Consider the following 57,671-nt stretch of genomic DNA (forward strand, 5'->3'; position numbering starts at 1 on the left):
CCGATGGCGATGCCTAGCGCCGACAGCAGGCTGCGACTGCGCACCGCTAGCAAGGCGCGCCACAACCAGAACAGCAGATCGGCGGCGCGCATCAACCACCACTCCATTGCCCGCTGCGCAGGCTGCTGACCGGATCTTGTCGTGCCGCCCGGGAGGCGGGCAGCCAGCTAAAAAACAGCCCGGTCAGCAGGGCCGCGGGCAGGGTGCAGAGGGTCGCGAGCAGAGGGACTGCCGCCGGAAAAGCGGGCCATACCAGCCCAGCGAGGGCCACCAGGGCATAACCCAAAGCAGTGCCAAACAGCGCGCCACTGCCGCTCAGCAGCAGCGCCTCCCACAAAAACAGCTGGCGGATCTGGCGGCTGTCGGCCCCCAGTGCCTTGAGCAGACCAATCTCGCCGGTGCGCTGGCGGGTACTGATCAGCGCCAGATTCATCATCATGATGCCGGAGACCAGCAGGCTGATGGCACCGATGCCGGCAACTGCCAGGGTGAGGGTCGAGAGAATGGTGGAGAAGGTGGCCAGCATGGCGTCGCGGCGCACCACGGTCACATCGAGCAGCCCGTGGCGCGCCTGCATCAGCTGCTCCAGTCGCTTGACCAGCGGGGGCACCGCTTGTCCCGCCAGTGGCTGGATCAGCAGCCGAAACAGCCCCTCGGTATTGAACAGCCGCATGGCGCTGCCGACCGGGATCAGCGCCGCCTCGGCCATATCCATCCCCAGATTGCTGCTCTGGCTGGTGAAGACCCCCACCACCCGAAAGCGGCGATTGTCAAAACGCAGCCACTGGCCGACCGGATCGGCCTGACCGAACAGCTCCCGGGCCACCTTGGCCCCGAGCAGAACGACCGGCCTGTCCTCTGCGGCATCTCCCGGTAGCCAGCGGCCGGAAAGCAGCTGCAGCCCGTGGGTATCGCGCAGCCCGTTGCTGCTGCCAAGCAGCATGGTCTGACGCAACCGCGCCCCCTGTTTGGCCTCGGCAAAGCCCATCACCAGCGGCACCAGCCGCACGTTTGGCTGGTGCTGGCCAAGGTAGTGCATGTCATCGAGGGTGATCTGCCGCAGACTGTTGCCGGTGACCGGCGGCAGCCCGCCGGTGGTCTCCTTGCGGCCCGGGAACATCACCAGCAGATCCTTGCCAAGGGAACTGAACTGGTCGGCCACATAGCGCCTCGCCCCCTCCCCCAGCGCGGTGAGCAGCAGCACCGAGGTGACGCTCAGACTCACAGCCAGGATCAAGACCAGCGCCCGTGAGCGCTGGCGCAGCAGGGCCACGGCGGCAAAGCGGATCACATCGGGCCGCCGCATTCAGCCACCGCCGCTATCAATGTTGATGCGGCCATCGTTCATCAGGATCCGCCTGCCCGCCCGATCACCGAGGCGCGGGTCGTGGGTTACCACCACCAGCGTGATCCCCTGCTCCCGGTTGAGCTCCTCCAGCAGGGTAATCACCTCCTCCCCGGAGCGGGAGTCGAGATTGCCGGTGGGCTCGTCGGCCAGGATCAGCCGCGGCGCCATTGCCATGGCCCGGGCGATGGCTACCCGCTGACGCTGACCGCCGGAAAGCTCGGCAGGGCGATGTCCGGCCCGGTTCTCCAGCCCCAGATCTCCCAGCAACTGCTGGCTTCGGCGATGGCGCTCGGCGGGGGCGATCCCGCACAGCATCAGCGGCAGCTCGACGTTTTCACGGGCGGTGAGGCGGGAGATGAGGTGAAACGACTGGAACACAAAGCCGATGCGATGACCGCGCAGCTGGGCCAGCGCAAGTTCTGACAGGGTGGCGGTGTCCTCCCCTCCCAGCCAGTAGCGCCCCTCATCGGGCCGATCCAGCAGCCCCAGCACATTGAGCAGGGTCGATTTGCCAGAGCCCGAGGGGCCCATCACCGCCAGATACTCCCCCTCGACAACCCGCAGGGAAACGCGATCGAGGGCGGCCACCTCGCTCCCCCCCAGAGTGAAACGACGGCTGACTGCATCAAGGCGAATGAGATCACTCATCCGGCTGCTCCGTGGCGGCGCTGAAAGGGCCCTCCCCGACAATCTGTCCGGGCTGGGCCGCCAGCCGATCACCGGTAGCGAGCCCCTCGGCCACCTCAATCCAGTTCCAGTTCTCCACGCCCCAGCGGGGCACCACCCGCACCAGCTTATCCCCTTCCAGCCGCAGCACACTGCCATCGTCGGCCCGGCTGCTGGCCGCTACCCGCAGCACATCGGTGGCGCGGGTCACCTCGACCTCAAGGTCGGCACTGTAGCCAATAAGCAGGGGCACATCGGTGGGCAGGGCAGTGAGCGCTGCCTCCACCTCCACGGTACGAGCCTGCTTCTCCAACTCCTTCACATAGGGGGCGATACGGGTGACGGTGGCGGCAAAATCGCGCCCGGGCATGGCATCGAGCAGCACCCGAGCCTGCTGGCCCACCTTGAGGCGGGCGGCATCCACTTCATCGATGGGAGCTGAGACATAGAGACAGCGATCGTCGATAAGATCGATCACCGGAGGCATGGCGACCCCGGGCGGTGAGGGAGTCATGTATTCGCCCAGCTTGCTGTTGACCTCAGCCACCACGCCGGCAAACGGCGCCAGCAGGCGGCGCTCGCTCAAGCGAGCCTCCACCTGGGCGACCTGCGCCTCGTCGACCCGCTCCTGCTGACGGGATGCCTGACAGACATAGCGGCGGGTATCGGCCAGATTCTGGGCCTGCTCGGCGAGGGTGCGGGAGGTGAGGTTTTTGGCCAGCAAGGTGGCCAGCCTGTTGGCCTCCCGCTCGTAGTAGGCCGCCTCGCTGCAACGCTCCTCGCGCTGGGTCTTGCCAAGCGCCTGCTGGGCGCGGGCCCGGGCGAGATCGGCGTGCATATCGTCACTCCAGAGGGTCAGCAGCAGATCTCCCCGGGCTACCCGCTCACCGGCCTTGACGGCGATCTGCTCCACCACGCCGCCACCGGGCAGACTGAGTCCAGCCCGCTGGCACGACTTGATGGTGCCAGCCCGGGTGTTGACCACAGTGACCAGCACATCCCCCCGCCCGACCTCTGCCAGCCTGATCGGCGTCGGCTGCGGTCGCCACCACCATGCTGCCGCAGCCACCGCTACCACGGCGCAACTTCCCCACCACAACCAACCTCTCTTCATCGCGCATCCTTTCGCTAGTGACTCCCGTCATGTGCGTCGGGAGAGCAGGGCATAATAGAGCAAGGGTATCACCACCAGGGTGAGCAAAGTGGAGACCAGGATCCCGAAAATCAGGCTGATGGCCAGTCCGTTGAAGATGGGGTCATCGAGGATAAACAGGGCTCCGATCATCGCCGCCAGCGCCGTCAGCATGATGGGTTTGGCCCGCACCTGCGCCGCTTCGATCACCGCCTGTTCGAACGCCACTCCGGCGCGGCGCTGCTGCTCGATAAAGTCCACCAGCAGGATGCTGTTGCGTACGATGATCCCGGCCAGGGCGATCATCCCGATCATCGAGGTAGCGGTAAACTGGGCCCCCAGCAGGGCGTGGCCCGGCATCACCCCTATGATGGTGAGCGGAATGGGAGCCATGATGATGAGTGGCACCAGATAGGAGCGGAACTGGGCCACCACCAGCAGATAGATGAGGATCATCCCCACGGCGTAGGCTAGCCCCATGTCGCGGAAGGTCTCGTAGGTGATCTTCCACTCCCCGTCCCACAACAGCGCCACCTCCCCCAGCTTGTCGGGCTGCTGCACGTAATATTGGGGCAGGTCGATATCGGCACCGGCGGCAAACATGCCGTAGAGCGGGCTGTCGGTGTGGCCACCCATGTCGGCCACCACCATCACCATGGGCTGCATGTTCTTGTGCATGATATAGCTGGGGGCCACCTCATCACGGCGACTTACCAGCTCGGAGACCCGCACCAGCTGGCCGCTCTGGCTGCGCATCTTGAGGGCCAGTACGCCCGCCAGATCCCGTTTGTCACCGGGAGCCAGTTCGATGCGGATCGGCACTGAATACTTGGCGCCGTGCCCCTGCAGCCAGCTGGCATCCTGATAACCCACCCCGCCATTGAGGGTGTTCACCAGATCGCCGAGATCGACCCCGAGCAGGGCCGCCTTGCTGCGATCCACCACCAGCCGCCACTTGGGCTGCGGGTCGGTCAGATAGATATCCACATCCACCAGATCCGCCGTGGCTACAAAGCGGGCCTGTACGGCGCGCGCCGCCGCTTCTCGGGCAGCCTGAGTCGGGCCATAAATTTCGGCAACGATGGATGACCAGACCGGCGGGCCCGGCGGCACCTCAACGACTTTCAGGTTGCCACCCACCGCGCTGGCGATGGCCTGCAGCGGGGCTCGTACCGACTGGGCAATCTGGTGGCTGCTGCGATCCCGTTCATGCTTGTCCACCAGATTGACCTGAATATCCCCCACGTTGGCACCGCTGCGGATAAAGTAGTGGCGCACCAGCCCGTTGAAGTTGATGGGGGCCGCGGTACCGGCGTAGATCTGGTAATCCTTCACCTCGGGCACTTTGGCAAGCTCCCGCCCGACCGCCAGCAGAGTGCGCTCGGTCTGCTCCAGGGTCGCCCCCTCCGGCATATCGAGCACCAGCTGAAATTCCGACTTGTTGTCAAAGGGAAGCATCTTGAGCACCACCCACTGCACCACCGGCATGGCGGTGGCCGCCCCGACCAGCAGCAACACCGCCAGCCAGAGCTTGCGTCTGGCGCGCTTGGCGCCATCACCGATCAGGAAAGGGGTCATCAGCCGGTGAAAAAGACCCGCCTTGGCCTCGCCGTGGGCACCTTGCACCGAATCCTTGAGCAAATGGCTCGCCAGCCAGGGGGAGAAGATAAAAGCCACCAGCAGGGAGATAAGCATCCCCATGCTGGCATTGATGGGGATGGGGCTCATGTAAGGGCCCATCAGTCCACTGACAAAGGCCATCGGCAGCAGGGCCGCGATGACGGTCAGGGTCGCCAGTATGGTCGGCCCCCCCACCTCATCCACCGCCCCCGGTATCAGATCCTTGAGCGCCCCCTTGCCCAAACCGCGATGGCGGTGGATGTTCTCCACCACGACTATGGCGTCATCCACCAGAATGCCGATGGAGAAGATCAGCGCAAACAACGACACCCGGTTGAGGGTAAAGCCCCAGGCCCAGCTGGCAAACAGGGTCAGTGCCAGGGTGATGACGATGGCAACGCCCACCACCAGCGCCTCTCGCCAACCCATGCTCACCAGCACCAGCAGCACCACCGCCGTGGTGGCAAAAATCAGCTTGCCGATCAGGGTGTTGGATTTGGTCTCGGCGGTGACGCCGTAGTCCCGGGTCACCGTCACCTCGACCCCGGCAGGGATGAGCCGGTTCTGCAAACTCTCGACCCGCGCCTCCACCCGCTTGGCCACATCGACCGCGTTCTGGCCCGGTTGCTTGCCGATGGCCAGGGTCACCGCCGGATAACTGGCTTGCCCCAGCCCCATCCAGCTGCGCTTGGTCGGGGTCTCCTGACCCAGAGAGACCTTGGCCACATCCCCCAGATAGACCGGCTTGCCGTCGTGCAGCCCCACCACCAGCTCGCGGGCCTGCTGCTCGCTTTGCAGGAACTGCCCCACCTGCACCTTAATCTCACTGTTGTCCTGCTCGATAGCCTGTGTGGTGCCTACCTGATTGGCGGCCGCCAGTCGCTGGCTCAGCTCGCCCCAGCTGATGCCGTGGGCGCTGAGGGCCGCCGGATCTGGCATCACCCGCAACACGGCGCTCTGGCTGCCCAGCGTGTAGATATCGCGGGTACCGGGAATGCGCTTGAGTTCGGTCTCCAGCTCATGGGCGACCCGGGTCAGCTCGGGTGCTCCCAGTTGCTTGCTCCCCTCTTTGCTCCATAAGGTCAAACTGACGATGGGGACATCATCGATCCCCCGGGGTTTTACCAGCGGCTGACCGACTCCAATCCCCTGCGGCAGCCAATCGCGGTTGGAGTCGAGCTGGTTGTTGAGATCGACGATGGCCTGCTCGCGGCTTACCCCCACCTTGAACACTACCACCAGCAGGGCGCCATCGGGTTGGGAAAAAGAGTAGAGGGTATCAATGCCCTTAATCTGGGAGACAACCTGCTCGGCAGGGGTGGTGACGAGAGAGGCCACTTCAGCCGGGCTGGCTCCCGGGAAGGGAATATAGACATCGGCGAAAGTGACATCGATCTGCGGCTCCTCCTCCTTGGGGGTCACCAGCACTGCAAACAGACCGAGCAACAGCCCTACCAGCGCCAGCAGCGGGGTGATGGCCGAGCCCTGAAACAGCGCAGCCAGCCGACCGGCAGGCCCCTGCCTCTCCTTTTTGCCGTTCAGCTCGCTACTCATGGGCCACCTCCTGCTGCTGCGCCCAGGCATCTGGAGCCAGCTTGTCACCGGCTTGCAGCCCGGCCAGGATCTCGCACTGTCCCTCGACGCAATGGCCGACCCGCACCGGCGTCAGGGCCCAGCCAGCGGGTTGCTGCAGATAGACGCCGTTGAACTCCCCTTGCCGCAGCAGGGCGCGATCCGGCACCTGCAACACCTGACGCTCACCCTGCTTGAGCTGCACCTTGAGCCACATGCCGGGCAATACCCCGGCGGTTTGCGGCGGCAAGTCGAGGCGCAACCTGAAGGCGTGGCTCTGGCTGTCGGCATAGTTGAAGCGGGTCAGTTTGACCGGGGTAACAGACTTACCATCGGGCAGCAGCACCTGCACATCCGCAGGCTCACGAGCCTGCGTCAGGGCGGATTGGGGCAACTCCACCTCCACCCGCAGTGTGTCTAGGGAGAAGCCGGAGAGCAACGGGGTACCGGGGGCGACAGTCTCCCCCAGCTCCACCAACCGCTTGGTCACCACCCCGGCGTAGGGGGCCAGAATGCGGGTATAACCGTAAGCCTCGCGGGCCTGAGTGAGGGCCGCATCGGCCGCATTGACCTCGGCGCGGGCGGCGCGATCAGTCGCCTGGGCATTGTCGAGCTGGGCGCGGGTGATCACTCCCTTGGCGATAAGTGCCTGAAAACGAGCAAGCTGGCGCTCTGCCTCCACCTGCTGGGCCTTGGCTCTGGCCAGTCGCGCCTCGGCACCCGTGACGGCGGCAAACTGCTCCTTGCCGCTGATCTCCAGCAGCGGCTGTCCCGCCTGCACCTGATCGTTCACATCCACCAGCATGCGGGAGACCCGGCCGCTGGTCTGGGCCGCCACCGTCCCCTGGTTGATGGCACTGACGGTGCCATCCAGCGTCAGCCAGTCAGTCACCGGCTGTGGCGCCACTGTCAACAGGGGCACTGTCAGTGGGGCAATAGGCTCCCCGTCCGCGGCAAAGGCCAGGGGGGATGTCATGGCCTGCGATGTCATCACCAACATGGTGATCCCCAGCAACCGGCTCTTTTCCATCATCACTCTCCTTCCCTAGCGTAATCTGTCACTTCACGGGATCAGGCGGTATGGGACTGGCGCACCTTATCCACTCCCCGAGCTGGCGCCTTGGTCAGCACCCTGGCCAGTCCTTTGTCAAACAGCAAGATCCCGGCCACCATGGCCGCTATAAACAACATTATCATGGGCTGCCCGCTGGAAATGAGACTCAGAGCAGGCCCCGGGCAGATACCCACCAATCCCCAGCCGATGCCAAACAGCGCAGCCCCGCCGATCAGCCTGCGCTCGAGCCGAGGAGCTGGTACGGCAGCGATGGGCTCCCCCAGCACACTCTGGCGACGGGGTTTCACCAGCAGAAAGTAACCCGGCATAAAGACCAGCAGGGCGCCCCCCATCACAAAGGCGAGGCTGGGATCCCAGGCCCCGGCCAGATCGAGAAAACCGGTGACCCGGGCGGGATCCATCATGCCGGAGATGGCCATCCCCAGTCCGAACAACACACCCGCAAACAAACTTGTCAGCAACTTCATGGCAATCAGCCCCTTACAGCAGATGATGAGTGACGAAGACGGTGATAAAGCCAGCCGCCATAAAGGTGAGGGTGGCGACGATGGAGCGCAGGGAGAGCCGCCCCATGCCACAGATGCCGTGGCCGCTGGTGCAGCCATTGCCAAGACGGGTACCGATGCCGACCAGCAGACCGGCCAGCAGCACTACAAGCCAGCCGGGCAAGGTGGTGAATGCGGGCATGGTGGCCCAACCCAGAGTCAGCGCCAACCAGGCGCCCGCCCCGAGCCCCAGCAGAAATAGCACCCGCCACGGCGTACGGTGTTGCAGCGCTCCGGCCAGAATGCCGCTGATCCCGGCAACCCGGCCGTTGAACAACATCAGGATCAGGGCCGACAGCCCCGCCAGCATGCCACCGCCCAAAGAGAGCAGCCATTGGCTTTCCATCATCAAGATTCCTTATTTTCCGAGTGACAAAAATGGGTTTGCAGCGCCCCCAGCACATCGGCAGCCGCCTCGCTCACCAGCGAGTAGTAGATCTGCTGGGAGACCTTGCGCGAACGGATCAAGCCGTAGCGCTTCAATACCGAAAGTTGCTGGGAGAAAGCCGACTGCCCGAGTTGGCTATGGGCCAGCAGCTCCCCGACCCCCTTCTCCCCCTCCACCAGCTGGCAGAGCACCATCAGGCGTTCGGGATGAGCCAACGCCTTGAGCAGGGAGGCGGCGGCTGTCGCATGTCTGTTCATCTCGTCGAATTGGCTCATAAGAGTAAATTAGCGATTGCTGATATTTGCTCTATTGTATAAAACAACACTAAATTAGCAACATCTAAAGTAGATAAGGAGAAAGACCATGACAGTAGATAACGGAGTCAGAATCGTCGCGGGTTGCATGTTGCTGCTCTCGCTGATCCTTACCAGCTGGGTTCATCCGGGCTTTGTCTGGTTGAGTGCCTTTGTCGGGGTCAACCTGATCCAGAGCGCATTCACCGGTTTCTGCCCGGCAGCGATGATCCTCAAACGGATAGGATTTAAATAAACGGGTCGGATGACCCGGCTCACATGAGCGTGTAATAAACGCAGGAGGCTGAACATGGCAACGGTAATCGTCATCGGCGCGGGTCTGGGGGGCATGTCTGCCGCCTACGAACTCAAGGCCGAACTGGGCAAGCAGCATGAGGTGATCCTCATCAACGACAAGCCGGACTTTGAATTTACCCCCTCCAACCCCTGGATTGCCGTCCAGTGGCGGGAGCGCAAGGAGACCTCGATCCCCATCGAACCCCATGTGAAGAAAAAGGGGATCCGCTTTATCCATGCCGCCCTGACCGAGCTGCAACCGGCGGCGCAGCAGCTCACCCTCTCCGATGGCCAGACCCTGCGTTACGACTTTCTGGCAATCTGCACCGGCCCGGCCCTCGCCTTTGACGAGGTGACGGGGGCTGGCCCCGAATCCGGTGGCACCACCAGCGTCTGTACCCTCTCCCACGCCGAAGAGTGCCGCCACAGTGTCAGCGCACTGGTCGATGAGCCCGGCCCTGTGATTGTCGGTGCCATGCCGGGCGCCTCCTGCTTCGGTCCCGCCTACGAGTACGCGTTCATCCTCGATCGCCACCTGCGCGACAAGAAGGTGAGAAAGAATGTGCCCATGACTTTTGTCACCAGCGAGCCCTACATCGGCCATCTGGGTCTCAACGGCGTGGGCGACTCCAAGGGGATGCTGGAAAGCGAATTGCGGATGCGCGACGTGCAGTGGATCTGCAATGCCCGCACCGTGGCGGCGCAAGATGGCCAGATGACGGTGGAGGAGCTGGACGATGAGGGCAACATCAAGCGCACCCACACTCTGCCCTACAAACACGCCATGATGCTGCCCGCCTTTGTCGGCATTGCGCCGCTGCGGAGCATCGAGGGGCTGGTCAATCCCCGCGGCTTTGTCATCGTCGACGAACACCAGCGTAACCCCGCCTTCCCGCAGATTTACGCCGCCGGGGTCTGCATCGCCATTGCCCCGCCGCACAAGACGCCGGTACCAACCGGGGTGCCCAAGACCGGCTACATGATTGAGGCGATGGTGCGCCCCCTGAGCCACAACATCAAGGCGGAGCTCAGCGGCCAGCCGCCGGTGACCAAGGCAGTGTGGAATGCTATCTGTCTGGCGGACATGGGGGACACCGGCGCCGCTTTCGTCGCCATGCCGCAGATCCCGCCGCGCAACGTCGCCTGGTTCAAGAAAGGAAAGTGGGTCCATCTGGCCAAGATCGCCTTTGAGAAGTACTTCCTGCACAAGATGCAGGTGGGGGATACCGAGCCCATCTACGAGAAACTGATGCTCAAATACCTCGGCATCGACAAGACCGAATGACCCCGCAGACCCGGCCCTCGCCGGGTCTCTTTTTACGGCCCTGCGCGGCAAAACGGGGCTTTCGATTATGTTTCAAGATGTTGCTGCGGGCGGCGCGGGGTTTACCCTGCCTGCCACCTCGGCTATCATTCGAGCCTCTTATCAATAGCGGAGACCATCAGTGGGCAACTCATCAAGTGACAGTTGTAGACCGACCCTCATCGTCGGTACCAAGGTCGCGAGCTAGCCGCAGGTCTTTCTCTGCCGCATGCTCGCAACCCTGCGAGAAGCGGAAATCCACTCCCCTCTTCTCCCTTTTTACACTTGACGTCTGGCAACCAGAGGCCAACCGCCACGGTCGCCATGCCTGCATAGTTTCTGCTTCCCACAAGGAGGCTGCTATGCGTTTTATCTCAATCAAACCGGCTGCGGATCGCACGGTCGCAACAGGTTCTGTTGCTACCCGGGCTCACCCCCTGTTGAGCCGGCTCGGCCGTGGCATGCTGCCACGCTGGCTGGGCGGCAAACAGCGTCAGCACCACTACCGGCTGCAGATCCGCTGTGAGGATCGCGCCGATATGGAGCAGGTGCTGAATATGGTGAACCACACGTTGCAACCGGCCGGGCTGCAACCGATGCAATCGATGAAGCCGGGTCGCGGCGGCGGGCGAGAGCTGGTGCTCAACCTGCAGTGCACCCCGCCCCAGCGACGCTATCTGGTGCAGTTCGTTCATCAGGTCGGAGTAGCACATCCGGTGCGCTGGCAACTGCGCCCGCGCATCGACTGCGATCCCGAACTCAACTGACCGCACACCTGCGTTAACCACAGTGAAAGGGGCCAGCCACGCTGGCCCCCTTGTCGTGAGCAACAGCTTGCTCTGCGGCGGATCGGATAGCCGATACGCCGTTCATGCTCGCACTTATGTTCGCGCCTATGCTCGGCTCGCACCCCGAGAGCGGGCGCGCTGTGTTGTTTTTTCTGCTGGCCATCCGCGCAATCATCCCCTGATCCATCCGCCTCCCGGCGTTTCATCATGGATTGCGCCAAGCCAGCGCTTATCAGAAGGAGTACGCCATGAAGATGTGGCAACAAATCGACATGCTCTCCCTGCTCGACACCCTGGCCAGCCTGTTGCTCGCCTTTGTGCTCGGCAGTCTGGTCGGGCTGGAGCGCCAGTACCGCCAACGTACCGCGGGTCTTCGCACCAACGTGCTGGTCGCCGTGGGGGCCGCCCTGTTCGTCAGTCTGGCCCAGCGCATCTATGACCTGCACGGCGGCAACTACAACGTGGTCCATGTGGTGGCCTATATCGTCTCCGGCATCGGCTTTCTCGGCGCCGGCGTCATCATGCGCGAGTCGGGCAATATCCGCGGCATCAACACTGCCGCCACTCTCTGGGGTGTCGCTGCTGTCGGCGCCGCCTGTGGCGCCGGGCTGGCCATGGAGGCCATTCTGGGCGCCCTGTTCGTGCTGGCCGCCAACACCCTGCTACGACCGCTGGTCAACCAGATCAACCGTCGCCCGGTGGACAATACCGACACCGAAGTGACCTACAAGGTGACGGCGCTGACCCAGCGCGAACATCAAAAAGAGGTGCTGCACTGGCTCGAGGAGATGCTGGAGCAGGCCAACTACCCCCTGAGCGAGCTCGACATCGAGCCGTTTGGCGAGGGGGATCTGGAGATCTCTGCGGTGCTGCTCGCCACCTCCATCGATGGCGACGAGCTGGATGCCCTGATGGTGAAACTCGGCATTCATCCCCATATCAAGCAGGTGTTCTGGCGCACCAGTACCACCGACTGAGCCGTTGGTCAGAGGAACGAACCATACGCCCACAGCAAAAAGCCCCGCCAGCAATGGCGGGGCTTTCTCACTATGGGATGGGCGAAGAGTGGCTAGCGGCGACTGCGCCAGCGCACCCTGGGGGTGATCACCTGGGCAGTTTGCGCCGGAGGATTGCCCGCAATCAGTTGCTGCATCAGCTCGAAAGCGGCGAGGGCCAGCGCCGGACAATCCTGCGCCACCGAATCGATGCGCATGGGAATGCAGTCGAGCAGGTCGTGATCGTCGAAGGTACACAGGCGCATGCCTGTCTCCATCAACCCCGCCTCGTTGAGGTAGCGCAGTACCCCTTCCAGCAGGGTAAAGGAGGCGGTAAAGAGCCCCCTGGGGGGCGCTCCCAGCTCGGCCACCAGCTCGGCCATCAGCTGATAACCGGAGCTCGGCTGATAGTCGCGATGACGCACCCGGGCTGCATCGGCTTCAAAACCGGCGCGATGGAGCCCCAGCTCATAGCCCGCCAGCCGGTGACGGCTGGGGGAGAGATCCAGCAGGCCACCGAAGTAGTAGATCTCCTCGCCGCACTCGCTGGCCATGTCCCGCACCAGCTCGGCGGTCGCCTTGCAGGCATCGGAGATCACCATGGGCAGGCGCGACTCGCCGATGTGGCGGTCGAGCTGCACCACCGGCAGGCGGTCGTGGATGCGGGCATAGATGTCATCGCTGTGGCCGCTGGAGGCGACAATCAGCCCATCCACCTGACGGCTGATGAGATTGTCCACCACCCGCTGCTCGAGGGCGGGATCATCCTCGGAGCAGGCGATCAGCAGCTGGATACCCGCCTCCCGGCAGTGGGCCTCGAGGGCGCGGGCGATGCGGGCAAAACCGAAGTTGGTGAGATCGGGGATCACCAACCCCCAGGTGTAGCTGCGGGTCTCGCGCAGGGAGCGGGCATGAAAGCTCGGCAGGTAGTGACACTCCTCCGCCACCGCCTGAATGCGCTTGCGGGTATCGTCGGCAATCCGGTACTCCGCACTCTTCCCGTTGAGCACCAGACTGGCGGTCGCCTTGGACACCCCCGCCAGTTCGGCGATCTGGGCAATCGTGATCCGTTTCTTCTTCTCCACCTGGCCTCCCGGCTGACTAGAACCGGGCTATTGTACTAGGCACGCCGACAGCGGCCAGTGATTGAGGCAAATTTTGCAGCCATCATCGCCGTTACCTGATGAAAGTTGCGGCTTCTCCCCGGGGAAGTAGCGCGCTGACAGGCTGTGTCGCCCCTCATCGATGAAGCACTCCAGACTGGAGCGATCGCACAGCACGGTGATCCGCCCGCCAGCCCATGGGCTGCTGCGAGTCTCCCACGCCCCGCTCTGCCAGTTCTGGCGCCGCAAGGTGATGCGCCCCGGCTGCCAGCACAGCTCGGCCACCGCGCCGAACCAGAGACTCCCCTCACCGCAGAGATCCAGATCGAGCCAGGCCGAGTCGATGGCCAGCCCCGGAAATTCGCCGAGCGTCCCCTCGAAGCTAGTCAGTTCTCCCTTGAGCGCCGCAAGCTCCGCCACCGGCCGCTGGCAGAGCCACTCATCCTGCCAGAACAGCTCCCGCGGACAGCTCATCTGATGGATCCAGCCATAGGGGATAGTGGGTTGGCTCATCTCGTTCTCCTCCGGCAACCCCAGCCAACCGAACAGGAGGCGGCGACCCTGAGTGTCCAGGGTGGTTTGCGGCGCATAGAACTCGAAGCCCCGATCCAGCTCGTGGAAAGCCCCGTGCTCGAAGCGCTCGCCGTCGAAGTCGCCAGCCAGCCAGCCGCACTGGTAGAGGTTGCGATAATCCTCGCCTGCCGGGGCAATCCCCTGAGGGCAGCTGATCAGCACATGGCGCTCCCCCAGCGGGAAGAAATCCGGGCACTCCCACATATAGCCAAACTCCCCGAGGCCGCCGTGCCCGCTGCCGGCGATGGGGCCCACCAGCGTCCAAGCATCCAGCGTGTCGCCGCGATAGAGCAGCACTTCCCCCTTGTCATCCAGGGTGCGGGCCCCCAGCACCATCAGCCACTGCTGGCCGTCGTGCCACACCTTGGGGTCGCGCACGTGGCCGCTGTAGCCTGCGGGCAGATCCAGCACAGGCCCCAGCTTGGCAAAACCACCCTCACCGTCGGCCCGGGCCAGACACTGATAGGCGGTGCGGCTGCCATCCGGGTATTTGACATTGCCGGTGTAGATAAGGGTCAGACGCCCCTGCTCGTCGCTCACCGCAGAGCCCGAATAGCAGCCGTGGCTCTCATAGGCTTCGGTGGGCAACAGCGCCACCGGCTCATGCTGCCAATGCAGCAGATCGGTGGAGGTGACATGGCCCCAGCCCTTGTTGCGGTGCTCGCAGCCCAGCGGATTCCACTGGTAGAAGAGGTGGTAGCGCCCGTCGTGCTCGATAAAGCCGTTGGGATCGTTAAGCAGCCCCACCGGGGCTGCCAGATGCCAGCGGGGCCGATGGGGATCGGCCGCCGCCTTGAGCTGTCCGGCCAGCAGCGACCGGACAATCTGGTTGAGAAGATCGCTTTCCTTCATCACTCCACCTTGTACTTGAGCAGGTAAGAAGCGGCGAAGGCGGCGCCAAAGGCGATCACCAGCCCGATGATGTAATGAATAAGGCTCATGGGCTGGACGATGGCCATGCCGGGAATACCGGTCAGCCCCACCGCCGTCATCCCCACCTTGGCCGCCACCACGTAGGCGCCGCCGCAGGCCCCGCCAAACAGACCGGCGAGGAAGGGTTTGATGTAACGCAGGTTCACCCCAAAGATGGCCGCTTCCGTGATGCCCAGCAGGCAGGACATGGCCGCCGGCACGGTAATGGCCTTGATCTTCACATCGCGGGTCTTGAAGTAGACCGCGAGGCAAGCCCCACCCTGTGCCACGTTGGCCATGGCCCAGATGGGCAGTAGGAAGTTGACGCCAATTTGCGGATTGGCCAGCAGCCCCGCCTCGATGGCGTGGAAGCTGTGATGAATGCCGGTGATGACGATAAGCGAGTAAGTGCCGCCAAACACCAGCCCCGCCAACCAGCCTGCCTGCTCATAGAGGGCGCTCAGACCGAACGAGATGCCATCCCCCAGCACCCGACCCGCCGGGCCGATAAAGAGCAGTGCCACGAAACCGGTGATGATGACGGTGAGGAACGGCGTGAGGATCAGATCCAGCGCGTCCGGAATGCGCTTGCGCAGCTGTTTCTCCAGATGGGACATAAACCAGACAGCCAACAGTACCGGGAAGACGGTGCCCTGATAGCCGATCATGGCGACATCGAGCCCGAAGAAATCCATGGTCTTGAAGCCACCGGCCACGCCCCAGGCGTTGGTCAGCGCCGGGTGGGTGAGGATGCCACCAAGGGTCGCCCCGAGGTACGGATTGCCGCCAAACTCCCGCGCCGCAGTAAAGCCGATGAGGATCGGCAGTATGATAAAGGCCGCCGAGCTGAACATGTCGAGCATCACAAACAGGGCGCTGTCGGCATTGACCCAACCGTAGGTGCGCACCATGCCGAGCAGCCCCATCAGCAGGCCCGAGGCGACGATGGCCGGAATGATGGGAACGAAGATGTTGGACAGAGTCCGCGCCAGCCTCTGCGCCATATTGAGCTTGGCCGCCGCCATGTCGGTCAGCTCAGCCTTGCTGGTGGTGCCGGTACCGGTCAGCGCCACAAACTCCGCATAGATCTTGTTGACCAAGCCGGTGCCGAAGATCACCTGAATTTGGCCCGCGTTGCTAAAGCACCCCTTGACCCCCTCCAGCTTGTCGATGGCGGCCTTGTTTACCTTGCTGTCATCGGCCAGCACCAGCCGCAGCCGGGTGGCGCAGTGGGCAGCGCTGACGATATTCTCCTTGCCCCCGAGCAGGGGCACCAGATCCTTGGCTATCGCACTGATATTCATATTCTTCCTCTTATGACCCGCCACGCTGGCGGGCCCTTGTCACATGAGAGTAGGGGCTGTCGAGCCGGGCTTCTAGCCGCAGCTCAACAGCCGCTTGCGTCTGATCGCAAAAAAGCATCCAGTTCGGAGCGGGTCGGCAGCGCCGTCATCGCCCCCTTGGCGGTGGTGGCGAGCGCCCCGCTGCCGTGGGCCTGAGCCAGGATGGCGGGTAGCTCGGCCAGCGTCGGCAGCGACGAGCACCCGGCCAGGGCCGCCAGCAGACCGGCGACGAAGGCATCCCCCGCCCCCGTGGTGTCGATGGGCGTCACTTTCTGCCCCACCCACTCCAGCAACTCGCCATCAAGGCGAGCCACCACCCCGGCCGCCCCTCTGGTCACCAGCACCAGCGCCGGGCCAGAGAGCGTTGCAAGCCCGGCAGCCAGATCATCCTCACCGCTCAGCAGTTGCAGCTCCTCGATGGAGAGCTTGACCACATCCGCCTGTGCAATTGCCTGACGCACCAGCGGCAGCATCTCGGCGGGGTTGTCCCACACCTCGGGGCGCAGGTTGGGGTCGAAGCAGACCCGCCCGCCTGCCGCCTTGATGGCCGCCATGGCCTGCAGGCAGCTGGTGCGCACCGGTTCGTTGGCGAGCGCGATGGAGCAGGTGAGCAGCCACTGACCGGCATCGAAGCGGGGCAACTCATCCGGGGTGAGGAACTGGTCGGCACTGGGGCGCACCATAAAGGTGAAGCTGCGCTCCCCCTCATCATCCAGTGCCACCAACACGATAGAGGTGCGATGGTCTGGATCGAGCCGCAGCTCACCGATATCCACCCCCTCCCCGCTCAGGGTATCGGCCATAAAGCGGCCGAACGGATCGGCACCAACCCGGCCGATAAAGGCCGCATCGCCACCCAGCCGTGCCACACCAACCGCCACATTGGCGGGCGCGCCACCCGGACACTTGAGGTAGTGCAACGCCCCTTCCGGGATCAAGTCCACCACCGCATCCCCCATTACCCACACACGATTCGTCACCTTGCTACTCCACTGCTGCATCGGATCCACGGTCAAACCCGAACTCTGTTCTGTTGGCTGGCATTATCAGCTAAACCGTTTTAGCCAACCAATAGATCTCGGCACCGACTGCCATTTTTGTGATCGGGATAACGAACTAGAACCAGGTTTCCATCTGTACGCCAAAGTTCCACTCGCCACCGGCGGTGAAGTTGCTCTGGCCCATGGCATCGTCGCTGGCGTAGTTGTCGAGCTCGGAGGACCAGTCCATCCAGCTGGCGAACACCCGCAGTTCGGGCCGTTCGAAGAAGCCGGCGGTCTGCGCCTTGAAGGTGGGGGCGAAGGTGAGCTTGGTGAAGTTGCCATTCACCGCCTGGCGTCCCTTGTAACCCTTGGGATCGAGATCCATGTACTGCCAGGCCGCCTCGTAGACCAGCTCGACGTTCTGGCTCAGCACCTGCGCCACCCGGGTATTGAAGGTAAGCCAGCGGTACTCATCCCCTTTCACGTAGCGATCCTGACTCTGCTCGGCCAGCAGGGCCGGGGCAAAATGCCAGCGCGAGTTGAGATCGGTAGCGCCAAACACGGCGACCCGCACCGCATCGGCGTCCGGCAACAGCTCGCTGTCAGAGCCCAGCCCCTTGACCTCGGCCCCCAGCCCATGACCATACAGCACCGCCGCCTTGGCAAAACCGGGGTTGATGCCAAAGAAGCTCTCGCCGTGGTAGGCCAGCAGGGTGTGTGCCCCCTTGTCCGCCGCCTCGCTGCCCGTCCCCTTGTCATTGATGCGGGCGTCATTGCCCTTGGCCGAGAGACCGTTCACCATCCACTGCCAGTTACCGACGCGGTTGTTCATGGTGAGGATGTAGCTCTCGATATCGGAGAGACCGCTGGCGCTGATGTCACCGTAATCGCGGCCATAGAGGGAGAAGTTGGCCTTCCAGCTATCGGCCAGTTGCACGTCGTAGACGCCGCCGCCGGTACCGGCCAGGAACACCACGTCGGAATCGAGCCAGTGGATGTCAAAGTTGTCCCGATCAAAGCGCTTGCCCGCCCACAGCACCGCATTCTTGAAGGGGCCGTCGAAGCTCGCCAGATTGCCGATCTCGGCAAACACCTGACGGGTATTGAGGCTCGAATCGCTGGCGGTCCAGTCGTTGCTGGTCTCCACCCCGTCAGCCAGCATCAGCTTGTAGCGGGCCCAGCTGCCATCCTCGAAGGTCTGGGTTTTCAGCAGGTTGGCCTCCATGTAGGTGTCATCCTCGTTGCCAAGGCGACCGACAGCCCCACCCACCGAACCGGCCGGGGTGATGTAGGGGCCACCGCGCCCGCCGTTGCCATTGCTGTTTACCAACAGGCCCGAGCGGGCATAGCCGTGAAACTCGAAGCCCTGGGCACCGGCTGTCTTCTCATTCACCTTCTGGCTGCGGTTGTCGGCCGCCTGCGCCTGCTCACTGGCCGCGCTCGCCTTCACTTCCGCCTGACTGGCACGGCTCTCTGCTGCCTCGGCTCTCGCTTCAGCCGCCTGTACCCGCGCCTCCAGCGCAGCCAGTCTGGCCTCGACACTCTCACCTGCAACACTCACCTGCGCCGCCCATAGAGGGTTGCTCATCCCCAATCCCAGCGCTACCGCCAGCGCCAACTTGCTCTTGAACATCATCATCTTCCTCACCTGTCATCTGTGGCCCGGACGGGCGCTGTTGTTATCGACAGACGGAGCATAGCTAAACCGCTTTAGCCAGCTCAACACAGCAACTAAACCGATTTAGCAACAGTGTGAGCGGGATAACATTTGTACAGCAGGAATTGGCGGGAGTTGTGAGGAGGATCCCTCATCAGGATCCACTCAATAAGGCGGATCCTGGCTAAACGGCGGGCAAAAAAAGAGCCGGCACAAGGCCGGCTCTGTTTATTCGGGTCGCTGAAATCAGCTGGTCAGATCGTCGAAGAAGCGTTTCACCCCTTCGAAAAAGCCTTCCGATTTCGGCTTGTGGGTCTTGGCAGCTGCGCCGCTGAAGGATTCGTCCAGCTGGCGCAGCAGCTCTTTCTGCTGCTCGGTGAGGTTGACCGGAGTCTCGATCACCACCTTGCACATCAGATCCCCTACCTGGCCGGAGCGTACTGACTTCACGCCCTTGCCGCGCATGCGGAACATCTTGCCAGTCTGGGTCTCCGGAGTGACCTTGAGCTTGACGCGGCCATCCAGGGTCGGCACTTCAATCTCGCCACCGAGGGCAGCTGCGGTGAAGCTGATGGGCACTTCGCAGTAAAGGTTGTTGCCGTCACGCACGAAGATCTCGTGCTCTTTGACGTGCACTTGTACGTAGAGATCCCCTGCCGGAGCCCCTGCCTCCCCTGCCTCCCCTTCGCCGGAGAGACGGATGCGATCGCCGGTATCGACGCCCGCCGGAATTTTCACCGACAGGGTCTTGGTGCGCTGGTAGCGACCTTCACCGTGACACTTGCGGCACGGATCCTTGATGATCTTGCCGCGACCGTGACAGTGCGGACACGCCTGCTGCACCGCAAAGAAGCCCTGACGCATCTGCACCTGGCCGGAGCCGTGGCAGGTCGGGCAGGTCTGGGCACTGCTGCCGGTGTGGGCACCGGAGCCGTTACAGACTTCGCAGTGAACCAGGGTCGGCACCTTGATCTCCTTGGAGACCCCGCGTACCGCCTCTTCCAGCGTCAGCTCCATGGTGTAACGCAGGTCGGAGCCACGGGCCGGGCCACGACGGGCACCACCACGGCCACCGCCGAAGATGTCACCGAATACGTCACCAAACATGTCGGCGAAGTCGGCACCGCCACCAAAGCCACCGTGGCCACCGCCCCCCTGGCTCGGGTCGACACCGGCATGGCCGTACTGGTCGTAACGGGCACGCAGGTTGGCATCGGTCAGGACCTCGTAGGCTTCCTTGACCTCTTTGAACTTCTCTTCGGATGCGGCATCACCCTGGTTACGATCCGGGTGATACTTCATGGCCAGGCGCTTGTACGCCTTCTTGATCTCGCGATCGTCGGCATCTTTCGCCACACCCAGTACTTCGTAGAAATCGCGCTTCGACATACTCATCCTGTGGTTACGCAGACGGGCGTTGGTTACCCAACGCCCGTGAATTCATTGACCAAGCCGATGGGCGAAGCGGACTTCGCCCATCTGGGTAGGGCTTACTTCTTGTCGTCTTTCACTTCTTCGAACTCGGCGTCGACTACGTCGTCGTCAGCCTTGGCAGAAGAGGAGGACTGACCGGCATCAGCACCGGCTGCACCCTGGGCCTGAGCCTGCTGCTGGGCAATTTCCATCAGCTTCTGGGACGCTTCCAGCAGAGCCTGCTGTTTGGCTTCGATAGCAGCCTTGTCGTCACCCTTGATGGCCGCTTCCAGCTCGCTCAGAGCAGCTTCGATCTTGGTCTTGTCGTCGGCAGGCAGGGCTTCACCGGCTTCGGTGATCTGCTTGCGTACAGAGTGGACCAAACCATCAGCCTGGTTGCGAGCCTGTACCAGCTCTTCAAACTTCTTGTCCTCGGCCGCGTTGGCTTCGGCTTCGCGTACCATGCGCTCGATCTCGTCATCAGACAGACCAGAGGAGGCCTGGATGGTGATCTTCTGCTCTTTGTTGGTCTCTTTGTCTTTCGCAGAGACGTGCAGGATACCGTTGGCATCGATGTCGAAGGTCACTTCGATCTGCGGCAGACCGCGCGGTGCCGGACGGATGCCTTCCAGGTTGAACTGGCCCAGAGACTTGTTGTCGCTGGCGCGCTTGCGCTCACCCTGCAGCACGTGAATGGTCACGGCAGACTGGTTGTCTTCGGCAGTGGAGAACACCTGGGACTTCTTGGTCGGAATGGTGGTGTTCTTCTCAATCAGCGCAGTCATCACGCTACCCATGGTTTCGATACCCAGGGAGAGCGGGGTAACGTCCAGCAGCAGTACGTCGGTCTTGTCACCGGACAGTACGGCACCCTGGATGGCAGCACCCATGGCCACGGCTTCGTCCGGGTTAACGTCTTTACGCGGCTCTTTGCCAAAGAACTCGGCAACGGTCTTCTGAACCAGCGGCATACGGGTCTGACCACCAACCAGGATCACGTCGTCGATCTCGCCAACTGCCAGACCGGAGTCTTTCAGGGCGACACGAACCGGCTCCAGAGAGTCCTTCACCATGTCTTCTACTAGGGATTCCAGCTTGGCGCGGGTCACCTTGATATTCATGTGCTTCGGACCGGTGGCATCTGCAGTGATGTACGGCAGGTTGACGTCGGTCTGCTGGGCAGAAGAGAGCTCGATTTTGGCTTTCTCGGCGGCATCTTTCAGACGCTGCAGAGCCAGCTGGTCGTTGCGCAGGTCGATGCCCTGCTCACGCTTGAACTCGTCTACCAGATAGTTGATGACGCGGTTGTCGAAGTCTTCACCACCCAGATGGGTGTTACCGTTGGTCGCCAGTACTTCGAAGGTGGTTTCGCCTTCAACTTCGTCGATCTCGATGATGGAGATATCGAAAGTACCGCCACCCAGGTCATATACGGCAACCTTGCGCTCGCCCTTGACCTTGTTCACGCCGTAAGCGAAGGCAGCAGCAGTCGGTTCGTTGATGATGCGTTTTACATCCAGACCGGCGATGCGACCGGCATCCTTGGTAGCCTGACGCTGGGCGTCGTTGAAGTAGGCCGGAACAGTGATAACGGCTTCGGTTACCGGCTCACCCAGATAGTCTTCGGCAGTCTTTTTCATCTTTTTCAGCACTTCGGCAGAGATCTGCGGCGGTGCCATTTTCTTGCCCTTCACTTCAACCCAGGCGTCGCCGTTGTCAGCTTTGGCGATGGCGTACGGCATGATTTTCAGGTCACGCTGCACTTCTTCATCTTCAAAACGACGACCGATCAGACGCTTGATGGCGAACAGGGTGTTTTTCGGGTTGGTGATGGCCTGACGCTTGGCCGGCTGACCAACCAGGATCTCGCCATCATCGGCATAGGCAATGATGGACGGAGTAGTACGATCGCCTTCTGCGTTCTCGATCACGCGAGCAGTGTCGCCATCCAGAATAGCGACGCAGGAGTTGGTAGTACCCAGGTCAATACCGATGATTTTACCCATTTGACGAATCTCCAAATACTTTGAATAAACTGGCGAGGAACTCGCCTTAATGCGTTAACGGCTAGGTGGGGGCTGCCAATCTGGCTTTCAAGCTCCCGGCATCAAATTTTTTGTGCCGCCGCGGCCTTGCTACCTATATGGGGTCGCCAGACGCAGCTTCAAGCCCCAACCCTAAAAAACCACACCCTTTGTCATGGTTGCGCGGTCACGTTGAGCCGTAAAACCGGGCAAGATGAACAGATGCTGCACTGCGAAACAAAAAGCCCGCCACGGGGCGGGCTCGGGCACCCACAGCCAATCAGTCGACCGCTTTGGCGATCATCACCATGGCAGGACGGATCACCCGACCGTTGAGGTCATAGCCCTTCTGCATCACTGCAATGACGGTGTTCGGGGCCACATCGGCACTCGGTACCATGCTCATCGCCTGATGGGCGTTGGGGTCAAACGGCTGGTTGATCGGGTCAAGCGCCACCAGACCAAACTTGGCCACGCCGCTCTGCATGGATTTCAGGGTCAGCTCGACACCTTCGATCATCGGCTTGAGGGCTTCGTTCTCCTTGTCGGCCAGTTCGATGGCACGCTCAAGGTTGTCCAGCACCGGCAGCAGTTCGTTGGCGAACTTCTCCAGAGCGAATTTGTGCGCCTTCTCCACATCCAGCTCGGTACGACGGCGCAGGTTCTCCATCTCGGCGGCGGTACGCAGGGCGCGTTCACGCTCTTCCGCCGCTTTTTGGATGGCGGTTTCCAGCTGCGCTTCCAGTTCGGCAATGCGGGCCTGCTCGGCTGTCACTTCACTGTCTACATCGGTCGGCTCGACTGGCTGGGCTTCCACTTGCTCCATCGCTTCAACCTTTTGCTCTTCGTGGTTCATGACATCTCCAATTCCGGGGTTACTTATGAGGGCCCTGACGTCTGGTTGAGCGACCGGACGACAACAGACCGACTATGTTGGCGCTATTATGGGGATGCATCCCCGGCTTTCAAGGGGTAAAGGGCAATCAGGGTTGCTGAATAGCCGCAACCGGCGGTTTATCCGGGTTGCCGCTCACCGTTTAACCAGTAACCTCAAGGGGATAGCCACCCCCGTCACACGGGAGAGCGTCACAAGCGGAGCAAAGCACTGTATACTGGCCCGCAATACCCATCCCAGATCTGACTGACTATGGATTCTCCGTTCAAAACCATCGCCCTGATTGGCAAACCCCACCATGAGGGAGCCAACCAGACGCTGACCGGCCTGCATCAATACCTGACCGCCCGCGGCTTTCGGGTACTGGTGGAGAGCCGGGTCGCCCAGACCCTGAGCATCCTCGATGAAAACGTGATGGATCTGGTGCAACTGGGCCAGCAGGCCGATCTCGCCATCGTGGTCGGCGGTGACGGCAACATGCTGGGGGCGGCGCGGGTACTGTCACGCTTCGATGTGGCGGTGATCGGGGTAAACCGGGGCAACCTCGGCTTTCTGACCGATCTCTCGCCACAAGATTACCTGCTGCCGCTGGAGCAGGTGCTCTCCGGCCACTACAAGAGCGAACACCGCTTCCTGCTGGAAGCCTCGGTCTATCGCCACGGCGAGCGCAAGTCGAGCAATCTGGCGGTCAACGAGGCGGTATTGCACCCGGGCAAGATCGCCCACATGATCGAGTTCGAGGTCTATATCGATGGCAGCTTTATGTATAGCCAGCGTTCGGACGGCATCATAGTCGCCACCCCGACCGGATCCACCGCCTACTCACTGTCGGCAGGTGGCGCCATCCTCACCCCCAAGCTCAACGCCATCACGCTGGTGCCCATGTTCCCGCATACCCTCAGCAGTCGCCCCATCGTGCTCGATGCCGACAGCGAAGTACGGCTGCTGGTCTCGCCGGATAATCAGGACGATGCCATGCAGGTCAGCTGTGACGGTCAGGTAACCCTGGCGGTCCACCCGGGGGACGAGATCCTGATCAAGAAGAGTCACCACCAGCTTCATCTGGTGCATCCCCTCGACTACAGCTACTTCCACGTGCTGCGCAACAAGCTCGGCTGGGGCAGCAAGCTGTTTTAATCGGCGCTGACCGATAACGGCATTGCCAGAGAGGGCGCCTGAGTTGGCGCCCTTCTCTTTTCTGTCGTGGCAACGTCCCCTGCACTCTCATATCCGTACCGCGTCCCAATAGTCAGTACCGCATTCTCATAGCCATGGCGCACTGGCGCGGCTTTCCTGTGTTAAAAATGGCGGCGCCCTCTTTACTGTATATAAGACCAGTATATACTGGATACATACACAGTAATGTTGACCTATACAGGATGAGACCATGCTGACCCAGCTGACCGTCAACAACTTCGCCATCGTCAAGTTTCTCGAACTCGATCTGCAACCGGGCATGACCTGCATCACAGGTGAGACCGGCGCCGGTAAATCCATTGCAATCGACGCTCTCGGTCTCTGCCTCGGAGAGCGGGCCGAAGCCGGCATGGTGCGACCCGATAGCGACAAAAGCGAGGTCAGCGCCCGCTTCCTGCTCGACAACAACCCGGCCGCCCGCGCCTGGCTCGCCACCAACGAACTGGAAAACGAAGGTGAGTGTATCGTCCGGCGAGTCATCTCCGCCGAGGGCCGCTCACGCAGCTATATCAACGGCGTGCCCGTCCCCCTCACCCAGCTCAAGAATCTGGGTCAGCTGCTGGTCAACGTACATGGTCAGCATGCCCACCAGATGCTGCTCAAACCCGACTACCAGCTCGCCCTGCTCGACGGCTATGCCGGTCACCATCTGCTGCTCGACGAGGTGCGCCAGCACTATCAGCAGTGGCGCCAACTGCAAAACGAACTGAACCGGCTCAAAGCCGAGCAGCAGCAGCGAGAGGCTCGTCGCCAGCTGATCGAGTATCAGGTGCAGGAGCTGGACGAATTCGCCCTGCAGCCGGGGGAGTTTGAAGATATAGAAGAGGAGCACCAGCGTCTGGCCAACGGCACCGAGCTGATGCAGGAGTGCGGCGCTTGCCTCGATCTGCTCTATGACAACGAAGAGACCACTATCGCAGGGCTGCTGCAATCGGCCGTCGATCGGGCCGAGGGGCTGGTCAGCATGGACAGCCGCCTCACCCCGGTACTGGAGATGCTGAACGAAGCACTGATCGGGGTGCAGGAGAGTCACAGCGAACTACGTAGCTACCTCGATCGGCTGGAACTGGATCCCGAACGTTTTAACGAGCTGGAGGCCCGCCTCTCCAAGGCGATCAATCTGGCCCGCAAGCACCACGTCAAACCGGCGGATCTGGCCCTGCACCATCAGGAGCTGGCCTCGGATCTCGCCCGCCTCAACTCTGACGAAGAGCGGCTAGAGGGGATGGAAGATGAGCTGGCCGAGGCCCGTCAGGCTTTTGTCCAGGCCGCCGAAGCCCTGAGCCAGAGCCGTCAGCGTTACGCCCAGGAGCTGGGCGCCAAGGTAACCAGCAGCATGCACGAACTGGCAATGCCCGATGGCCGCTTTGCCATCGAGGTCCGCCCCGATGCCCAGAGCAGTCTGTCACCACTGGGTATAGATCGGGTGGAGTTCATGGTCACCACCAACCCGGGCCAACCGATCCAGCCGCTTGGCAAGGTAGCCTCAGGCGGTGAGCTGTCGCGCATCAGCCTTGCCATCGTGGTGATCAGTGCTCGCAAGGTCTCAACCCCGACCCTGATTTTCGACGAAGTGGATGTGGGGATCAGCGGCCCAACTGCCGCTGTGGTCGGTCGCCTGCTGCGCCAGCTCGGCGAGTCAACCCAGGTGATGGTGGTCACTCACTTGCCTCAGGTGGCAGGCAACGGCCACCAGCATATGGTGGTGAGCAAGCATACCGATGGCAAAACCACCGAAACCCAAATGAGTGCCCTTGATGAGACAGCCCGTCTCAACGAGCTGGCACGCCTGCTCGGTGGCGACCAGATCACCGACAACACATTGGCCAATGCCCGCGAGCTGCTGCGTCGCTAAATCAGGCAATAAAGCCCATTTGCAGCGATGGCGACTGATAGCGCTGACAGAACATGCTGACTGCGCAGGCACAGGCGAGAGCTATGGCCTGCGCAGCCAGTAATAGCCAATAGCCAATAGCCAATAGCCAATAGCCAATAGCCAATAGCCAATAGCCAATAGCCAATAGCCAATAGCCAACTGTGATAACTGAACTCGCGTCAGGATTACCGACCCAGATCAATAAAATGGCGAGTTAGGCGAAGCTGGCAGCAACATGGGCGTGGATCCGGTTGCCTTCATGTGGCGGATTTCGCATAGTGTTGCCCCCCTTTATGGGTATCCAATTGTGAGGCTTTGTCTATGATCCACGTTTTTGGTCACAAGAATCCTGATAGCGACAGTATCTGCAGTGCGCTGGTTATCACCGACTGGCTCAATGGCCAGGGCCGTCAGGCCACCCCATGGCGTCTGGGTGACTTGCGCACTGAAACCCGTTTTATTCTGGAGCATGCTGGCGTCAGCGAACCCGAGTTGCTGACCAAAGATCTGACCGGTGAAGATGTCTGGCTGGTGGATTTCAGTGATCTGGAACAGGGCCCTGCCACACTGGCACAAGCCAATGTACTGGGTCTGGTGGATCACCACCGTCTCGGCACTCTGGTCACTCAGTCCCCGCTGGATGCCTGGATCCGGGCCGTCGGCTGTACCTGCACCATCGCCTTCGATCTGCTGAGCCAGCAAGGTACCGTGACCCGCAGCCAGGCTCGCCTGATGCTGGGTGCCATCATGAGCGACACCCTCTGTCTCACCTCACCGACCACCACCGAGCAGGACAAGATCGCTTGTGAGCGTCTGGCACCGCTGGCAGAAGTATCGCTGGCCGAATTCGGCCAACAGTTGCTGATGGCGAAAACCGACCTGAGCGGCCTGACTCCGGCTCAACTGCTGCAGCAGGATGAGAAAGCGTTCCAGGCGGAAGGTTGCAGCTTCATCATGAGCCAGATCGAAGTGGGCAGCGAGCAGCAGCTGGCCGAGCACCTGCCAGCCCTGCAGCAGGAGATGGCCCAGCGCGTGGCGAGCGAAGGGCTCGACTTCTTCGTGTTGATGGTGACTGACCTGACTGCGGCTGCCAGCCGTATCTACTTTACCGAGCACGCCAAAGTACCGGCAGAGTCCAGCTACCACCCGGGCTTTGTCAGCCGCAAGAAGCAGGGGCTGCCCTGGGTGATGGAACTGCTGGCCAAGGCCTGATCTTCCCTCGCCATCACCTATTCCAAAGCCCTGCCTCTGCGCAGGGCTTTTTCATCGCCACCGCCAGCCGCACTCCCCCTCTTGCTGATCATGTTGCTCACGACTGCGGCCTCTCGCTTACTCCTTTCTCGGCTTATTGACAGTTAACGCCATAACTTTGCTTACATATTTGCGGCTGTTATTTATCAGGGCTTTGCTGCAGGATAATCGCCGCGCACAACCTTTTCCGTTTCCATTCAGGTGATCGATGAACATAACCCCCAAGCAGAGAACACTGGCCATCACCATGCTGATCGCCGTGGTGCTCCTCGGCTGGCTGCTCTGGCCCAGTCAACCACCCAAGGCGATGCTGACCGCTCAGGTGACCCGCGAGGATATTGCCCAGACCGTGCTGGCCAGTGGTGTGCTGCAGGCCGTAGAGCAGGTGGATGTGGGGGCCCAGGTCTCCGGTCAGGTTACCAAGCTGGCCGTCGAGGCCGGAGATCAGGTCAAGCAGGGAGACCTGCTGGCCGAGATCGATCCCCTGATTGCCCAGAACAACCTCAAGACGGCCGAGGCGGAGCTTGCCAGCAACCGCGCCCAGCTCAAGATCAAGCAGGCACAACTCAAACAGAACGAGCTCGCCTGGCGGCGCCAGCAGCAGATGTTCAAGCAGGAGGCGAGCTCACGGGCCGATCTGGAGAGTGCCGAGGCCCTGCTGGCGGTCACCCGCGCCGAACTGCAAAACAGTCAGGCCAATATCGACAACGCCCTGATCAAGGTTGATCGGGCCAAGACCGAGCTGGGCTACACCAAGATCCTGGCGCCGATGGATGGCACCGTCATCAGCATTGTGACCCGTCAGGGCCAGACCCTGGCAGCCAGCCAGACGGTGCCGACCGTGCTCAAGCTGGCCAACCTCGAGACCATGACAGTCAAGGCTCAGATCTCCGAAGCCGATGTCACCAAGGTCAAAGCCGGCATGCCGGTCTACTTCACCCTGATCGGCGATCCGGATACCCGCTATCAGGGTACGCTTCGCGCCGTGGAGTTAGCGCCCACCAACATCAACGATCAGGCCACCACAGGTACCACCACCAGCAATGCGGCTGTCTACTACTACGCCCTGTTCGATGTGCCCAATCCGGATCATACCCTGCGGGTGGCAATGACCACCCAGGTGACCATAGTGCTCGGCGAGCGCAAGCAGGTGCTCAATGTGCCGCAAACCGCCCTCGGCAAGTCGCTGGGTGACAACGAGTATGAAGTCACCGTGATCAAGGACGATGAGACAACCGAAACCCGTCATATCAAGACCGGTATGAAGGACGAGATCCGCATTGAGGTGATCAGCGGGCTGAGTGAGAAGGAGGAGGTGCAGCTCAATCACGGAGCCCCCGCCGACAATGATGAGATGGCGGTGATGCTATGAGTGAGCCCCTGAACCAGCTGCCGTTGATCCAGCTGAAAGGGGTCGAGCGACGCTACCAGAGCGGCGACAGCGAAGTCACCGTGCTCCACCCTCTTGATCTCACTATCACGGCAGGAGAGATGATCGCCATTGTCGGCGCGTCCGGCTCCGGTAAGTCGACCCTGATGAACCTGCTGGGTTGTCTCGATAGCCCGAGCAGCGGCCAGTATCTGTTTCGCGGTCAGGACACCGCAACCATGGATGCGTTGGCGCTGGCCCGGCTGCGCTGCCACCACTTCGGCTTTATCTTTCAGCGCTACCACCTGCTGCCCCATCTCGATGCCGCCGCCAACGTGGAGATCCCCGCCGTCTATGCCGGCACCAGCCGCCCGGATCGCCAGGCACGTGCGCGTCAGCTGCTGGGCAGACTGGGTCTAGCCGATCGCAGCCACCATACCCCGGGCCAACTCTCCGGCGGTCAGCAGCAGCGGGTCAGTATCGCCCGGGCGCTGGCCAATGGCGGCGAAGTGATCCTCGCCGATGAACCGACCGGCGCACTGGATAGCCAGAGCGGCAAGGAGGTGATGGCTATCCTCAAGGAGCTGCACGCTCAGGGCCATACCATCATTCTGGTCACCCACGATATGAACGTGGCCAGCCATGCCGACCGTATCATCACTCTCAAAGATGGTCGGATTGAACAAGATAGCGGCCCCAGCCAAACGGCCGTGTTGGCTCCAGCCACCGCCACAACCCATCAAAAAATTGTGCCCACTAAAGGCGCCATGGGTCACGACTGGGATCGCTATCGGGAAGCGGGACGGATGGCGATGCATGCCATGCTCGCCCACCGGATGCGCACCTTCCTCACCATGCTCGGCATCATCATCGGCATCGCCGCCGTGGTGAGCGTGGTGGCGCTGGGGCAAGGGGCGCGCGCCAAGGTGATCGACCAGATCAATGCGATGGGCACCAACACCATCGAAATCTTCCCGGGCAAGGGATGGGGCGATGAGAAGATGGCCAGCATCCAGACCCTCAACAAGGGGGATCTCGATGCTCTGCTGGGACAACCCTATCTTGCGGGCGCCAGCCCCGAGATCGGCAGCTCCGGCCAGTTGCGCTATCGCAACAAGACCAACAGCGGCAATGTGACCGGGGTTGGTAACGACTATTTCAAGGTGAAGGGAATGACGCTGGTCAGTGGTCGCTTACTGGAGTGGCAAGATATCCAGCAGCGTGCCGCCGTTGCCGTAGTGGACAAGAAGAGCATCACCAGCCTGCTTGGCAAGGAGGATCCGGTCGGCAAGGTGGTACTGGTCGGCACCTTGCCGGTGCGGATTGTCGGTGTGGTTTCGCAGGAGACCGGCTTCCGCCCCACCAGCCAGTCGGTCAATATCTGGCTGCCCTACAGCGCAGTGATGAGTCGCCTCATCTCGCAGCACCACTTCAGCCAGATCACCATCCGGGTCAAAGACGGGGTACAACCGGCGCTGGCCGAACAGGCGGTGATCGAGCTGATCACCAAGCGCCACGGGGTGAGGGATTTCTTCACCTTCAGCAGCGACAGCATCATCAAATCGGTGGAGAAAACCACAGCCACCATGACCCTGATGGTCTCGGCCATCGCGGTGATCTCGCTGATCGTCGGCGGGGTGGGCGTGATGAACATCATGCTGGTGTCGGTGGTGGAGCGCACCCGCGAGATCGGCATTCGCATGGCCGTGGGCGCGCGCCAGTCGGATATTCTGCAGCAATTCCTGATTGAGGCTGTGATGGTGAGCCTGCTGGGGGGCATCTTCGGCGTCGGCCTCTCGCTTGGTATTGGCGTGCTCTTTTCACTGCTGGTGGACTCCATCAAGATGCAGTTCTCGCTCTTCTCCATCCTGATGGCCTTTGGCTGCTCGTCACTCATCGGGATCCTGTTTGGTTACCTGCCGGCACGCAATGCGGCGCGGCTCGACCCTGTTGTCGCACTGGCGAGGGAATAACAATGCACAAACTCTCCTGGCTGGCTCTCTGCATGGCCCTCAGCGGCTGCAGTCAGCACAGCACCTATCAAAGACCCGAGCTGGCGATCGCCCCCACATGGCAACAGGCAGAGGGCGCCCAACTGACTGCGCAGGCAGGCCCCTGGTGGCGGGAATTTCATGATCCCCAGCTCGACAAACTGGTCGACGCGGTACTGGCCGCCAACCCGGACATGCGTGTGGCGGCCCTCAAGCTCAAAAGCGCCCGACTGGGCGCCGAGCAGGCCGATACCAACCTCACGCCTTCGGTCAATGGCACTATCGCAGCCAGTGGCAACAAGGATTTGAAAACCGGCAAAGGCACCAACAGTCTGGGCCCCTCGCTGAGCCTCAGTTACGAAGTAGATTTGTGGGGCAAGCTTGCCTCGGTGCGAGATCAGGCAAGCTGGGAGGCGGCGGCAAGCGAGCAGGATCTCGCCAGCACCCGACTACTGCTGATCGGCAATACCCTGGAGCAGTATTGGCAGCTCGGCTATCTCGGCTCTGCCATCGCACTCGGAGAACAGCAGCTGGCCAACCTGACGCGAACCGAGCAGCTGACCCAAACCAAATACCAGGCAGGCGCCATCACCCGACTCGATCTGGCGCAGGCACGCCAGCAACTGGCAGGCAAGCAGGCTGAGCTGGCCTCCCTCAAGGCGCAGCAGGAGCAGGCTCGCAATGCCCTGCGTCTGTTGCTGGGCCGCAGCAGCGGGCCGCTGGAGTATGCACCCGCTTCCCTTGCAAAGCAGACCATTCCTGAACTTGCGGTGGGTATTCCGGCCGATGTGCTGGCCCGCCGCCCCGACGTCAAAGCGGCCGAATTGCGGCTGCGCAAGACGCTGGCAAAAGGTGACGAGATCCGCACCAGCTTCTACCCCAGCCTGACCCTGACCGGCAGCGCCAGCACCGCATCCGATAGATTGGCGCAGGTGCTGCAAAATCCGGTTGGTACGCTGGGAGCCAGCCTCGCCCTCCCCTTCCTTGAATACAACCGCACCCAGCTCGCCATCGAAAGCTCAAAGCTGGATTACCAAATCGCTGAAACCGAGTTTCGCAAACAGCTCTACACCGCACTGGTGGAGGTGGAAGACAATCTGGCCGCCCGCCACTATGGCCAGCAGCGACTCGATTATCTGCAGGAACAACTGAGTTATGCCCGGGAGGCCGAACGACTGGCCAAGGCTCGCTTCCAGGCGGGTGCGACCGGCGTGCAAGCCTGGCTCGATGAGCAGAACCGACTGTGGGATGCCCAGCAGAGCCTGTTGGCCCAGCAAAAAGAGCAGCTCACCACCACTGCCAAAATCTATCGCGCCCTGGGTGGCAGCGATAGCGTGGCGCCCCGATAACGCCTCCCCCCAATATTCCCCACTCTGCCTGTAGAGTGGGGAATACCATCGCCATCGACCGCACCGAATTCCCTCGCCCACACGGCAGACGAACGCCATTGCTCATCATCAGGGGCAGTTACGGCAGCCGATCCAATTACATGCATAGGCGACCCAGAATATCCCGGCCATACCTTGAGACCACCTCTATACCTCACGCACCCTGTGGAGATAACGATTACCGGATATTCCATCAGCAGAGAGCTCGACTCTCGCCGAGCGGCGCCCCGTGAATCGTGAGAGACATATCCGAAGCGCATATCTGCACGATGCATACAATAAGCGATATCACGCAGTTAATTCTGCACGACAAAATTAATCGTAAACAATGAGTGATATTGAGCAAAGTAACAGTGAAGTGAAACGACGGTAAAAAGGATACAAGCGAGGATGTAGATAACAATGGGGCGAAGGGGCAGATTGGATAACCACGAGTAAAACGGCAAAAATAATGCCGCTCAAAGGCGGCATTATTCAATCTCTGAACCTGAAGAATTAGATCAGGAAATCGTTCAGGTCTTTACCCAGTGCTACTTGAGCAGCAATGGCTTTCGGCATACGGCCTTGACCGGTCCAGGTTTTTTCCTGGCCATCTTCTTCGTACTTGTATTTAGCCGGACGCGGAGCACGCTTGCTCTTGGCAGCGCCAGTCGCAGCAGCCGGAGCAGCAGCAGTCGCCAGCAGCTCGCGAGGATCAATACCAGCCTGCTGCAGCATCTCGGTGAATTCATTCAGCTTGCGCTGACGCTCTTCCTGTTCAGCACGCTCCTGTTCAACAGAATCGGCGCGCTCTTGGTAAACCAGGTCAAACTTCTCTTTAGCTTCCAGCAGTTGCTCAAACGGCAGCTCACGAATAGCCGCACGCAAACTGCGAATGTTCAGCAGAACTTTCAGAAACTCGTTCATTATTTCCTCACAAAAAAGTCGGTTACAGGGATAACTGTTTCAGAATAGCATGGACAATTCATAACTACATGCAATTTTTACTATCAGGGGATACTTGGAAAGAATATGAAAATAAACTTGCCAACAAACTCACGCTTTCACCCATTAAACCTATCTCGCCTAGACATCTCTTTTGATATCACCACCAAATCGAACATACACATCTGAAACTATTAATATGAGGTTCAGGGTAATTGCCATCAACATTTTTCAGAAAATGCAACTAGTGCGTCAAACGATTCCTGAGCAATACCTGCATAAAAAAATAGAACGATGCCTGCTCGCATCATGAGCAGATTAAGACCATGCGTCATATTACCCAATCAATCGCACCAGGGATTAAAACCATTTAAAAACAACAAGTTAAAAACAACCCAATGAACATAAAAAAGGCGTGCGACTAAAGATGCATTTCCCCTCCAACTTACCTCTTGCACGGAAACCACAGGTTCATTCCTACAGCTATAACGGGATAGAGACAAGCCGCTATGATTGCCTCATATCCCATTTTCCACGCCTTAGTTGGCTGCTCCAGTAGGTAACGTATCCACACCACTGACCATTGGTTTAGAGGTTGCCTCAATCAGCAATGGTTCTTTTGGATACCAACGGAGCGCTTCGGCTCTTAAATTACGAGCCTCGTCAGGGCGCCCCAACGCATTCAATGCAACAACCATATTCGCGTAGATATTGGCTCTGGGTGTATGGCGTACAAAATCTTGCCCCCATGCCAGGTAAGCTTCCAGTTCGGTCTTATTCTGAGTCTGTAAACCCACCATCAATCGTACCGCATTTACATCAAACTCAACCCGCGTCAACCAAGCCATTGGATTAATAATATCCAGCAACAATGATGGCTCCTTATACCCACCCCGTTCGTATTTGGTGACGACCCAGGCAGTATGAAGCGCAGTCAACATGAATGGAACGATAAACAAGGGGATGGAAACCGCTAGAAAGCGTAACAACAACTTATGGGGGTAACGGTATACGGCTATCCCTCTGGCCGCGTCTGCCCCACAGGTTTCATCGATATACCAGACCAACATCAATAAAAAAATCCAGTGAGCAATGGAGTGATAGAGGGGATATTCGACCTGGGTATGAAGTGTAATGGGTACGACTAATGCCAATAAGGCCAATCCATGCGACCAGGATTGACCCACTACACGCCATATCACAGCGGCGCCCATCACCAAGAGCCCGATGACTGGCAAGATACCCCCTTCAACAGCCCAATAAAGCAACTCATTATGAGGATGATCAAGGTTGTACTCAATCTGTGGCATCACCGGATTCAATAACTTGTCTGCCATATAGTTATGCAGGAATACAGATTCGAAAGAACCATATCCCCATCCGGTAAAAGGATGTTGTGACAGCAGGTGCAATGCATACGACCAATAAATCGTACGATATCCCCCCGACTGATAGACAGAAAGACCCCGCTTGACCCCTTCCACACCATACAGAGATGCGAGTCCGAACAGCACGCCCAATAAGACACATGAAAGAGTCACCTTCAAAGCGTGGTTTCTCTTCAACCAGGGAAGCATCATCAGCAAAGCCAATATTCCACCCAGTTGCCCAACTCTAGATTGAAGAACAATCAGCAATACCACTGAACCAACGATCACATACCCCTGAAGTGCCTTCAGCCATCGATGTTGGTTGAGGGTATTTAGCAAAGCAGCCAGAGACAAACCGGTGGCCATAAAACTGGCCATCACGTTGGGTTGCTGAAAAATACCATAGGGGCGATTTGCTTTGGTGTCATAGCCAAGCCAATTGCCCGGTGTTAGCAGGTAATACTGCACCAGGCCCAAAGTCATTTCGATAGCTATCGCGACCAGCATAAGCGTCAATAGCTGTTGACGCGCCTTCGGTGCAAGACGGAACTGATAGAGCGAGAAGAGAAATAATCCGCCGCCGACAAGACCACCGAGGCGAGGAAGTGCGTAATCACGCAAGGTGGCGTCAGACCACGCCATGGGTAGCAGCATCAATACAATCGCGCCCCCCCAAACTTGCAAGAGCCTGCTGGATACCAATTCGCCTTTCGACGTGATATGCCACAACCCCAGACAGATCATCAAAGAAGCAAATATCCATCCCCATGCGTTGAAAGGAAGATAGAGACCTGCCCCACCTGGGTTATGCATGAAAAAATGCATTCCAAGTCCCAGCCAAAGTATGCTTATCCCCCAAAAGAGAAAAAATACTCGCTTTTCCCGATGGGCTGATAGCACTGATGACCCGGTGGACGGAAATGTAGGCATAAAAAAAGCGCTCTGAAAAAATGGTGTTTCATACAACCATATTCAGAGCGCTTTACTCAAGCTATAGCATTAATTAGTCAGGAAATGACGCGTTGCTACTCAAACTGTAAAGACTGTATTTTCTGGCCAACATCTGGCCGCCATCTCTGGTCAATGGCATCCAGCCAATCGAGCCTTTGCTGGTTGTCGGGCGGAGCAGCATCAAGTCGAAGGGAATCGTCACATAGATACCTTTAGTGAAACTCCCCTCTCCATACTCGTCAGCAGACACATCAGTCAGCGTTGCAAACACCCCTGCCACAACGCCGGATGAGAAGCGTTTGGATAGATCCAGTGTCGCCCCGACATCCCCTGCCAGATAACGGCCAATAGAGAGCTGGGCAGTCACATCATCAACATAGGGCAGTTGCCAATAACCGGTCACATGGCCTGTTGCCACATCGTAATCGGCCATCCGCAAGGTATTGTTCCAATCCCGTTGCTTGACCCAGTTCACATCAGCCGCAATCGCCCATGAACGACCAAAAGGACGATACAGCAGTTCGGCACCACCACCGGCGTACATCATCTCCAGATAACCGGCATAAGCCTGACCATACCACTCAGGTGAGAACTGCTCGAAATGGGTCGCTTGCAGGTTGTTAAGCAATACATCGGAGGAGCTGACATATTCCCGGATCCAGGTTCTCACCCTGGGCAAAGCATCCCCGTCCAGCGGTGGATTCTTATAATTGAACTTGTCGTAGTTATTGGCCAGGTTCACAAATACTGTGCCCCCCAGCCAGTTCTTCTCGGTCACCCGCCAATCACCATTGAAGTTGAGACCAAGCTGATACATGTAGAAAGACTCCGGCCCCCCAACAGACTGGTTCAACACCGGATCCACGCTGTAACTCAGCGCCGAGCTGCGACTTTCATGGCGAACAGGTGCCGACGGTGCATTGGCTGCGATGACATCCGACTTATAAGTAGTCTCTTGTCCCAATGGGAGGTCACTGTTTGCCAACCGTACAGAGTCCATGTCCACTACTGTCTCACGGATATCGAGCCCTTTCTTCTGCTCAACTATATGCAGAGAGTGAACCGAAGCGGGCAACGCATTCGCGGCCAATAATGACATTCGATCTTCGGCTTCATCTGGCGTGCGATACTTCAGCTGCTCACCGCTGACAAAAACACGATCGTCCGTGCCATACCAGACCAGATCACGATATCCGGCATTGCTTTTCGTCTGCGCACTGAGTGCAGCCCAATCGACATCATCCAGTTGGGCCGGACTCTTTTCCGGTTGATACTCAGGCCGGGGCTCATCCAGATGGGCCTGCTGCAACTCATTAAAGTTGGTCCGCATAGTAATACCCCACATCAGGGTATTCCCACGCTGATAGCTGAGATGAGTATCCATATTATCGAAAATACGATACACGGCACCTATGTTGACAGGTGAGCTATGCGGCAAGGCTCCGTAGCCGCCTTTGCTGTTACGGGCCGCATACTCGCGGCTGTAATCATTACCGTCATATTCGAGTTTCAGACGCAAAGGGCGCCATGGCGTCTGATACTCGATACCGCCAAACAAGGCCGCCGGGCCGTGGAACAGACTATCGACCTCAAATTTGCCGCCATTGCCCGCATAACCATCATTACGCTGGCACCAACTCTCTTTATATTCACAGAAGGGGTTCTTGATATTGCCGCTCTCGGCCATATTCCCCCAGCCCATTCCAAGGGTGAAATCAAACGGGCCATAACGTTTACTGGCAACAACGTACTCGCTATCGAACAGGCCAGTCCCCATCAAGTCTCTGAAGCCCAATGATACTTGGGGTAAGTAATCAGACTCTTGCCAAAGTCGGAATTTAAAATCCATCGACTTGTCTTTATAAGTCTGATCCCCGCTGAACTGCTCGTAAGGGCTATATAGACGAGTTCTGACATCGGTATAACGCAGCGTGGCCTCAAACCAGTCAAAGGGCTGCATGGAGATCGACCAGCGTCGATATTCTTCGTTATCCATGTAGTTGAAACTGAACTCGCCTTCTGCGGCCATTCTGGCACTGGGCATCTGCAGCAGACCTGCCCCACCGAAATCACTTTGCGATGGGCCATAGGGATCATTCGCCCCGGGTGCAGCAACACAAACGGTCGAGACGGCCAGGGCAATATATGAAAGTTTTGGAATCATTAATGAGGCACCCTGTTTGCAATTATCTCGGCGATCCGCTGATTTATTCCGGCAAATGCAGAGGGCAACAGGTCAGGATCAAACCCGACCAGCAGTGCAGCCCCCGCCATGGGTTCACGATGAAGCTTGTTCCAGACGGCAACGGGGACCATCTCGATATCACCGGTTGGCTGGATCAACAGCAGATGAGCCGAGTCGGCCCCCTCCAGCAGCGCATCACGCTTCCAATATTCATCGACACCTGCACCGGGAGCCAGAAGCAACGTGGGGAGCGCTTCCATCAGGCCAAACATGGCAACCTGAGGCTGGCGGGCAGCAACAAACAGTCGGTAGTTGCCTTCCAGGCGAGGGTTATCCTGCGGGGAGCGCTGGGCATTGTCAGGATCAACTATCACAGGCAAGCGGCCGGTAACGGTGATGCCTTCGAGTTGATGTGCAAGACGAGCAGCAGAAGAGGCACGTTGAGCCTCACCTTCGCTACGCCATATGCTCGCCAGACTCTCCAACTCACGGATCACCGCCGCCTGCTTGAGCTCAAACTCATGTTGACGGGCCGGCGTCGTAATCTGGGCAGAGCGCCAATAGATGGGTGATGGCAGCAGCTTGTGTCTCAGCAAGGCATCAAGGCGTGCCCCTTCACTCAAGGTGATGGGATCTTGAAGATGCCTCTGATAGTAAATGCTGACACTGGTATCCGCGAAGCAAGCACCGGACAGCAATAAAAGAGATAGGGTCAGTTTTTTCATGACGAGAATGGCTTCAAAATGGTGAGTTCAATGACCGGCAGATCAGGGCCGAGATGTTGCTGGGTTTTTACTACCTGTCCATTAACCGGATCTCGCCAGAAAACGTTGGTCCAGGATTTCCCCCCCGGGAACATTGAAACCGTCTCTTCAAAACGCGTAGCTGAAACTCGGCGCGTCACCAGATCCAGCTCATCCTGTCCGGCACGGACCATCTTCCCTTCAAGACGGTAGCCGCTGAGATAGCGCTGTTCCCACTCTGACAAGGCACTCCAGTTGGCAGATGAGGCAGCAGCCATCGACAGTGGGTCGGCAGAACCACTCTCGCTCATGACCAGGTCATTTTCCATACCGACAGTTTTAATGACCCGGCCGTGGCGGGTAATAATCATGACCCGATCGGCTGTCAGCCAGGAGAGTTCATCTCCATTGACATAAGCCAATACCACAAAGATCCGCGGGTTATCACCGATTTTCAGATAAGCACTTGCATAAGGCAGTTTATTGACATGCTCGGCACTGACGGTCACATCATCAGCCCCCAACACGGCATATTTGATAGTTTCGCTCGTCACAGAAGCAGTATTTGAACAACCGGTGAGAGATAACAAACCAAGAAAAACAAGATTGCGCGATAAAGACATAGAGTGACCACAGTGACATATAAAAAAATAAGGCTGCCAAAGCAGCCCTATATCATATTAACGAGTACTGGTTGTGGTTCCGGTACCACGGCCGGCATCATCGTTGGAGTTGGCATTTGCAATGGCAACACCAGCAACAACCGCAGCACCTACACCAACGGCAACAATGGTGCCAGTCCCGATGGCAGCAGCACTGGCAGCACCAGCACCTGCGGCACCGGCAGAACCGGTGGATGCGGTAGCAGCAGCAGCTTCTTCAGCAGCCATCACACCATGAGAGAATGCCATGGCAGCAGCCAGAATCAGGGCGGTTTTTTTCATTTCATCTTTCCTTGTTTATTGTCTACTTGTGGCTCGGAGAAAATATGGCATGACAACAATGCTATTACCATATATCCCTTTACCAGCGCATTGCCATGTTCACAAAAAGTTAAGTAACTCATTGTAAACATAGATAATTGCAAATATAGCATACCATCGGGACGCTATTATTGCACTGAAATACAGGTTGCATTCGAAAACTATTTTTGGTGGTCATAAAAAAGGTGCGCCATGAAGACGCACCCTGCATTCACCTATTGCGGTTATCCAAACAGAATGTCAGGCTTTTTCCTTGCTGCCATAACTGTATTGATAATATCCGTAGTTACCGTAATAACTGCTCGCCTTCTTCTCTACCGCGTTGAGCAAGATCCCCTTGATAGCGACCCCGTTTTGCTCGAAGCGGCGAATGGCCACCTCCACCTCTTTGACCGCAGTCTTGGCGAAGCGGGCAACCAGCAAGGATGCCCCCACATGCTGACCAACGATGGCCGCATCGGTGACCGCCAGGATGGGAGGGGAGTCAACGATGACAAAATCGTAGTGCTCGCTCGCCCAATCCAACAGCGCTTTGAAACGAGGGTGCATCAACAGCTCGGAAGGGTTGGGTGGCACAGCCCCACGGCAGACAAAATCAAGGCCATCAAACCCGGTCTGGCTCACAACCTGTGCCAGCTCTGTTTGACCCGCCAGATAGGCACTCAGACCAGCGCCCATCTCCTGCCCCATAACCTTCTGCATATAGCCTTTGCGCAAGTCGGCATCGATAACCAGCACCTTCTTGCCGCCCAGAGCCAACGTGGCAGCGAAGTTGGTCGATACGAAGGTTTTGCCAAGACCCGGGCCGGGGCCCGAGATCATCACTATGTTGTTTTTGGCTTCCATCATGGCGAAATGGAGGCTGGTTCGCAGACTACGCAGTGACTCCATCGCCAGATCGGCCGGATTTCGCGCAGCCAGCAAGGCTTCGTTGAGAGGCATGACCTGCCGCCGCTTTTTCTGCTGCTGCTCGATGGTGGCCTGCTCAGCGGAATAGGGGATGGTGGCATAGACAGACAGCCCCATCTCTTCCAACTGTTCCGGGCTTTCCACACCACGGTGGAAGGCAGCGCGCACCAGGATCAACCCCACCGACAGCATGCCACCCAGCAGTGTCGCCAGTACCACGATCAGCGGTTTCTTAGGCTTGACGGCACGGGTTTCAACAGCGGCATCATCGATGATCCGCACATTGCCGATAGTGCCCGCCTTCATGATGTTGAGCTCCTGCTGCTTGTTGAGCAGCTGGACGAAGATCTCCTGACCAACCTGTACGTCACGGGTCAGACGCAAAATCTCCTGCTGGGTTTTTGGCAGACGCTTGATCGACTTGTTGATCGCATTTTTGGTATTCATCAAGGTCTGGCGCTTTTCCATCAGGGCGATGTAAGCCGGGTGCTGGCGGGTATAGAGTTGCTGCAACTCCGCTTCCCGGAAGGTCAGCTCGTTGAGCTGCTTCTCGAGGCCCACCATGGTATCCAGTGCGGCTTTCGCTTCCAGCGACAGATCTACCGACTCATTCTGCTGGCGATAAACATTCAACTGCTCTTCAGAACGATTCAGATCCTCTTTAACCTGAGGCAGATGCGTCTGCAAGAAATCCAGGCTCTTCTGGGCCTCTTCGGTCTTGCGTACCACATTCTGCTGCAGATAGTTCTGGCTGATGTTGTCAAGCACCGCACGAATGCGGCCCTTGTCTTCCCCTTCCAGCGCCAGCGAGATGATCCCGGTATTTTTGCCCTTTTCACTGACCTGAAGATCACGCTGCAACTCGGCAATCACATCCAGTACCGGTTGTTTGACTAGCGTGAAGACCTGCCCCTCATCGGCAGCCACATCAGACAACAGCAGGGTGACATCCTCTTTCTCAAGCAGCTTGCCTACCTGACCTTCCAGCACCCGCCCCTCAACCTCAAGGGTAAAGTGCTTGTCTTCACCCAGGGTCAATGTGATCGGTACATCCAACAGTTCAGGCGCAACTTCAAAGCGGCTTACCGCCATCTTCGGATAGGGATGCCCCATCAGCCGTGACAGACCACGGCCAACCAGCGGGAAGAAATTAGGAGTCACTACGGTATCGAGGTGAAGCTCTTGTACCGTACGGCCAAGCACCATACGAGAAGTCAGCAGCTCAATTTCGGCGGCGGCATCAGGCTGTTCACCGCCCAATACATCAGCCATATCCCCGAGCAGCGCAGCACCACTGGCTTTTTTCTCCACCTGCAGCAAGGCGTTTGCCTTGAAGACCGGGGTCGCCAACAGAGCGTATGCAACGCCAAGAACCATAAACAGAGCGGTGATCGTCACAATCCACCAACGGCCATCGATCAGGTAACCCAGCAGGCGCCCCAGATCGATCTCGTCATTCTCCACCGCGGCACTGCTCTGCCGGGACGAAACAGAAGAAGTCGTCATTAAACACAATCCATTTTTATAGTCAGATACAACCCAAACACCACCAGACGCTGCGGATGTCGTTACAGTTTTTTCGCCCATCCATCGGCGCTACGCACCAACAGCTGGTAAACATGTTCGTAAGCTTCCCGGCTCAGACGATAGGGATCGGGCACTTCACTCTCCCCCTGCCAGTGGCCAAACAGCATGGTTTTGCCACGGGCCCCCGGGTCAATGGCCGTGACGGCAGAGATATGTCCTTTCTCCATCACCAGGATCAGATCGGCATCCTGACAGAGCTCGCGGGTCAGTTGGCGCGCCGAGTGTCCCTCTAGGGAAAGCCCATGCTGCTGTGCCACCTCGCTCGCGACCTTGTCGGCCGGCTTGTCAACCAGGGCACTGACACCGGCAGAACTGACCTGACGGCCGGGCAAACGCTCGCGAAGCAGTCGTTCACCGGTTGGGGAGCGGCAAATATTGCCCACACACACCACAAGAATTTTTTCAAACATATCGCTGTCGCTCTTTAAAAATAAAATCTGCAGCAACCGCCCCTCACAACATGCATCTTCCTGAAGGGAGGCGGGTAGAGGGCATAGCCCTCTGCCCTATCCTCCCCGTTTGTCACCGTATCAAGGCAACAAACAACCGGAGATAAGGGAGGCATCAGCCCCCCTCAATGCCGTCCCTTTGAGGGAGTACGGCTACATGTCAATCAAGTGGGAGAGGTTAAGCAACATCACGGTCTTACCAGTTGCGAACCCGCAGCATGCCTTCGGTCAGCTCGTTAAAGCCGTTGATGGAGGGCACCAGCTGACTCAACACGCGATTCCAGCGCGTCACCGGCGCCGTGGTGACATAGACCACGTCGTAAGGTTGCAATGCAAACTCGGTCCCCATCACCAGCGCGGTGGCATCACTCAGGTCGAGCTGATAAATGGCGGCTTTCTCTTGGGCTTTCGCGGCGGGGCGCAATACGAAAATGCCGGTCGCATTGGCGGCATTCTGGTTAAGGCCCTCGGCACTGCTCAGTGCTTCTGTCAGGCTCATCCCCTCACGACCAATGGTCAGGGTCGATGCCTTGTTGACCTCGCCCATCACAAACACTTTCTGGGCATCGTTGCGCGGCACATAGAGCATGTCGCCGTCACGCATCAGCTGATTGTGAGAGAGATCCCCATACTGCAGCAGGTCCTGCATGGAGAGCGGGAACTCCTTGCCCTGGCGGGTCAACACCACATGGTGCCAATCTGCGGTCGGGGTCAACCCGCCAGCCAGATTGAAGGCATCGAGCAGGGTCATCGGCACATTAGTGATAGGCTGGGCGCCCGGCTTGGTTACCTCACCGGAGATATAAACCTTCTGGGAGCGGAACGCCGCAATGCTCACATCCACCTGCGGGCTCTCGATAAACTGGGCCAGGCGCTTGGCGATATCGGTACGGATCTCCGCCACAGTTTTACCCACCACGGCCACCTTGCCGATATAGGGGTAGAAGATGGTGCCATCGGCGTGGACCCAGTTGCCCGCTTCGCTGGCACTGCGGTAAGAACCGGCCGGGATGGTCAACTCGGGGTGATCCCATACAGTGACATTGAGGATGTCGCCCACACCAATCCGGTACTCGTAACGGCTGATCTCGCTATTGAGCTCGGGGTTGGCCTTGCCCACCACCGGTGCCTTGCGCAGCTTGCTGATCAACGCCGGTGTAACCGGATAGACATCTGCCAGCTGATCAACATCAACGGAACCTGTAGCCACCTCGGTTTTGCCACTGGTGGAAAGATTGGTACCGGGCACCACAGTGCACGCACTGAGCAGGGCCACGGCCGACAACAGAGGAATGAGCTGAATCCTTTTCACTACCACACCTTATTAAGCTTGCCATCAAGAACTGAACGGAAAAATCGCCGTATGATAGCGGAAAACATGGAGAATTCTGAGATAAATTTACGGATAAAATCACAGCAACAATGGAACCGCTCAATATGAGCAGAACACTGACAATTCAATGGATATATACCCATCTTCAAGCACACCATCTTTGGTGCTGATATTAAAATCAGCCCTGATTTCCCAACAGATTGAATCAGATATGTGATTGAATCGCACCAACGTAATATTTAACGACTTTTTTACAATAAAATGCGATTCCCCCAGCTTGAGGGAACCGCTGTCGGCATATTAGTCACTACCAAACAGATCGCGGGTATATACCTTGTCTGTTACATCGCTCAGCTCTTCAACCATACGGTTGGCCAATATCACATCACAACTCTCTTTGAATTGCGCCAGATCGGTCATGACTTTGGAGCGGAAAAACTCGGGCTCGTTCAAGGTGGGCTCATAAATAACCACTTCAATCCCTTTCGCCTTGATCCGCTTCATGACCCCTTGAATGGCAGAAGCACGGAAGTTATCAGACCCCGCCTTCATCACCAGTCGATAGACACCCACTCGTTTTGGATTCTTGCGGATCACCGAGTCGGCAACAAAATCCTTACGCGTGGTATTGGAATCAACAATCGCCCGGATCAGGTTATTCGGTACCTTGTTGTAGTTGGCCAGCAGCTGCTTGGTATCTTTCGGCAAGCAGTAACCACCATAGCCAAATGACGGGTTATTGTAGTGGCTACCAATACGGGGATCGAGACCGATACCATCTATAACCTGGCGACTATCGAGACCATGCAGCTGGGCATAGGTATCGAGCTCATTAAAAAAGGCAACCCGCATGGCCAGATAGGTATTGGCAAACAGCTTGATCGCCTCGGCTTCTGTGCTGTCGGTAAACAACACAGGCACATCTTTCTTGATCGCCCCTTCCAATAGCAAATTGGCGAACACGTGAGCCCGCTCGGAACGCTCACCCACAACAATGCGAGACGGATGCAGGTTGTCGTAAAGAGCACGCCCTTCACGCAAAAACTCCGGCGAGAAAATAAGATTGTCACATTCCAACTCTTCACGCAGCCGAGCAGTAAAGCCGACCGGAATGGTGGATTTGATCACCATCACCGCATCGGGATTAATAGCCATCACATCCTTCACCACAGACTCCACCGTGCTGGTATTGAAGTAGTTGGTTTCGGGATCATAATCAGTTGGCGTTGCGATGATAACGAAGTCTGCCCCTTGATAAGCCTCTTCTTTATTAAGGGTGGCTCGCAGATGCAGATCACGGCTGGCCAGATAGCTTTCAATCTCTGTATCGACGATGGGGGAGCGGCGCTGATTGATCAGCTCAACCTTGCTGGCAATCACATCGACTGCCACCACTTCATGGTGTTGCGCAAGTAAAACAGCATTTGATAAACCGACATATCCCGTGCCGGCAATAGCAATTTTCATATTATTTATACTCTATGTTTTAACAAACCATTTAATGCATACCAGCAGAAATACCAACTGGATTTAAATAAATTCAACTGAACAACCGTTCTGTAAAATTCCCACTGATACTTTGCTGTATTTATCTTATTCTGTGTCATACCAGTATCCGTGCGATATTTAGCTAATACATCCGGTAGACTATATGCAGCCTCACACTCTTTCAACAAGGTAAGCCAGAGTCCCATATCTTGCCGCTTTCTAATAAGTGGCATTTTCTTTTTTCCCAAAACCTCAGCATTATACACAGCAGTAAGGCAGCCGATGACGTTACCATAAAGAAGTTGCTGATATGTAACTGAGCTTGGTGCCACAACGACGCCACCGTCACCATCTTTCGAAAACTTTTGATAGGATGAAAATGAGAACAAGTATCCATTTTTCTCCATAAAAGAGATCTGATTGGAGAGTTTATTCTCAAGCCAGAGATCATCAGCATCCAAAAATGCTATATATTTTCCCTTGGCAATATCGATGGATCTATTTCTTGAAAAACCAGCACCAGAATTAGTTTCATTACGGGTAAATTTAATCCTGGAATCCGTACAGGCATATTCTCTAAGAATCTCCAACGTGTTATCACTCGAGCAATCGTCGGTGATAATCAGCTCCCAATTTTGATATGTTTGTTTTAAAACACTGTCAATAGAATCAGATATAGTCAAGCTGGAGTTATACGAAGGCATTATAATAGAGATTAAGGGTGGCATATATTCTTTAAGCATCATAAAACCCTCAATAAAAACATGAGTTCACCCACCATTTTTCCAGAAGTAAAATAGAAATCTAGATTTAGAGCCTATAAGAGAAAAGTTTTTTATAAAAAAATAAAAGCTAGCCATGATACAAAGAGGAAATCCAAAAGCCTCTCTAAATAAAATAGCTCTCGATATAAGCTGTCCCTTTCCAGATAAGTTCATTCCTGAGCTATATTTGGGGTGAGAAACAATGATCCTATCATCAAACACAAAGCCAGATATTAATTTAGCTTTAAGAAGTCTCGATAAAAAAATAGGCTCATCGCAAGCTGGATATTTGTTGCCAGCCCCCATATATATAGGGAAACGAACCCCTTCATCTTTAATAACATTATTGTTAAGTATGATTTGTATAGTCCCAACATTTAAGATATCTAATATAGAATCAGAACTTTTTTTATTATAAGCTTTCATCGAAAAGCCATTTTCATCAATAACTGATGATATAATAACTCTATTTTTATCTCTATGCTCTAAAGTATTGAGTAAATAACTTATAACATCTTCAGTTATATGCACATCATCATCCATAAACCAAAGCCATTCAGTGTCACATAACTCAATAGCAGTATTACGGCTATGTGTTACACCAATACTACTTAACTTTATTAACTTAACATTACTTGGTAGCTCCATATCAGCATCACTAGATGACTGCCAAAGTATTATATAAAGGACCCTTTTATCAAAGGTATATTCATTTATGAAATCAATTCTATCACCAAAGGTGGATATAGCAATTGTTAACATTTTTCAAAACTCTACCATCGCGTTATATAATAGAGCTAGATAATAGCCCACATAATGTCGTTTTATCAATCACTAATTCACCAAACAACTCGAGCTATATTTTTTATATGCATGACCATATGCTGAAATAAAGAATATAAGGCCAACTTGGCATAATAGCGTCCAGAATACCTCTCCCTTGTAATGTAGCAGTAACATCATGCTTATGAAAATAATAGATGCAGACTTTCTAATTTTAGAATTTATTATTTCTCTGGAAGGCATCATCACTAGAAAGAAAGAAATTATTATAACAACAGTAAATGGCACACCAAGAGCAAGAACATCCCTCATATAGCCCGCATCAGTATGCCCATAGTATGTACCATCTAAATTTAAATACTGTCCATCACCATGTAGCAATGTGCTTGTGGATAACGGGTAATACATCTGAGCTAGCACATCTGTAGAGCTTGTTCTAACTTCACCATACTGAATATAATTATAAATTGCTTCAAAAGCAAAATACATGAATGAATCTATTTTTTCTTTTAATGATGGTGCAAGATATGGAAGAAAATTTATCAGTATGGCTGATAGTATGAAAATTAAAAATACCTTTTTTAAAATCATCCCAGCTGTTGAACTTATGTTTACCAAAAAAAATACAAAGCCAAATACAACACCGAAGATTACAGTACGCCCGACGGACAGAAAAATAATTGAACATACTAGTAATAGTATATAAACCCACGCCCTGTTACTGAATTGATGTTCCATCACGTAACATATATATGTCATAGATGCAAGAAGAACTGCTAATCCAAAGAATTGGCTACCAGATAAAGCTAAACCTCGAATCCCTCCCCCATAATATTGCTCGGCGATATCAACACTATTTGTAGTTCGAAATATATCAAGTGCACTTTTGAAGGCAGGGCTAGCAAATGAGGCTAAGATAATTGAAGCTTGTACCACCAAACAAAGTAAAATTATTGTTGGTAAAGAATTCCGTCCAGCATTGGTATAAATAACCGCTGCGACAAATGCTCCACTACCTCCATATATTAACATTCCAACATATATTTTCATGAGTGAGTAGTCATAAGCCCCAGACAATATTGTTGACAATGAATAATATAACAGTGAAGTAAGCAAAAGCAGCATCCCATATATTACATGGCGTGTTTTAATAAAAGACCACATGATATTGATCACTTTATTATCGCACAATGGAATCGATAACAATAACGCAATACATAGGGAGTTATAAAAAAATGGTACGGGAAAAGAGAACAAAAAAAGAAATACAATCAATGTACAATATAATGTTTTCATTGCTCCTGCCTGACGCTTGCTATATATTTATTGACATTGTCATGAAATGGTTTCATCTTTTTATAAACAGATATCCCAACTGAATTATTGCTGCCATTTTTTTCCTTTGTTTTAATATAGTTAATGCAGTTTGATATCCAAAGCGACCTTCAATATATAATGCACTCAACGTATTAACTTCAGCATCAGAGAGTCTGTTTTTGAAAAGATGATTTCTGGCAGCCTTTGCCATATTCATCTTCTGTTCGACGAAATTTTGTCTAGATACGCTACTATTTAAGACTCGATATTTCAGTAGAACTTTATTTATCCCTCCGAATTTATATTTTTGAGAAAGTCGAACCCATAGTTCATAATCCTCGGAATGCTTATATCTCTGATCATAATACAAGTCATCATTCAAAATGCTTCTATTTATCATTACACTGGGGTGTGCAAATGGCGAACCAAGTAGACAAATGGTCTTCAACATAAAATCAGAATTATAAGTCTTCCTCGTACTTATATAAGCACCACTTTCATTAATGTATTCGTATGCGCAGCCAACTACAGCCACATCAGGATGAGTATTTAAATATTCAACTTGCAACATAAACCTATCCACATGAGATATGTCATCTGCATCCATTCTTGCAATGTAGTTATATTTTGCGCGTACAATACCTTCGTTTAATGTCGCAATTAAACCCTTGTTTTCTCTGCTAATTATTACTAGGCGAGAGTCAATGGCAGCATATTCTTTTAAAATATTAAGTGTACCATCAGTGGAACCATCATCGATACAAATAAGTTCAAAGTTAGTGTAACTTTGAGCCAGTATGCTCTCAACAGCATCTCTCAAATATTGTTCACCATTATAAATTGGCATGATAACACTGATCATTTAAATTCGTCCCATAATTATTTCTTTCGACTTGATATAAATAGGTACAATCAATAGATACTGTATTGCTATCGCAGCTATAAAGCAATATTCAATAGCGCCATATCGGTGAGCAAAAATAACAACCAGAGGAGTGATTATATAATTTAAAATTGATATACGATAAAACGGTTCATCTTTGAATGTTCTAAAATACATAAAAACTATTTCATGTGCCAAAATTGCAAGCCTCATTATTGCGATCTGCAATACCAATCCAGTCACAAGAAATCTGTGCTGTAAATTAAGAACATCTAGTTTAAGAAACAATATAAATATGGATGCAATAATGATGTAGCCAAATAAACCAAAATATAACGCTTGCTTTAATATGGGTACTGTATCTGAAACTTTATTTCCCGCAACCAAGTTTCCTAAATGAGATCTCTTTGTCTGAATCCATGCTGTCATGGCGATAGCAAGAGCATTAATGATTGAATTTGTTGCGCCATACTGACCAGCAAAAACAGCATCGACGTATTTATAAAAATAAACAGAATATATATTCCAATAGAAGTATCCAACAATCCAAACCAAGGATAACTTATACTGAAATGACAACATACTCTTGGCTACAGCAATGGATCTTTTTACAGAACTGCTTTTATACTCATAAAATATAGTGGAGTAGTCACTCTTGAACAAAACCACATTTGCCAAAAACATAGACAACTGCGAAATAAACAATGAGTATAAACCAGCACCTAGCCATAATGATATTATCAAGCTGACTGAGTATGCTACACCACTAATTAGTTTTGATAAGTAGACTTTTTCAGCGTTAATTCTACCTTCTTCAACAAGTGGGACAATGTTATTTAGTATGTTTAAACAAAACAGTAGGGAGTACAATAGCCAAGGCATTAGCCATATTGATTTACTCGTATCCGCAAAGACCCATTGGGCATACAACTGTGAACTTAACAATACTAATAGTGACATTACAGTAAAAAAACATACCGCAACTCTCACATAACTATTAAAATGACTTTTTACTTTTGTAGCAGATAAGTGCTGTACAATAGCAGTTGAAAAGCCAATTTCAAATATCCATTGAATAGTCGATATTGAAATGAAGGTATAATAAACCCCCTGAACTTCGGGGGTTAGCTTAGTTGCAACCAAAAGAACCGCTAATGGTCCGCTCATCAATTTAAGAAATAATGAACAGATAGAATATAATGCGGATCTGTTTCTGATTATAAAATTATGCATGAATTAAATCTTGTTACTCACGATGATAGCAATGGCTATCGCCCCATCCCAAACAGCACAGTCTTGACTGTCAGCAGCAAGATCTTGATATCCAACATCAGGCTTTGATGCTTGATATAGAAGATATCGTATTTATGCTTCCACACGGCATCTTCAATAGATGCCCCGTAGGGGTATTTGACCTGGGCAAGGCCGGTAATGCCGGGCTTGACCGCATGACGGAAGCGATAGTACGGGATAACGGCTTCCAGCTCTTTGATAAATACTTCCCGCTCGGGTCTTGGGCCAACCAGAGACATTTCCCCTTTAAAGACGTTGATCAGTTGCGGTAGTTCATCAATACGGGTCTTGCGAATGAAACGGCCAACACGAGTGACTCGGGCGTCGTTCTTGCTTGCCCATTGAGCACCATTTTTTTCGGCATCGTTTCGCATAGAGCGGAACTTGATTACGTCGAATTCCTGGTTGAACAGGCCAACCCGGGCTTGACGATAAAAGATGGGACCAGGTGATTCCAGTTTGATGGCCAGCGCAGCAAGCAAGCCAATGGGAATGGCAACCAGACTGAGCGCAATGGCAGAGACCAGATCCAGCGCACGCTTGACAATTCGATTGGATGGACGGGAGAGGATGGAGAAAGATTTCATGTGCAGGAAGTAGCCGCTGTGCAGCAACTCCACTTCAGTGCGGCCGAAACGACGGTCCAGATAACTGACCAGCGGTTCAACGTAGGCGCCATATTTGGTGGCCAGCACCAGCATTGCGGCCAGTTCATCGGGAAGGTCACCACTCTTGTAATGCACAAGGGTTTTGCCTTTCAGGGCCGAGAGGTCTGTCACATTGAAGTTCAATGTGAACGGATAATCAGCAAGCACCCGTTCGATAAGCTTTTTGTCATTGTCACTGCAGTAAACATAAAGCTCATCACTTTTCATGTGAACCCGCTTAAGCTCATACACCAGATTACCAATATCCAGTGAATGGCTCTCGGCCGTCAACTGTTCATTCGCAGCAATCCCGAAGGCTGCACTACTGTCTATTTTATTATGCATTCCCATAAGCTCTCTTCATGTCTATACCCAGAGAAACAACCATCGAGGTTTGTCTCATCGGCATTTGACTGCCACGTCACGTAGATTTTGTGTTTCCCTCCGGCAGCTTGTCGAAACGAGCCACAGCGAGAAACGAACAAAGAAAAGAGATTGATTTTTATTTGAAAGCGAAGGGCTGGACAGGAGGAGCTCGGCAAACTCGTCGAGTTGACGAGTCCGGCAGTAAAAACATCTCAATTACAATCGATTGCCAACCAGTGACAAACGCCCGAATGATCACACTCCGGCGTTGTCACACTCTCTATCCCGTGCCATGTATCTGGGGACTACTGACGGTCCCTCTTGTATCGATATCATCGCTATCGCTAAAGCGCCGAATTGACTACAAAGAAGTCAGTAACGGACTAAAAAACAATCCAATCTATAAAAAAAATAATGGCTACCGCCCCTGAGTTACAGCTCCCAGTGTGCATGCAGTCTTTTTATATTGTTAAAAGAGTTAGTAAATGGCGTTGTGATTTACAATCATCAGCCTCTGGCAAGAGGGGCGACAAAACCAGTCGCCACGCCAGCTATTCGCCATAACCCCCTACACTGTGCACCAATATTTCACGCCAAAATGTAGGATAATTCCGAAATAGCGGGGGGGGATTGTACCTATGGTTCATCGAAATGAGTAGCCAATCTGGTCCATGACTGGCTCGATCGATTAAAAAACAAACAAATTGAGGGGAAAGCAAAAAAAAAGCGCCCAATAATGGGCGCTAATATAAAAACTCAGTGATTGGCAAGCAAAAAATCTATGTTATGTGAGGGCAATTTAACAACATTATCACTTGGTGGTAGCTGCTGCTTGGCCAGCCACACCAGATCACAGATACCATCCGTCGGTTCGAATGCAGCAGGAGCATGCATCAGGATCTCGCGCACTTGCTGTTGATCAAAACGGTGACAAGCATCATCCAGCGAGGCCAGCAAGGGGCGCAGTCGGGACCAGGGCAGCCAGCTCTCTTGTGCCACCATGATCCTGGGGTGTTCGGTTCCTCTGGCATCATCACCAATCAGTAACTCTTCGTAGAGCTTTTCGCCCGGCCGCAACCCCGTCACCTCGATGGCAATATCACCATCGGGACGCTGCTCATCACGCAGTGTCAGGCCGCTGAGGCGTATCATGCGTTTGGCCAGCTCCATGATCCGTACCGGTTGACCCATATCGAGCACAAAGACGTCGCCCCCCTCCCCCATGGCGCCAGCCTGGATCACCAGCTGGGCAGCTTCAGGTATCGTCATAAAGTAACGGATGATATCGGGGTGAGTCAGGGTGATAGGCCCCCCCTTATCGATCTGCTGCCTGAATAACGGCACCACTGAACCGGAAGATCCGAGAACATTGCCAAAACGCACCATACAAAAACGGGTGCTGTGCTTCTCGCGGGTCAAGGCTTGCAAGATCAACTCGGCCAGACGCTTGCTGGCCCCCATGGTGTTGGTTGGCCGCACGGCTTTATCGGTAGAGATCAGCACGAATGTTTCTACCCCAGCCTCAATGGCCGCCTGTGCCGCATAAAGAGTACCGAATACGTTGTTACGTACCCCTTCAATGATGTTGAACTCAACCAGCGGGACATGTTTGTAAGCAGCCGTATGGTAGACGGTCTGGATCCTGAAGCTCTGCATCACCGTCTTGAGACGATGCTGGCGCTGCACTGACCCCAGTAACGGCACCAGATCCGTTTCGATTTCTTCACGCTGACACTGCTCCCGCAGGTTCTTGTGCAGGACATAGAGGGCGTATTCGGATAGTTCGAACAGTACCAGAGTGGATGGACGGCACCGCAAGATTTGGCGACAGAGCTCAGAACCAATAGAGCCACCGGCACCTGTCACCATGACCGCTTTGCCTGTGATATTGGCTTCCATCAAGGTGGCCACAGGCTCTACCGGATCTCTGCCCAATAGATCGTCGATGGAGACCTCATTGAGCTGGTCTATGCGGGCAGAGCCATTGACTAGATCGGCCATCCCCGGGATAGAGAGCACTTCACAAGAGAGGGGCTCAAGTGCATTGATCACCTCCTGACGGCGAGCCCGGGTGCTGCTCGGCATGGCCAGCAAGATCTTCTGCACCCCATGGTGGTCAATCAGGGTTGGCAGCTGAGCACTGTGATAAACGGTACAGCCCTGGATCACGCATCCCTGTTTGGCGGGATCGTCATCAATAAAGGCGACGGGATAAAACTCATTGCCTTGCAACAAGGCCATTTGCAGTTGTCGACCCGAAGAGCCCGCGCCATAGATCAATACCTGGGTACGAGCCAAACGGGTGGTATTAAGGAGCGCCCGGAAAAACAGCCGCACACCGCCAACCAGTAACACCAAAAAGGAGAGATAGATAACCGAGACCGTTCTCGGCAGAAAGATATCGAAATAAAACGCAGATAGAACAAAGAAGCAGGTTGAAAGAAATGCCCCTAGCGAGATTGTCCATAACACCCGAAAGCTGACATATCGGAGCACTGCGCGATAAAGCCCCAGCCGTACAAACAGGCCTATGCTGACAACGATAATTGCGCCAAGCAGTGCCCAGTGATGAGGGCTATCGATTGGCCAGTTGTGTTCAAGCCGGATCCAGTACGCTCCCCAATAGGTCATGGTGATCAGGATCATATCAACGGTGACAGAGATGGCACGCTTGCTGGCTCGTGACAGGGAGCCCAGGCAAGTCAGTAGCCAGCTCCCACCGGGTAAAAGCTCATTTCTCATTCTGGTACTCCTGCATTCAGGTGATACGCAAGAAAAGCTAACGGCAAGTAGGCAATGACCAGACCGCTCACACCATCGAGCTGGCCCAATACAATCATGACAGCGATCGGCGCAAGCCAGAGGCTATTTATAAGAAGCACAGCCAAGGTCACGTTTCGATGACTTTGCCAACGTCTCGCAAGATATTGATAGCCATGAGTACGATGAGCCTCGCTCAGACGACATTTCAGGCGAAAGCGATTCAGCAACGTCCAGGTCGCATCAACCACAAAGACCCCGAGCATGACGAGCCATGCCCACAGGAATTGAGGTGAAGAAGCAGCATCCAGCAGCATCAGGGAAGCCAGCATCAAGCCAAGAAATCCGCTGCCACCATCTCCCATAAAGATCCTGGCGGGCGGAAAATTCCAGCACAAGAAGCCCGCCGCCGAAATCCCCAGTAGCAGGATCAAACTGGCAGACGACCACTCCCCGCCAACCAGATAATGACAAAACGCCATGAACAGGCAGACGACAACGGCCTCGCCAGCTGCCAAGCCATCGATGCCATCCATAAAGTTGTACAGGTTGATAAACCAGATCACCCCCAGCCAGGCCAGCAGGTAACCAAACCAGGCAAGGTCCAGCTGCCAGCCAAAGAAGGTCAGCGCTGGCAAACCATCAACCGCAGAAACCACCAAAGCTGCCGCCATGCTCTGCACAATCAGGCGGGTTCGGGGCTTGAGAGAGATGTGGTCATCGATAAAACCTACCAAGGCAATTCCCAGCGCCGCAGCCCATATCAATCCAAAGCAGCTCTGGGATATGCCGGCGGGCAGTGGGATCAGGGTGACAAACAACGGGGCTGTCAGCAGAAAGGTCGCCACGATAGCCATGCCACCGCCTCTCGGGGTAGGCACCTGATGCGAACTGCGATGATTGGGTTGGTCAAGCAAGCGGGTCTGTGCGTAGCGCCTGAGCAGGCCGGTCATGGTGATTGAAAGAAAAAGACAAAATATCGACAACAAAACAAATGCCAGCATCAAGACGACTCACTATGGATTGACGCCATCAGAGATAAGGTCTGAGAGAGCGAATAGGGTGCCGACCATTGTAATCGGCTCTGAGCCTTGCGGGTATCCATTTCCAGAGAGCCATAAATCCGTTGTAGCTTGGCATCAATCCCCAAACAGCGTCCAAGCACTCTTATTACTCCTGGTGGGAGATAAAAGAGCCGACAGCTAACTCCTTCTGCTTCTGCAATCGCCGCCAATAACTGCGACGTCGACACTGCGACAGGATCTGCGACTAAAAAGACCTGATTCACTGCAGCAGGGTGCTCCATCGCATGGGCAATGAAGTCACACAAATTAGGTAACGCCAACAGGCTACGCGCATTGGTCAAACGGGCAAAAGGGAGCGGGATCCCTTTGCGCACCCAGGTCATCATACTGGCAAAGTTAGCCTTCACCCCTTCCCCGTAAATAAGAGGAGGACGAATGATGGTTACAGCCATACCACACTCTTTCGCGAGTGCCATCAGCCCCTGTTCCGCGTCATACTTCGAGCGTCCATAGGGATCTTCTGGCGGACTTTGCACATTCTCATCAAATGGCTTGCCTGGCTCGGTCTGCTCGCCATTCACTTTGATCGAACTGATAAAGATGAAGCGCTTCACCCCTGCCTCAGCCGCTTGTCGAGCAAGAGCGAGGGTGCCCTCTGTATTCACCGCTCGAAAAGCCGCCAAAGGATCTGTCGCGGTATCCGACATCACATGCACCCTGGCTGCACAGTGAACAACCACATCCACCTGTTGCAATTGGGCTGTCCAGTTTGCATCGGCAGTCAAAGAGGGAGCCTGAACCTGGTACGAAGCGAGCGGGCTACTGCGTACTGCACCTTTCACATTCGCTCCACACCTAAGCAGGTGTTCACAGACCGCTTTGCCTACAAATCCGTTGGCACCTGTCACCAAGACTGTACTTTTGATATCTGCCATTACCACCAACGCCAACCGTGAATATTGAAGAAAGTCACCATGGAACGCCCAAACATCCAGATATGGCGCCAGCCTTTGCGGGATGCATGCCCACCGTGATGAACGACCTTCACCTGAGGGACATAAGCAATCCGGCTGATCTTTCCTGCCCGCAAACTGATGTCAAAATCTTCAAAATAGAGGAAGAAGCGAGGGTCAAACCCTCCGAGCTGCTGCAGAACATCTGTGCGAAACAGCATAAAACAACCACTGACAATGGGTGGGTCCCACAGCACGTCACGATCGTTGAGCTGGTCTGCCATCTCATATTTTGCCAAGCGCGTCTGGAATAACTTCTTCACACTCGCAGGAGCAAATCCACGCAGCAATAAATCAAATACGGTTGGATAGCGTTTGCAAAGCCGCTGTACCTCACCATCTTCCCATGTAGCGAAAGGTGTCAATAATCCACAATCCGGATGTTGCTCCATAAACTCGAGTGCATTTTTCAGTGCATCTGGGGCAACTTCCAAGTCGGGATTGAGGATAAGGTGGTATTTAGAATCGATCTGTAATGCTTGATTATGCCCTTCACCAAAGCCCAAGTTATTCGGATTATGTCGATAAATCACGCTAGCCTGACTAATCAACTCTGCAGATATATAGTCCTCAACTTGTATCCTAGAGCTGCTTGGTGAATTGTCAATAATGGTCAATTCAATGGTCGAGTATTGCAAGGCTGCATTAAACAAACTCTGCAACGTAGCATATAACTCGTGTTTGACTGGCTTATATACAACAAGACTGACACTTATCACATTACTCATTTCAAAAACACCACTAAGTAATTTATAGAGATTACAGATAGGGACCTGACTTAGATAACACCCCATCCAGCAGCCCCTTAGTCATTTTAGTAATGTGAGATAACTTGTTTTTTGTGAAAAATGCATAGATAAAAAATCGAATCGGCAAAAAACAGAGCTCTCTTACTTTAAAGCCTGTGGGTATATAATCTCTACGTAGTAAAGAAATACAATTTCTGAAAAAATAATAATGCCTGATTGGTGAATGTACAGGTAATTTCTTACCAAATACGTTTATTGGCTCATCACCAAGTGTATGTTCCATAACTACATATGGAACGCCAATAACACGCCACCCAAGACTTTTAGCCCGCAAACACCATTCAATATCAACATAATCTATAAATAGCGAGTCATCGTGAGGTCCTATGCATTCCCAAGACTTACGACTGATGATGCTGCCAGACGTAATAAGATAATCGGCCTCAATCAGCTTGTCCCCTTCAGCAGGAACCCTACATAACCTACCTTGTTTAAACGTGATGAATGGCGCTTTCTTGGCTAAACGCGTATCAAAATATGCAGGACCAACAACTGCGACATGACTGTCCACAAAACCGGAACTGACCGCGATCAATGTATCGATCATGGACTGATCTGGATTACTGTCTTGATCAAAGAAAAAAACAAAATCAGCACCATCTTTAAATGCCAGATCAGCTCCACAGTTCAATGCAGTAGCAATCCCCTTATTTTCACCTAATGTTAATACACTGACATTGCTTGGGATAACAGCAGAAATAGATTTACAATCAATCTCGGGGGTATTATCTACTACATAAACAAGGTCTACCAAAGTTGACATCTTTATTATTCTTGGAACCACATCCGCATCAGGGAAGTATGTTACGATAACAGCAGATGACTTAAATGGTTTATATTTTTCCATGAACACCAACAAGTTTTCTATATAAAAAATTTAAGATATGCTTCACTAATCCTGTACCACCTCTGTTTTTATAAACATCCTCAGCTCTTAACTTGTATAAAAAAAGCTGCCATTTAAATCTTTTATAGAAGCTAACCAGCGGTATTATTTTCGATTCAGGTTTAGGCGGGACATTGCTAGCTGCAAGCAACGTCTTATGCCAAGCCATAGATATGATATTCACATCATAATGTTTTTTTACAAAC

At 55.5% G+C, this 57,671-nt stretch carries 49 protein-coding genes (2 of these 49 cut by a window edge); 10 read left to right on the top strand and 39 right to left on the bottom strand.

Going from position 1 to position 57,671, the window contains the following annotated elements:
• The 9 genes in view from I6L41_RS09905 to I6L41_RS09945 are tightly spaced (at most 41 nt apart) and all read right to left on the bottom strand, a layout consistent with a single transcriptional unit that may run on beyond the window.
• Nucleotides 1-107, bottom strand: the 5' end (the start) of a protein-coding gene (locus I6L41_RS09905) for an ABC transporter permease (protein ID WP_235695592.1). The gene continues 1,108 nt to the left of window position 1, outside the view; 107 of the gene's 1,215 nt are visible here — the first part of the coding sequence; its start codon is at nucleotides 105-107; its stop codon lies off the left edge, out of view.
• Nucleotides 92-1,306: an ABC transporter permease gene (locus I6L41_RS09910; protein WP_216963736.1), complete on the bottom strand. Its 1,215-nt coding sequence runs from the start codon at nucleotides 1,304-1,306 to the stop codon at nucleotides 92-94. Before I6L41_RS09910 ends, I6L41_RS09905 begins: the two co-directional genes overlap by 16 nt.
• Nucleotides 1,307-1,996, bottom strand: coding sequence for an ABC transporter ATP-binding protein (locus tag I6L41_RS09915; RefSeq protein ID WP_216963738.1), 690 nt, complete (start codon nucleotides 1,994-1,996; stop codon nucleotides 1,307-1,309).
• Nucleotides 1,989-3,128, bottom strand: coding sequence for an efflux RND transporter periplasmic adaptor subunit (locus tag I6L41_RS09920; RefSeq protein ID WP_216963741.1), 1,140 nt, complete (start codon nucleotides 3,126-3,128; stop codon nucleotides 1,989-1,991). The genes I6L41_RS09915 and I6L41_RS09920 overlap by 8 nt, the downstream gene beginning before the upstream one ends.
• 27 nt (nucleotides 3,129-3,155) lie before the next feature.
• Nucleotides 3,156-6,320 (bottom strand): efflux RND transporter permease subunit, encoded by a 3,165-nt coding sequence (locus I6L41_RS09925; RefSeq protein WP_216963744.1) that lies wholly within the window; start codon nucleotides 6,318-6,320, stop codon nucleotides 3,156-3,158.
• Complete coding sequence (locus tag I6L41_RS09930) at nucleotides 6,313-7,368, bottom strand: efflux RND transporter periplasmic adaptor subunit (RefSeq protein ID WP_216963935.1); 1,056 nt, start codon at nucleotides 7,366-7,368, stop codon at nucleotides 6,313-6,315. The genes I6L41_RS09925 and I6L41_RS09930 overlap by 8 nt, the downstream gene beginning before the upstream one ends.
• 41 nt (nucleotides 7,369-7,409) lie before the next feature.
• Nucleotides 7,410-7,880, bottom strand: coding sequence for a YeeE/YedE family protein (locus tag I6L41_RS09935; protein ID WP_201974196.1), 471 nt, complete (start codon nucleotides 7,878-7,880; stop codon nucleotides 7,410-7,412).
• A 13-nt stretch (nucleotides 7,881-7,893) separates the two neighbouring features.
• Nucleotides 7,894-8,307 (bottom strand): YeeE/YedE family protein, encoded by a 414-nt coding sequence (locus tag I6L41_RS09940; RefSeq protein ID WP_216963747.1) that lies wholly within the window; start codon nucleotides 8,305-8,307, stop codon nucleotides 7,894-7,896.
• The gene (locus I6L41_RS09945) at nucleotides 8,307-8,621 is read right to left on the bottom strand and encodes a helix-turn-helix transcriptional regulator (protein ID WP_005338008.1); all 315 of its coding nucleotides are present in this window, start codon (nucleotides 8,619-8,621) and stop codon (nucleotides 8,307-8,309) included. Before I6L41_RS09945 ends, I6L41_RS09940 begins: the two co-directional genes overlap by 1 nt.
• A gap of 88 nt (nucleotides 8,622-8,709) precedes the next feature.
• Between I6L41_RS09945 and I6L41_RS09950 the strand changes: the two genes are divergently transcribed.
• The 4 genes from I6L41_RS09950 to I6L41_RS09965 all read left to right on the top strand — a co-directional run bounded on the left by I6L41_RS09950 (nucleotide 8,710) and on the right by I6L41_RS09965 (nucleotide 12,004).
• Entirely contained in the window at nucleotides 8,710-8,895 is a 186-nt protein-coding gene (locus I6L41_RS09950) for a DUF2892 domain-containing protein (protein WP_100654141.1), read from the top strand.
• A 54-nt stretch (nucleotides 8,896-8,949) separates the two neighbouring features.
• Nucleotides 8,950-10,221, top strand: coding sequence for an NAD(P)/FAD-dependent oxidoreductase (locus I6L41_RS09955; RefSeq protein ID WP_216963750.1), 1,272 nt, complete (start codon nucleotides 8,950-8,952; stop codon nucleotides 10,219-10,221).
• Nucleotides 10,222-10,601: 380 nt separating this feature from the next.
• A complete protein-coding gene (locus I6L41_RS09960; RefSeq protein ID WP_216951338.1) occupies nucleotides 10,602-11,006 on the top strand; it encodes a hypothetical protein in 405 nt (134 codons plus the stop codon).
• 269 nt (nucleotides 11,007-11,275) lie between these two features.
• The gene (locus I6L41_RS09965; RefSeq protein ID WP_064338374.1) at nucleotides 11,276-12,004 is read left to right on the top strand and encodes an MgtC/SapB family protein; all 729 of its coding nucleotides are present in this window, start codon (nucleotides 11,276-11,278) and stop codon (nucleotides 12,002-12,004) included.
• Nucleotides 12,005-12,096: 92 nt separating this feature from the next.
• Here the strand turns inward: I6L41_RS09965 and I6L41_RS09970 are convergent, their stop codons facing one another.
• From I6L41_RS09970 to grpE, 8 genes are all read right to left on the bottom strand, one after another.
• Nucleotides 12,097-13,107, bottom strand: coding sequence for a LacI family DNA-binding transcriptional regulator (locus I6L41_RS09970; RefSeq protein ID WP_100646367.1), 1,011 nt, complete (start codon nucleotides 13,105-13,107; stop codon nucleotides 12,097-12,099).
• Between the two features lie 27 nt (nucleotides 13,108-13,134).
• Entirely contained in the window at nucleotides 13,135-14,550 is a 1,416-nt protein-coding gene (locus I6L41_RS09975; RefSeq protein WP_216963753.1) for a sucrose-6-phosphate hydrolase, read from the bottom strand.
• A complete protein-coding gene (locus I6L41_RS09980; RefSeq protein WP_216963756.1) occupies nucleotides 14,550-15,914 on the bottom strand; it encodes a sucrose-specific PTS transporter subunit IIBC in 1,365 nt (454 codons plus the stop codon). The genes I6L41_RS09975 and I6L41_RS09980 overlap by 1 nt, the downstream gene beginning before the upstream one ends.
• An 83-nt stretch (nucleotides 15,915-15,997) precedes the next feature.
• Complete coding sequence (locus I6L41_RS09985; protein ID WP_216963758.1) at nucleotides 15,998-16,954, bottom strand: aminoimidazole riboside kinase; 957 nt, start codon at nucleotides 16,952-16,954, stop codon at nucleotides 15,998-16,000.
• A 115-nt stretch (nucleotides 16,955-17,069) separates the two neighbouring features.
• Nucleotides 17,070-18,575 (bottom strand): carbohydrate porin, encoded by a 1,506-nt coding sequence (locus I6L41_RS09990; protein WP_216963762.1) that lies wholly within the window; start codon nucleotides 18,573-18,575, stop codon nucleotides 17,070-17,072.
• Nucleotides 18,576-18,839: 264 nt separating this feature from the next.
• On the bottom strand, nucleotides 18,840-19,982 hold the full coding sequence (gene dnaJ / locus I6L41_RS09995; protein WP_005338032.1) for a molecular chaperone DnaJ: 1,143 nt from the start codon (nucleotides 19,980-19,982) through the stop codon (nucleotides 18,840-18,842).
• Nucleotides 19,983-20,083: 101 nt separating this feature from the next.
• Nucleotides 20,084-22,012 (bottom strand): molecular chaperone DnaK, encoded by a 1,929-nt coding sequence (gene dnaK / locus I6L41_RS10000; RefSeq protein ID WP_005338034.1) that lies wholly within the window; start codon nucleotides 22,010-22,012, stop codon nucleotides 20,084-20,086.
• A 298-nt stretch (nucleotides 22,013-22,310) separates the two neighbouring features.
• Nucleotides 22,311-22,886: a nucleotide exchange factor GrpE gene (grpE, locus tag I6L41_RS10005; RefSeq protein ID WP_005338036.1), complete on the bottom strand. Its 576-nt coding sequence runs from the start codon at nucleotides 22,884-22,886 to the stop codon at nucleotides 22,311-22,313.
• A 291-nt stretch (nucleotides 22,887-23,177) separates the two neighbouring features.
• Here grpE and nadK point away from each other — a divergent pair, with 291 nt between their 5' ends.
• The 6 genes from nadK (at nucleotide 23,178) to I6L41_RS10035 (ending at nucleotide 31,958) form a co-directional block, all read left to right on the top strand.
• The gene (gene nadK / locus I6L41_RS10010; protein WP_005338038.1) at nucleotides 23,178-24,062 is read left to right on the top strand and encodes an NAD(+) kinase; all 885 of its coding nucleotides are present in this window, start codon (nucleotides 23,178-23,180) and stop codon (nucleotides 24,060-24,062) included.
• A gap of 250 nt (nucleotides 24,063-24,312) precedes the next feature.
• Entirely contained in the window at nucleotides 24,313-25,977 is a 1,665-nt protein-coding gene (gene recN / locus I6L41_RS10015) for a DNA repair protein RecN (protein WP_216963765.1), read from the top strand.
• Nucleotides 25,978-26,319: 342 nt separating this feature from the next.
• A complete protein-coding gene (locus I6L41_RS10020) occupies nucleotides 26,320-27,210 on the top strand; it encodes a manganese-dependent inorganic pyrophosphatase (RefSeq protein WP_216963768.1) in 891 nt (296 codons plus the stop codon).
• A 247-nt stretch (nucleotides 27,211-27,457) separates the two neighbouring features.
• Nucleotides 27,458-28,621: a macrolide transporter subunit MacA gene (macA, locus tag I6L41_RS10025; RefSeq protein WP_216958489.1), complete on the top strand. Its 1,164-nt coding sequence runs from the start codon at nucleotides 27,458-27,460 to the stop codon at nucleotides 28,619-28,621.
• Nucleotides 28,618-30,591 (top strand): MacB family efflux pump subunit, encoded by a 1,974-nt coding sequence (locus tag I6L41_RS10030; RefSeq protein ID WP_216958493.1) that lies wholly within the window; start codon nucleotides 28,618-28,620, stop codon nucleotides 30,589-30,591. Before macA ends, I6L41_RS10030 begins: the two co-directional genes overlap by 4 nt.
• Before the next feature lie 2 nt (nucleotides 30,592-30,593).
• On the top strand, nucleotides 30,594-31,958 hold the full coding sequence (locus tag I6L41_RS10035) for an efflux transporter outer membrane subunit (RefSeq protein ID WP_216958497.1): 1,365 nt from the start codon (nucleotides 30,594-30,596) through the stop codon (nucleotides 31,956-31,958).
• 534 nt (nucleotides 31,959-32,492) lie between these two features.
• On the opposite strand, the gene I6L41_RS10040 is transcribed toward I6L41_RS10035, so the two are convergent.
• From I6L41_RS10040 to I6L41_RS10145, 22 genes are all read right to left on the bottom strand, one after another.
• Nucleotides 32,493-32,903: an H-NS family nucleoid-associated regulatory protein gene (locus I6L41_RS10040; RefSeq protein ID WP_005344269.1), complete on the bottom strand. Its 411-nt coding sequence runs from the start codon at nucleotides 32,901-32,903 to the stop codon at nucleotides 32,493-32,495.
• Nucleotides 32,904-33,460: 557 nt separating this feature from the next.
• Nucleotides 33,461-35,116: a PglL family O-oligosaccharyltransferase gene (locus tag I6L41_RS10045; protein WP_254203295.1), complete on the bottom strand. Its 1,656-nt coding sequence runs from the start codon at nucleotides 35,114-35,116 to the stop codon at nucleotides 33,461-33,463.
• A 178-nt stretch (nucleotides 35,117-35,294) separates the two neighbouring features.
• Complete coding sequence (locus I6L41_RS10050) at nucleotides 35,295-37,406, bottom strand: YjbH domain-containing protein (protein ID WP_216958500.1); 2,112 nt, start codon at nucleotides 37,404-37,406, stop codon at nucleotides 35,295-35,297.
• On the bottom strand, nucleotides 37,406-38,152 hold the full coding sequence (locus I6L41_RS10055) for a capsule biosynthesis GfcC family protein (RefSeq protein WP_216958503.1): 747 nt from the start codon (nucleotides 38,150-38,152) through the stop codon (nucleotides 37,406-37,408). The genes I6L41_RS10050 and I6L41_RS10055 overlap by 1 nt, the downstream gene beginning before the upstream one ends.
• On the bottom strand, nucleotides 38,149-38,793 hold the full coding sequence (locus I6L41_RS10060; protein ID WP_201955516.1) for a YjbF family lipoprotein: 645 nt from the start codon (nucleotides 38,791-38,793) through the stop codon (nucleotides 38,149-38,151). Before I6L41_RS10060 ends, I6L41_RS10055 begins: the two co-directional genes overlap by 4 nt.
• Before the next feature lie 57 nt (nucleotides 38,794-38,850).
• Nucleotides 38,851-39,114 (bottom strand): hypothetical protein, encoded by a 264-nt coding sequence (locus tag I6L41_RS10065; RefSeq protein WP_042080343.1) that lies wholly within the window; start codon nucleotides 39,112-39,114, stop codon nucleotides 38,851-38,853.
• A 279-nt stretch (nucleotides 39,115-39,393) separates the two neighbouring features.
• Complete coding sequence (locus I6L41_RS10070; RefSeq protein ID WP_216958507.1) at nucleotides 39,394-41,568, bottom strand: polysaccharide biosynthesis tyrosine autokinase; 2,175 nt, start codon at nucleotides 41,566-41,568, stop codon at nucleotides 39,394-39,396.
• Nucleotides 41,569-41,630: 62 nt separating this feature from the next.
• Entirely contained in the window at nucleotides 41,631-42,059 is a 429-nt protein-coding gene (locus I6L41_RS10075; protein WP_042018640.1) for a protein-tyrosine-phosphatase, read from the bottom strand.
• A 235-nt stretch (nucleotides 42,060-42,294) separates the two neighbouring features.
• Nucleotides 42,295-43,410, bottom strand: coding sequence for a polysaccharide export protein (locus I6L41_RS10080; protein ID WP_302054495.1), 1,116 nt, complete (start codon nucleotides 43,408-43,410; stop codon nucleotides 42,295-42,297).
• Between the two features lie 321 nt (nucleotides 43,411-43,731).
• Entirely contained in the window at nucleotides 43,732-44,898 is a 1,167-nt protein-coding gene (locus I6L41_RS10085; protein ID WP_216958513.1) for a nucleotide sugar dehydrogenase, read from the bottom strand.
• A 5-nt stretch (nucleotides 44,899-44,903) separates the two neighbouring features.
• Nucleotides 44,904-45,665 carry a glycosyltransferase family 2 protein gene (locus tag I6L41_RS10090; RefSeq protein WP_253182315.1) on the bottom strand — a complete coding sequence of 254 codons (762 nt, stop codon included), beginning with the start codon at nucleotides 45,663-45,665 and terminating at the stop codon, nucleotides 44,904-44,906.
• A gap of 24 nt (nucleotides 45,666-45,689) precedes the next feature.
• Nucleotides 45,690-46,445: a glycosyltransferase family 2 protein gene (locus I6L41_RS10095; protein ID WP_216958516.1), complete on the bottom strand. Its 756-nt coding sequence runs from the start codon at nucleotides 46,443-46,445 to the stop codon at nucleotides 45,690-45,692.
• 72 nt (nucleotides 46,446-46,517) lie between these two features.
• Nucleotides 46,518-47,630: a hypothetical protein gene (locus tag I6L41_RS10100; RefSeq protein ID WP_216093211.1), complete on the bottom strand. Its 1,113-nt coding sequence runs from the start codon at nucleotides 47,628-47,630 to the stop codon at nucleotides 46,518-46,520.
• A 184-nt stretch (nucleotides 47,631-47,814) separates the two neighbouring features.
• Nucleotides 47,815-48,645, bottom strand: a complete 831-nt coding sequence (locus I6L41_RS10105; protein ID WP_069554779.1) for a glycosyltransferase — start codon at nucleotides 48,643-48,645, stop codon at nucleotides 47,815-47,817.
• Entirely contained in the window at nucleotides 48,646-49,899 is a 1,254-nt protein-coding gene (locus I6L41_RS10110; protein WP_216958519.1) for a hypothetical protein, read from the bottom strand.
• A gap of 35 nt (nucleotides 49,900-49,934) precedes the next feature.
• A complete protein-coding gene (locus I6L41_RS10115) occupies nucleotides 49,935-50,957 on the bottom strand; it encodes an exopolysaccharide biosynthesis polyprenyl glycosylphosphotransferase (RefSeq protein ID WP_227016188.1) in 1,023 nt (340 codons plus the stop codon).
• A gap of 771 nt (nucleotides 50,958-51,728) precedes the next feature.
• A complete protein-coding gene (locus I6L41_RS10120; RefSeq protein WP_216958522.1) occupies nucleotides 51,729-53,714 on the bottom strand; it encodes a nucleoside-diphosphate sugar epimerase/dehydratase in 1,986 nt (661 codons plus the stop codon).
• Nucleotides 53,711-54,736, bottom strand: a complete 1,026-nt coding sequence (locus I6L41_RS10125; RefSeq protein ID WP_216958525.1) for a glycosyltransferase family 4 protein — start codon at nucleotides 54,734-54,736, stop codon at nucleotides 53,711-53,713. The genes I6L41_RS10120 and I6L41_RS10125 overlap by 4 nt, the downstream gene beginning before the upstream one ends.
• Nucleotides 54,736-55,692, bottom strand: a complete 957-nt coding sequence (locus I6L41_RS10130; protein ID WP_216958528.1) for an SDR family oxidoreductase — start codon at nucleotides 55,690-55,692, stop codon at nucleotides 54,736-54,738. The genes I6L41_RS10125 and I6L41_RS10130 overlap by 1 nt, the downstream gene beginning before the upstream one ends.
• A complete protein-coding gene (locus I6L41_RS10135) occupies nucleotides 55,692-56,498 on the bottom strand; it encodes a glycosyltransferase family 2 protein (protein ID WP_216958533.1) in 807 nt (268 codons plus the stop codon). Before I6L41_RS10135 ends, I6L41_RS10130 begins: the two co-directional genes overlap by 1 nt.
• Nucleotides 56,499-56,529: 31 nt before the next feature.
• A complete protein-coding gene (locus I6L41_RS10140; protein WP_216958536.1) occupies nucleotides 56,530-57,426 on the bottom strand; it encodes a glycosyltransferase family 2 protein in 897 nt (298 codons plus the stop codon).
• Nucleotides 57,413-57,671 carry the 3' portion of a glycosyltransferase gene (locus tag I6L41_RS10145; protein WP_216958540.1) on the bottom strand. The gene runs 950 nt beyond the window's last position, so only the last 259 of its 1,209 coding nucleotides appear in the window; its start codon lies beyond the right edge, outside the window; the stop codon is at nucleotides 57,413-57,415. Before I6L41_RS10145 ends, I6L41_RS10140 begins: the two co-directional genes overlap by 14 nt.

It is taken from the genome of Aeromonas sp. FDAARGOS 1411, assembly GCF_019047125.1.
Taxonomy (GTDB): Bacteria; Pseudomonadota; Gammaproteobacteria; order Enterobacterales; family Aeromonadaceae; genus Aeromonas; species Aeromonas veronii.

What these genes read in the sequence shown, in the direction of transcription:
- I6L41_RS10070 (WP_216958507.1), bottom strand. Translation starts at nt 41,568, where the DNA reads ATGACGACTTCTTCTGTTTCGTCCCGGCAGAGCAGTGCCGCGGTGGAG.
- macA (WP_216958489.1), top strand. Translation starts at nt 27,458, where the DNA reads ATGAACATAACCCCCAAGCAGAGAACACTGGCCATCACCATGCTGATC.
- I6L41_RS10125 (WP_216958525.1), bottom strand. Translation starts at nt 54,736, where the DNA reads ATGCTGGCATTTGTTTTGTTGTCGATATTTTGTCTTTTTCTTTCAATC.
- I6L41_RS10075 (WP_042018640.1), bottom strand. Translation starts at nt 42,059, where the DNA reads ATGTTTGAAAAAATTCTTGTGGTGTGTGTGGGCAATATTTGCCGCTCC.
- I6L41_RS09920 (WP_216963741.1), bottom strand. Translation starts at nt 3,128, where the DNA reads ATGAAGAGAGGTTGGTTGTGGTGGGGAAGTTGCGCCGTGGTAGCGGTG.
- I6L41_RS10110 (WP_216958519.1), bottom strand. Translation starts at nt 49,899, where the DNA reads ATGCATAATTTTATAATCAGAAACAGATCCGCATTATATTCTATCTGT.
- I6L41_RS10135 (WP_216958533.1), bottom strand. Translation starts at nt 56,498, where the DNA reads ATGAGTAATGTGATAAGTGTCAGTCTTGTTGTATATAAGCCAGTCAAA.
- I6L41_RS10085 (WP_216958513.1), bottom strand. Translation starts at nt 44,898, where the DNA reads ATGAAAATTGCTATTGCCGGCACGGGATATGTCGGTTTATCAAATGCT.
- I6L41_RS10105 (WP_069554779.1), bottom strand. Translation starts at nt 48,645, where the DNA reads ATGATCAGTGTTATCATGCCAATTTATAATGGTGAACAATATTTGAGA.
- I6L41_RS09925 (WP_216963744.1), bottom strand. Translation starts at nt 6,320, where the DNA reads ATGAGTAGCGAGCTGAACGGCAAAAAGGAGAGGCAGGGGCCTGCCGGT.
- I6L41_RS10115 (WP_227016188.1), bottom strand. Translation starts at nt 50,957, where the DNA reads ATGGGAATGCATAATAAAATAGACAGTAGTGCAGCCTTCGGGATTGCT.
- I6L41_RS10090 (WP_253182315.1), bottom strand. Translation starts at nt 45,665, where the DNA reads ATGATGCTTAAAGAATATATGCCACCCTTAATCTCTATTATAATGCCT.
- I6L41_RS09935 (WP_201974196.1), bottom strand. Translation starts at nt 7,880, where the DNA reads ATGAAGTTGCTGACAAGTTTGTTTGCGGGTGTGTTGTTCGGACTGGGG.
- I6L41_RS10120 (WP_216958522.1), bottom strand. Translation starts at nt 53,714, where the DNA reads ATGAGAAATGAGCTTTTACCCGGTGGGAGCTGGCTACTGACTTGCCTG.
- I6L41_RS09915 (WP_216963738.1), bottom strand. Translation starts at nt 1,996, where the DNA reads ATGAGTGATCTCATTCGCCTTGATGCAGTCAGCCGTCGTTTCACTCTG.
- I6L41_RS10035 (WP_216958497.1), top strand. Translation starts at nt 30,594, where the DNA reads ATGCACAAACTCTCCTGGCTGGCTCTCTGCATGGCCCTCAGCGGCTGC.
- I6L41_RS10060 (WP_201955516.1), bottom strand. Translation starts at nt 38,793, where the DNA reads ATGTCTTTATCGCGCAATCTTGTTTTTCTTGGTTTGTTATCTCTCACC.
- I6L41_RS10045 (WP_254203295.1), bottom strand. Translation starts at nt 35,116, where the DNA reads ATGCATTTTTTCATGCATAACCCAGGTGGGGCAGGTCTCTATCTTCCT.
- I6L41_RS09945 (WP_005338008.1), bottom strand. Translation starts at nt 8,621, where the DNA reads ATGAGCCAATTCGACGAGATGAACAGACATGCGACAGCCGCCGCCTCC.
- I6L41_RS10065 (WP_042080343.1), bottom strand. Translation starts at nt 39,114, where the DNA reads ATGAAAAAAACCGCCCTGATTCTGGCTGCTGCCATGGCATTCTCTCAT.
- I6L41_RS09950 (WP_100654141.1), top strand. Translation starts at nt 8,710, where the DNA reads ATGACAGTAGATAACGGAGTCAGAATCGTCGCGGGTTGCATGTTGCTG.
- I6L41_RS09940 (WP_216963747.1), bottom strand. Translation starts at nt 8,307, where the DNA reads ATGATGGAAAGCCAATGGCTGCTCTCTTTGGGCGGTGGCATGCTGGCG.
- recN (WP_216963765.1), top strand. Translation starts at nt 24,313, where the DNA reads ATGCTGACCCAGCTGACCGTCAACAACTTCGCCATCGTCAAGTTTCTC.
- I6L41_RS10055 (WP_216958503.1), bottom strand. Translation starts at nt 38,152, where the DNA reads ATGAAAAAACTGACCCTATCTCTTTTATTGCTGTCCGGTGCTTGCTTC.
- I6L41_RS10100 (WP_216093211.1), bottom strand. Translation starts at nt 47,630, where the DNA reads ATGTGGTCTTTTATTAAAACACGCCATGTAATATATGGGATGCTGCTT.
- I6L41_RS09930 (WP_216963935.1), bottom strand. Translation starts at nt 7,368, where the DNA reads ATGGAAAAGAGCCGGTTGCTGGGGATCACCATGTTGGTGATGACATCG.
- I6L41_RS09965 (WP_064338374.1), top strand. Translation starts at nt 11,276, where the DNA reads ATGAAGATGTGGCAACAAATCGACATGCTCTCCCTGCTCGACACCCTG.
- I6L41_RS10095 (WP_216958516.1), bottom strand. Translation starts at nt 46,445, where the DNA reads ATGTTAACAATTGCTATATCCACCTTTGGTGATAGAATTGATTTCATA.
- I6L41_RS10040 (WP_005344269.1), bottom strand. Translation starts at nt 32,903, where the DNA reads ATGAACGAGTTTCTGAAAGTTCTGCTGAACATTCGCAGTTTGCGTGCG.
- I6L41_RS10030 (WP_216958493.1), top strand. Translation starts at nt 28,618, where the DNA reads ATGAGTGAGCCCCTGAACCAGCTGCCGTTGATCCAGCTGAAAGGGGTC.
- I6L41_RS10130 (WP_216958528.1), bottom strand. Translation starts at nt 55,692, where the DNA reads ATGGCAGATATCAAAAGTACAGTCTTGGTGACAGGTGCCAACGGATTT.
- I6L41_RS09960 (WP_216951338.1), top strand. Translation starts at nt 10,602, where the DNA reads ATGCGTTTTATCTCAATCAAACCGGCTGCGGATCGCACGGTCGCAACA.
- grpE (WP_005338036.1), bottom strand. Translation starts at nt 22,886, where the DNA reads ATGAACCACGAAGAGCAAAAGGTTGAAGCGATGGAGCAAGTGGAAGCC.
- I6L41_RS10140 (WP_216958536.1), bottom strand. Translation starts at nt 57,426, where the DNA reads ATGGAAAAATATAAACCATTTAAGTCATCTGCTGTTATCGTAACATAC.
- I6L41_RS09980 (WP_216963756.1), bottom strand. Translation starts at nt 15,914, where the DNA reads ATGAATATCAGTGCGATAGCCAAGGATCTGGTGCCCCTGCTCGGGGGC.
- dnaK (WP_005338034.1), bottom strand. Translation starts at nt 22,012, where the DNA reads ATGGGTAAAATCATCGGTATTGACCTGGGTACTACCAACTCCTGCGTC.
- I6L41_RS10020 (WP_216963768.1), top strand. Translation starts at nt 26,320, where the DNA reads ATGATCCACGTTTTTGGTCACAAGAATCCTGATAGCGACAGTATCTGC.
- I6L41_RS09975 (WP_216963753.1), bottom strand. Translation starts at nt 14,550, where the DNA reads ATGAAGGAAAGCGATCTTCTCAACCAGATTGTCCGGTCGCTGCTGGCC.
- I6L41_RS10050 (WP_216958500.1), bottom strand. Translation starts at nt 37,406, where the DNA reads ATGATTCCAAAACTTTCATATATTGCCCTGGCCGTCTCGACCGTTTGT.
- I6L41_RS09990 (WP_216963762.1), bottom strand. Translation starts at nt 18,575, where the DNA reads ATGATGATGTTCAAGAGCAAGTTGGCGCTGGCGGTAGCGCTGGGATTG.
- I6L41_RS09910 (WP_216963736.1), bottom strand. Translation starts at nt 1,306, where the DNA reads ATGCGGCGGCCCGATGTGATCCGCTTTGCCGCCGTGGCCCTGCTGCGC.
- I6L41_RS09955 (WP_216963750.1), top strand. Translation starts at nt 8,950, where the DNA reads ATGGCAACGGTAATCGTCATCGGCGCGGGTCTGGGGGGCATGTCTGCC.
- I6L41_RS09985 (WP_216963758.1), bottom strand. Translation starts at nt 16,954, where the DNA reads ATGCAGCAGTGGAGTAGCAAGGTGACGAATCGTGTGTGGGTAATGGGG.
- dnaJ (WP_005338032.1), bottom strand. Translation starts at nt 19,982, where the DNA reads ATGTCGAAGCGCGATTTCTACGAAGTACTGGGTGTGGCGAAAGATGCC.
- nadK (WP_005338038.1), top strand. Translation starts at nt 23,178, where the DNA reads ATGGATTCTCCGTTCAAAACCATCGCCCTGATTGGCAAACCCCACCAT.